This is a genomic window from Agromyces sp. NPDC056965 (assembly GCF_042673425.1).
Lineage (GTDB): Bacteria > Actinomycetota > Actinomycetes > Actinomycetales > Microbacteriaceae > Agromyces.
Genome location: NZ_JBHURI010000001.1, coordinates 112562 through 155157, shown reverse-complemented (window position 1 = coordinate 155157; position 42596 = coordinate 112562). Strand labels below are relative to the sequence as shown.

Sequence of the window (42596 nt, the reverse complement as noted above, 5' to 3'; positions counted from 1 at the left end):
GGCCCGCCTCCCTCGGAGGCGGGCCCGTTCATCGGTGCAGCGAGGGCTACGCGCCGAGCAGCGTCAACGAGTCGATGACGCGGTTCGAGAAGCCCCACTCGTTGTCGTACCAGGCGACGACCTTCACGTGGCGGCCGTCGACGCGGGTGAGCTCGGCGTCGAAGATCGACGAGTGCGGGTTGCCGACGATGTCGCTCGAGACGAGCGCCTCGTCGGAGTACTCGAGCACGCCCTTGAGCGGGCCCTCTGCAGCGGCCTTGTACGCGGCGAGCACCTCGTCGACGGTGACGTCCTTCGAGACGGTCGTGTTGAGCTCGACGATCGAGCCGACCGGCACGGGCACGCGCATCGAGTCGCCGTTGAGCTTGCCGTCGAGCTTCGGCAGCACGAGGCCGATGGCCTTCGCGGCACCGGTCGACGACGGCACGATGTTGACGGCCGCTGCGCGGGCGCGACGCGGGTCGGAGTGCGGGGCGTCCTGCAGGTTCTGGTCCTGCGTGTAGGCGTGGATCGTCGTCATGAAGCCGTGCTCGATGCCGGCGAGGTCGTCGAGCACCTTCGCGAGCGGGGCGAGCGCGTTCGTGGTGCACGACGCGTTCGAGACGATGACGTGCGAGGCGGCGTCGTAGGCCTCGGTGTTCACGCCGTAGGCGAGGGTGACGTCGGCGCCCTTCGAGGGAGCCGAGACGAGCACCTTCCTGGCACCGGCGGCGAGGTGCGCCTTGGCGGCCTCGGCGTCGGTGAAGCGACCGGTCGACTCGAGCACGACGTCGACGCCGAGCTCGCCCCAGGGCAGCTGTGCGGGGTCGCGCTCGGCGAGCACCTTGACGCGGCGGCCGTCGATGACGAGCACATCGCCGTCGACCTCGACGGAGTATCCGAAGCGGCCGGCGGTGCTGTCGTACTTCAGCAGGCGGGCGAGGCCGGCGGGGTCGGTGAGGTCGTTGACGGCGACGAGCTCGAGGTCGGCGCCGCGCTCGACGAGTGCGCGCACGACGTTGCGGCCGATGCGTCCGAAGCCGTTGATGGCGATGCGGGTGGTCATGGCGGGGTGGTTCCTTTCGATGCGGACGCCTCCTACTCTCGTCCGTTCGACCGCTCTGCGGCAGTGGCGTGCAGGTCAGCATCCGCAAGGATCCCGCCAGATCCGCTACTCCCCCGCGGCGAAGGTGTGCCGGTAGTCGCTCGGCGAGACCCCGAGGATGCGCTGGAAGTGCATCCGCAGGTTCGCCCCGGTGCCGAGGCCGGCGCGCGCGGCGATCTGCTCGACCCCGAGGTCGCTGCGCTCGAGCAGTTCGCGCGCCATGTCGACCCGCGCCCGCAGCACCCACTGCATCGGCGTGTACCCGGTGTCCTCCACGAAGCGGCGCGAGAAGGTGCGCGGCGAGACGTTGGCGTTGCGCGCGAGCGCCTCGAGCGTGAGGGGGTCGTCGAGCCGGCGCAGCGCCCACTCCCGCGTCGCCGCGAACACGGGCCCGAGCTCGGGCGGCAGGCTCCGCGGAATGTACTGCGCCTGCCCGCCGCTGCGGTACGGGGCGGCCACGAGGCGCCGTGCGGCGTGGTTCGCGACGGCCACGCCGTGATCCCGGCGCACGAGGTGCAGGCAGAGGTCGATGCCCGACGCCGCACCCGCCGAGGTCAGCACCGCGCCCTCGTCGACGAACAGCACGTTGGTGTCGACCCTGATGAGCGGATGCCTCGTGGCGAGCGCGCGCGTGTAGTGCCAGTGCGTCGTGGCACGGCGACCGTCGAGCAGGCCCGTCGCCGCGAGCGCGAACGCCCCGGTCGAGATCGCGGCGAGCCTCGCCCCACGCGCGTGCGCGGCCAGGAGCGCATCGACGACCGCCGCGGGCGGCTCGTCCCGATCGGGGTGCCGGTAACCCGGGATGAACACGGTCTCGGCCCACTCGAGCGCGTCGAGCCCGTCGGCCACGTGGTACGAGAGCCCGTCGCCGCCCGTCACGAGCCCGGGTGCCGCGCCGCACACCCGAACCTCGTAGGGCATGCTCGCGCGGGTCGAGAACACCTGGGCGGGGATGCCGACGTCGAGCGGCTTCGCGCCCGGCAGCACGAGCACGGCGACGCGATGGTTGCGACGGGTCATCCGGCCAGAATGCCACGTGCCGAAAGAATTCGGCCACCAGGGCTGCCACAACTCACGTGCCGAAAGAATTCGGCCACCAGGGCTGCCACAACTCACGTGCCGAAAGGAATCGGCCAGTCGCGGCTCAGGCGCGTCGCGGCTCAGGCGCGTCGTTGCTCGGCGGCCGCCTCCTCCGGCCCCTCGGCCGGGAGCAGCTCCTGCCGCCGCCGCGTCACGAGGTACGAGCCGGCGAGCACGAGCGCGAACCCGACGACGGTCCACACCGTCACCCGCTCGCCGAGCACGACCGCACCGGCGATGATCGCCACGGCGGGGTTGACGTACGTGATCGCGGTGGCCTTGACCGGGCCGATCTCGGCGACCAGGCCCACCATCAACAGGAACGCGAGCGCGCTGCAGACGACGGCGAGCACGACGATCGACACGATGACCGCCTGCGACGGCCACGCCGTCGGCCAACCGCCCGTGACGAGCACGAACGGCACGTAGACGACGGCGGTCGCCGCGAGCGACACGGCGACGACGCCGACACCGGGCAGGTCCGACATCCACCGGGCGAGGATGGCCGGGCCGAGCGCATAACCCACCACCACGACGATCATCTGCGCGACCGCGATCAGGTCGGAGCCCGCGATATCGAGGCCGACGAGCGCCGCGACGCCGAGCATGCCGAGCGCGAGGCCGAGCCAGTTCAGGCCCGAGAGCCGCTCGGGGCGACCCATCACGAACGCGATCGCCACACCGGCGAGGGGAACGGTGGCGAGCAGGAGGCCCGCGGTCGAGCTGGGCAGCCGCTGCTCCGCCGAACTCAGGAAGTACCACGGGAGGATGATCTCGACGACCGTGTAGGCGAGCATCGGCTTCCATCGACGCACCACCGGCGCCACCTCGCGCCGGAAGAACGCGAGCGGCAGCAGCAGGATCGCCGCGAGCCCTGCGCGCCCCAACACCACCATCGCGGGGTCGAGTTCGCTCACCGCCACCTTGATGAACAGGTACGGGATGCCCCAGGCGATGCCGAGTGCGGCGAACAGGATCAGCCCACGACGAGTCACCGGCTCATTCTGATCGTCGAGCCCGAGGCCCGCGACGCATCCGCTGCCGAATCACCGCGACATCCCGCCACCGACGGCGCCCGGCGCGGCCACGGCGACGGACATCGACGCGACGGCCGAGGTCACTCGACCGGCGGCAGCGCGTCGAGCGCTGCGAGCACCCGCCCCACGGCGCCGCCGAGGTTCCACTCCGTCGCGAGCGCCTCGAACGCCTCGCGGCGAGCACCGGTGACGGGCCGCAGTCGCGAGTCGAACTCGCCGAGGTCGAGGTCGCGCACCACCGAGACGACGGTCGGGGCGACGTCGAGGTAGTCGGCCGCGGCCGCGAACTTCGCACGCACGCTCGCCGACATCGGCACCGAGGCATCCGCTGCCGCTGCCCTGATGCCGTCGAGGTCGACGAACTGCTGCAGCAGCGACGCCGCGGTCTTCTCGCCGACGCCCGCGACGCCGGGCAGTCCGTCGGACGTGTCGCCGCGCATGACCGAGAAGTCCACGTACTGCTGCGGCAGCACCCCGTACTTGCCGACGACCGACGCGTCGGTCAGCACCTCGAGCCTGCTCATGCCGCGCGCCGTGTAGATCACGCGAACGGATGCCTCGTCGTCGACGAGCTGGAAGAGGTCGCGGTCGCCCGTGACGACGTCGACCGGCAGGTCGGCACCGGTCGCGAGCGTGCCGATGACGTCGTCGGCCTCGTGCTCGGGCGCGCCCACGACGGCGATGCCGAGAAGGCCGAGCACCTCGCGGATGCGCGGGATCTGCACGATGAGCCCCGGCGGGGTCTCCTCGACGTCGACGCCATCGGGCACGGCCCGCTCGACGCGGTGCGCCTTGTAGCTCGGGATGAGTTCGACCCGCCACGCCGGGCGCCAGTCGTCGTCCCAGCAGGCCACGAGGTGCGTCGCCTCGAAGTCGGTGACGAGGCGCGCGATCATGTCGAGCAGCCCGCGCACGGCGTTCACGGGGGTGCCGTCGGGCGCCGTGATCGAGTCGGGCACGCCGTAGAACGCGCGGAAGTAGAGCGAAGCGGTGTCGAGGAGCATCAGTCGGTCGGCCACAGGCCGATCATGGCACGGCCTCGCCCGCGCTCCTACCCCGGGAACGTCTCGGCCCAGTCGCCTGCCGCATCGAGCACGTCGACGTCGCCGCGGTCGCCGAGCAGCTCCCACCGCTGCAGCGACACCGGCACGTTGCCGTTCAGCCACAACGTGTCGTGGAACTCGCGGAGCGAGAACCCGTCGCCGAGCGCGACGACGGCGTCGGCGAGCAGCCGCTTCACCTCGAGCTTCCCGACGAGGTACGACATCGCGAGCCCCGGCGTCGCCACGTAGTAGGAGGTCTCTTCAGTGGCCGTCGGGACATCCATCGGCACGAGCCGGACGAACTGGCCGATCGCCTCGTCGAGGCTGAAGGCGCCCGTCGCGAGATTCACGTCGACGACCACCCGGAGCGCCCGCAGCCGCATGAAGTTGTGCACGGTCGTCTGCGAGTGCGGCGCATCGTCGAAGAGCCCGGCGTCGAGCATGAGCTCTTCGTTGTAATGGGCGATGCCCTCGTTGGCGACCGAGTCGACGTAGTGCCGCCGCATGGCTCGCGGGTGCCCCCACGAGAGCGCGAGCTGTTGGCTGTGGGCGCCCTCGTGGATGATGCCGAGTCTCGGGTCGCGCGCGTTCGCGGCATCGAAGTACGGGAGTTCGGCCGCCGGCGCCGGCACGTAGGAGACCGCGCCGCGCTCGCGCGACCGCTCGTTCGCGAGGTCGTCGGTCACGCCGAGGAAGGCGACGGGTTCGAGGTAGTCGGGGTACTCCGAGAAGCGGTAGCCGCGCAGCGACTCGGGCTGGCTCAGCAGGCCCTCGCGCTCGTACAGGCTCCGGACCTCGACCTCCGCCTCGGCCTGGGCGGCGACTTCGGCTGCCACGTCGACCGCGAGCGGCGCCTCGGCCACGTCGCGGTGCCGGTTGCGCGAGATCGTCTCGGCCGCGACCGCGCGCCGGTACTCCTGCAGGGCACCGCGCACGAGCTCCTCGGGCTCCGCCGCGACGAGCGCGACGTGCCGCAGGTACCAGACGAAGGCGTCGCGGCCCACGACGACCTCGGCTCCCAGGCGGTCGGCGGATGCCTCGAGCCACTGCGCGTAGCGGGTGAGCGCCGTGCTCGCCGCGGGCTGCGCCCCGGCGAGCGCGGCGGCCGTCGCGGCATCGACGTGCGCGGCGAGCGCCGCCACCGAGGCGGCGAGGCGCGGGCCGATCTCGGCGAGCTCGGCCGCCGCCACCCGTGCGAGCGCGGCGACCCCGGCTCGCTCGAGGTTCGCGATCGCCTGCTCGACGGCCTGCGGAACGGCCTCGAGCACGCTCACGAGATCGGCCTGCCGTGCCGCGCCGAAGGGCGGCGGCGCGAGCAGCAGGTCGAACCACGGGCCGATGACCTGGCTCGTGAGGAAGACGGCGTCGCGCTCCCAGTTGCGCAGCACGTCGAGCTCCCAGCGCACACGCGCGAGCGCCGACCCCAGCAGGCGGTGATCGACCTGGTCGGGCACCGGCAGCGTCGCGTCACGCGTCGCCCGCCATCGCTCGACGAACGCGGCGAGCTCGGCTCGCTGCCGTTCGATCGCCGCGGGATCGAACCGCGGCACCCAGCCGGCCGGGCGCTCGATGCGCGGGATGTCGTCGGAGGTGCGGAACGAGTTCGCGGCGCGCCACTGCCAGAACTCGGTGCCGAGGCGTGCGAGGTCTGCATCGATCTGGGCCATGCCCGCCACGTTAGTCCCGAGCGCCGACACCGCGATCGCGTGCGCGGCACCGGCGGCCCCGGCGCGGGGCGGTGCGGCCGAGCGCGGGCCTCGCTAGCGTGGGGCGCATGAGCGGTACGACGAACGAGCCGACCGAGCACTCCGATCCGGGCGGCGGTCGCCCGGCACCGGCAGCGGATGCCGCGGGCACGACCCCGCACCGGTCGCTTCCGCCCGTGCAGCGCTGGGTGTTCTGGCCGGCAGCCGGCGTCGTGGCCCTCTTCGTGGCGTTCGCGCTCATCGCCCCGAAGGCGGCCGAGTCGATGTTCGGCGCGATCCAGGCGGGCATCGTCAACACCTTCAACTGGTACTACGTGCTCATCGCCGCGTTCTTCGTGGCGTTCTGCCTGTTCGTGGGGTTCAGCCGGTTCGGCGACATCAAGCTCGGGCGCGACGACGACGAGCCCGAGTTCTCGCTGCTCTCGTGGTTCTCGCTGCTCTTCGCGGCGGGCATGGGCATCGGCCTCGTCTTCTACGGGGTGAGCGAGCCGCTCAGCCACTTCGTTTCGCCGCGACCGGGCGTCACCGGCACGCCCGAGGCGCTCGCGCAGCAGGCCCTCAGCCAGACGTACCTGCACTGGGGCGTGCAGGCGTGGTCGATCTACGTCGTCGTCGGCCTCGGGCTCGCCTACGCGATCCACCGTCGTCGCCGCCCGATCTCGATCCGCTGGACCCTCGAGCCGTTGCTCGGCAAGCGCGTCGAGGGCGGCTGGGGACACACGATCGACGTCATCGCCCTCGTCGGCACGCTCTTCGGCGTCGCGACGTCGCTCGGCCTCGGCGTGCTGCAGATCAGCGCGGGCCTCGACTACGCCGGCATCCTCGAGCCGAGCGCGATCAGCGAGGTGATCATCATCCTCGTGATCTCGGTCTTCGTGCTGTGGTCGGTGCTCTCGGGGGTCACGAAGGGCATGAAGTGGCTCTCGACCGCGAACCTCGTGTTCGCCGGCGTCCTCGTGCTCTACGTGCTCGCGATGGGGCCGACCGAGTTCCTGCTGCGCGAGTTCGTGCAGTCGATCGGCAACTACATCCAGAACTTCGTCGGACTCTCCTTCAACGTCAGCGCCTTCCAGGGCACCGAGGGCGAGGAGTGGCAGGCCTCGTGGACCTCGTTCTACTGGGGCTGGTGGATCTCGTGGGCGCCGTTCGTCGGCATCTTCATCGCACGCGTGTCGAAGGGGCGCACCGTGCGCCAGTTCGTCACCGGCGTCATCCTCGTGCCCACCCTCATCGGCATCCTCTGGTTCGCCGTGCTCGGCGGGTCGGCGCTCGCGATCGAACTCGCCGATCCCGGCGCGCTCACCCAGCCCGACGGCAGCGTCAACGTCGAGGCCGCGCTCTTCGAGCTACTCACCTACATCCCCGGCACGCCGGTGCTGACGATCGGCGTGATCCTGCTCATCACGATCTTCTTCGTCACGTCGGCCGACTCGGGCGCGCTCGTGATGGGCATGATCGCCACCGGCGGGCAGCTGAACCCGAAGCGCTGGATCCGCACCTTCTTCACCGCGATCACGGCGCTGCTCGCGATCGCGCTCCTGCTCAGCGGCGGCCTCAAGGCGCTGCAGACCGCCGCGATCATCATCGCGCTGCCGTTCAGCATCGTGATGCTCATGATCTGCTGGTCGACGATCATCGCGTTCACGCGTGAGCGACGCGCCTATGCGAAGGCCGAGCGCGCCCAGTTCATCGATCACATCGGCGAGCACTACGGACTCGAGGTCGAGGAGCCGCTCGAGCGCGGCCTCGTCGCCGGGCAGCCGAACTGGGTGCGCGGACTGCGCAGGCGGCTGCGCCTGGGCACGGATGCCGCGCCGCCGCGCCGCGCCTCCCCCGCGACGCTCGCCGAGGAGAACGCCCTGCCCGACTCGGTGCCGACCGCCGACGTCGACGCGATCGTCGACCACGACCCGCTGGCCGACACCGATGACCCCGATATCCCCGAGCACGGCGAGGACGAGCCCCGCGGCATCCCGCAATAGCGCCGCCCGGGGCGGGTCCGCCGGCAGTACCGTTGGACCCATGGGCATGACCGACACGTTGCGCGCCTCGAGGCGCGTGCCCATCCTGCAGATCGCGAAGGCGTCAGCCGCGACGATCGCCGCGTGGCTCGTCGCGGGCTGGTTGATCCCGGGGCCGCTCCCCGTGTTCGCCGCGATCGCGGCGCTGCTCGTGGTGCAGCCGAGCGTGAACCAGTCGTTCGGCAAGGCCATCGAGCGATCGATCGGCGTGATCCTCGGCGTGATCGTCGCCACCGCCGCGTCGCTCGTCTTCGGAACCGACAGCTGGATCATCCTCGTCACGATCGTGATCGCCATGCTCGTCGCGTGGGCGCTGAAGATGACGCCCGGCACCTCGAACCAGGTCGCGATCAGCGCGATGCTCGTGCTCGCACTGGGCTCGTCGTCACCCGCGTACGCCGTCGACCGCATCCTCGAGACCCTCATCGGCGCGGCGATCGGCATCATCGTCAACGCGCTCATCGTGCCGCCGGTGGCCGTCTCCCCCGCGCGCCGCGACCTGTCATTGCTCGGCGGCGAGCTCGCGGCATCCCTCGACCGTCTCGCGAGCGCGCTCGAGAGCACGCAGACGCCGGCCGACCTGCAGCGACTCATGGTCGAGGCCCGCCTCATGCGCCCGATGCGAGACGCAGCGGACGCCTCGATCGCCACGGGCGAGGAATCGCTGACGCTGAACCCGCGTCGCTCGGCGCACCGCACCGAGCTCGTCGAGATGCGCACGCTGCTCGAGCGGCTGAGCCCGATCGTCACGCAGGTGATCGGCATGACCCGCGCCTTCTTCGACCACTACGACGCGGCGCTCGCCGATGAGCCCACCGTGCAGGCGATCGCCGAACAGCTGCGGCGAGCCGCCCACGATGTGCGGCTCGCCGTGCACCTGGCCGACGTCGACCCCGAGCCGCTCACCTCGGCGATCCCGGCCCTGACGTCGCCGCTCGTGATCACCCCGCCGAAGTCCGGTCACTGGATCCTCATCGGCTCGCTCATGGAAGACCTCCGGCGCATCCGCGCCGAACTCGTCGAGGACGAGTAGACGCTACAGGTCGTCGTCGTCGTCGAGCAGGCGAACGGCCAGCACCCCGGGCACGTCCGCGATCCCGGCGACGAGTCGCCCGCTGTCGGCGCGGCCCTCGAGCGCCAGCACGAGCAGCACCCCCGTGTCCTGCGCCGGCACGGTCGCGTCGGAGGCGATGACGGATGCCGAGAATCCGTGCATCGCCGCCACCCCGAAGATGTCGCCGAGCACCCCGCTGCCCGGCTCGTAGCGCAGCTCGGCGATGCGTCGCGAGTCGCCGGGCGTGAACAGCCGCCCGAACCTGGTCAGCACGAACTGCGCCGTCATGTTCAGCACGGTCGCCGTGATGGCGAGGATCGGCATGCCCGCCCCGCACGCCATGCCCACCGCGGCGGAGACCCAGATCGTGGCCGCCGTGGTGAGGCCGCGGACGGCGTCCTTGCGGACGAAGATCACCCCCGCGCCGAGGAATCCGATGCCCGACACGACCTGCGCCGCGATCCGCGACGGGTCGACGACGACATCGACGTCGACGACCGAGGCGAAGCCGTAGGCGGAGATCAGCGTGAAGACCGCCGACCCGAGGCCGACGAGCGTGTGGGTGCGGAGGCCGGCGCTCTTCTGCCTGAACTGCCGCTCGAGTCCGATGAGGGCGCAGAGCACGAAGGCCAGCCCCAGCATCTCGAACGTGGCCAGGGCGGCTTCGCTCGTCAGATCCCACATGGCACGAGCCTCCCTGCACCGTTCACGGGCACCGATGCGACGACGCCCGCCGGATCGACCGACCCGGCGGGCCGTCGATCAGGCAGCGAGTTCCTGCGTCGCCTGGCGGTGCCAGGACCACGCGAGCTCGGGGTCGTCGCTCGTGATGCCGTCGACGCCGACCGCCACGGCACGCCGCATGTCGTCGAGCGACTTCACGGGCCAGCCGCGCACGCCGAGACCTGCGTCGTGCATGGCGTCGGCGACCTCTCGAGTCAATCCGCTCCATCCGCAGTGGAAGATGTCGGACCCGGTGCGTTCGAGCAACGCCTCGATGCCCTCCGGGTACTTCTCCTCGCTCGGATAGTCGTGGACGATGATGCCCCTCGGCACGAACGGCGTGCTGATGAAGAGGTCGGCCAGGGCATCGGCGTCGAAGCTCGTGAAGAGGGTGCGTGCGGCGTCGTCGGAGTTGCTCCGCATGTACTCGGCGACCTGTTCGACGCAGCGACGCTCCTTGATCTCCACCTGCAGCGGCACCGTGGTCGCCGCATACGCTTCGCCGAGCGTCAGCACCGGGCGACCCGAGTCGAGCAGCACCTGTCGAACCTCGTCGAACCTCAGCTCGGCCACCGGCCCCAGCCCGGTTCCGCGTTCGTTCGCGGCGACCCGGTCGAGCGTGGCGTCGTGCAGCACGATGAGCACGTCGTCGAGCGTCGAGCGCACGTCCAGTTCGATCTCGTTCGCACCGACGCGCTCGGCCAGCGCATACGACTGCACGCTGTTCTCCGGGGCATGCGCCATGGCGCCTCGATGTCCTACGAGGGAGAAGGGGGGATACTGCATCAGTTCTGCACACGCCTTTCGTACTTGGATCGGATCTTGTCGGTCGCCGTCTCGACGAGCTTCGTCGTCTGGGCGATCACCTGCTCGGGGTCCTCTCCCCCGGCGTACACCTTCTGGATCGCGGTGCGCATGTCGGGCACCACGGATGGCACGTACCGGCGCACCACGTCGGGTTGACGTGCGATCGCCAACTGCTCGAGGGCGACCTTGAAGTTCGGGTTCTCCTTCGTCTTCTGCTTCATCTCGTCGGACTCGGCGGCCGCCGTCGTCGGCGGGAGGTACCCGGTCTGCATGGCCCAGCTCACCGCCGCCTCACCGGTCGACAGGTACTTGATGAGCTCGAAGCCCGCCTTCTTCCCCTCGGGAGACGCGTTCTTCGGGATGGAGATGCCGCCGCCGCCCGTCGGAACGCCCTCGTCCTCCTGCTCGGGGAGGAACCCGGTGCCGAAGTCGAAGTCGGCCGTGTTCGCGAGGGCGCCGAGCAGTCCCGTCGATTGCGTGACGGTCGCCGCCAGACCCGAGATGAAGTCGTTGGACGGGTCGGTGGCGAGGTAGCCCGACTTGTCGTCGAAGATGATCGCCTGGTCGAACGCGAGGGCGTCGACCGCCGGCCCGTCGCCGAGGGTGACGTCCAGCCCGTCGGAGATGGCACCGCCCATGTTCCAGATCAGGCCCTGGATGTACCAGTCGTCGCCCCCCGCGTAGGCGCGCATCGAGACCGGCGCACCCCGGTACTGGAAGCCGTTGACCTCCTTGCCCCACTCCCGGAACTCGGTCCACGTCTTCGGCGCCCGGTCGGGCAGCCCGACCTGCGAGAAGATCTCGCGGTTGTAGTAGAAGAGCGGCGTGGACCTGCCGAGGGGCAGCCACCACGTCTCGCCGTTCACGGTGCCCTCGGCGAGCAGCCGATCGTTGAAGGCGTCCGCGCCGAAGCTCGAGTCGAAGTAGCCGCCGAGGGGCTCGAGCACGTCGCTGAGGAAGAAGCGGTTCCACGAGACGTCGCCGAGGATGATGACGTCGGGCACCTGCTTCGCCTGGAGCCCGGCAGCCAGCTTGGCCTCGGTGCCGTCGTAGCCGTCGAACTGCTGGACCTCGGCGTAGATCTCCTGTTGCGAGGTGTTGAAGCCCTCGATGAGTCCGGCGAGGATCTCGCCGTTCGCTCCGCCGAACGGGCTCCACAGGACGACGCGTTGACGCTTGGCGTACTCGTCGGGGACCTTTCCCTTCGGCTGGGAGTAGACGGCCGCCGGCGATGAGCAGCCGGCGAGCAGCGGAATGGTCATCGCCACGGCACCGGCGGCGAGGATCTGTCGCCGCGACGGCGTCCACGATCGGAACGCATCGCCGGGGCGTGGGGTGCTGAGTGGGGTCATTGCGTGGCTCCTTCGTCGGGAATCGGATGAGGTGGTGCGGTATCGGGCGTCACTTGCGGATCGCGGCCCCCGCCAGCCCGGTGATGATGTACTTCTGCGCGAAGAGGAAGACGAGCAGCATCGGCAGCACCACGAACACGGTGCCGGCCATGATCACGCCCCAGTCGTTGATGCCCTCGGCGTCCTTCAGGAACATCAGTCCGATCGGCAGGGTGCGCATGTCGAGCGAGTTCGTCGCGATGAGAGGCCAGACGAACGAGTTCCACTCGTCGATCACCGCGATGAGGGCGACCGTGACGACGGCGGGCCGTGACATGGGCACCACGAAGCTGATGAGCCGCCGCACGTGTCCGGCGCCGTCGATCGACGCCGCCTCCATCACCTCCGCCGGAAGCGAGAGGAAGTGCTGCCGCAGCAGGAAGGTGCCGAACGCCGAGGCGAGGCCCGGCAGGATGATGCCCGCGTAGGTGTTGATCAGGCCGAGGTTGCTGATCGTGATGTAGTTCACGAGCAGGGTCACGTGTCCGGGCACCATGAGCGCGCCGATCATGAACAGGAACAGGATGTTCTTGCCGGGAAACCGGAGGAACGCGAACGCGTACGCGGTGGACACCGCGAGCACGACCTTGCCGAGCGTGCCGGCGACGGTCACCACGATCGAGTTGACGAAGAAGCTGTCGAACGGGGCCGACTCCCACGCCCTCGTGAAGTTCGCGAGGTTCGGCGCGCTCGGAAGCCATTGCAGGGGCCAGCTGTAGATCTCGGCGTTCGTCTTCAGCGACGAGCTGAGCAGCCAGAACAAGGGGATCGCGAACAGGAGGCCGGCGAGCACCAGCAGCGCGTACGCCCACAGGGGTCGTCGCGGTCTCGTGCGACGGCGACGGACCGGGGTGACGGCCGCGGTCGGAACGGCGGCCATCAGTAGTGGACCTTTCGCTCGATGAATCGGAATTGGACGGCGGTGACGGCCATCAGGATGACGAACATGATCACGGATGCCGCGGCCGAGAACCCGACATCGAACCGTTCGAAGCCCTGCTCGTAGATGAACCAGCTCAGGGTCGTGGTCGAGTTCGCCGGGCCGCCGCCGGTCATCATGGCGATCACGTCGAACGACTGGAACGCCGAGATGATCGTCGTCACGGTGAGGAAGAACGTCGTGGGCGAGAGCAGGGGCAGCACGATGCGGCGGAAGCTCTGCCAGCGGTTCGCGCCGTCGAGTCGAGCCGCCTCGAGCACCTCCTCCGGCAGCCCCTGCATCGCCGCGAGGTACACGATCGCGACGAAGCCGACGCCCTTCCAGATCGAGACGATCAGGAGGGCGGGCAGCGCCCAGGTCGTCGAGGTGATCCAGTCCGGCGAGTCGAGCCCGAACGCCGAGAACACCACCCGCATCAGTCCGTAGTTGGGGTCGAAGATGAAGAGCCAGATCGCGGCGACGGCGGCGCCCGAGAGCACGTACGGCGAGAATGCGAGCGCCGAGACCGCCGTGCCGCCCCGGAGCTTGAGGTTGAAGAGACTGGCAAGGGCGACACCCACCACGAGGCTGACCGTGACGACCACGACGACCCAGACCAGCGTGATCCACAGCACGTTCAGGAAGTCGGGGCTCGTGAACAGCGCGCTGTAGTTCTCGAGGCCGACGAAGAACGGCTGCGGCTCGATCATGTCCCACTCGGTCATGCTCAGGTAGAGGTTCGCGAGCGCCGGCCAGTAGGCGAAGACGGCGATCAGCGCCAGGTTCGGAAACGCGAGCGCGGCGAACAGCCAGTACTCGCGCCGAAGCGATCGCCGCTTTCGCGACCCGCTCCGCGCGCCTGGCTGATCCTGCGTGCTGCGAGGGGGTGGCACGGACGGTGGCGGCGAGGTGGTCGCCTGCCGGCGTGAGATGAGTTCCTGCACCATTGGAGAACTTCTTTCTTCGCTCGAGACGCTCGACCGCACTTGCCGCTGGTCGGCGTCCTGGGCCACTCTAAGAGCGAATCGATGACCGGTCGGGGGCCCGCGGGGCGAGGTTCATGACCGGTTCATGACCGCTTCGCGCCTGGTGTTCGCGCGGACACGAGAGAATGGCCCGATGAGTCCTTCGGCGACGTCATCGAGCCAGAATCGGCAGCAGCGCATCGTCGCGCTCGCGCGTTCCTCGGGCCGACTCGATGTGCTCGCGACCGCCCAGCTCCTCCAGGTCTCGCCCGAGACGTTGCGGCGCGATCTGCGGTTGCTCGAGAACCGGGGCCTGATCAGGCGAACGTACGGCGCCATCCTGCCGACCGAGGTCGGTCGGTACGAAACCGACATGTCGACGCGCGAGACGAACGACGCAGACGAGAAGATCGCGATCGCCTCGGGCGCCGTCGAGCTCATCGAGGGAGCCAGCACGATCTTCCTCGACGAGGGGGTGCTGCCGCGTTTGATCTCCGTTCAGCTGCCGGCTGACCGGAGTCTTACTGTTGTCACTCCTTCGTTGCCGATCGCGTCGGAGCTCGCCGCCGCCGCGATCCACGAAGTCATCATCCTGGGCGGACGGGTCCGCCCGAAAACCCTCGGCACCGTCGACCAGTGGGGCATCGACATGCTCAACCGGCTGATGGTCGATCTGGCCTTCGTCGGCACCAACGGCGTCTCGATCGAACGGGGTCTGACCACGCCCGACCCGGCCGTCGCCGCGGCGAAGCATGCCGCACTGAACGCCTCGCGCCAGACGGCACTGGTCTCCGAGCACACCAAGTTCGGCGTCACGAGCTTCGTGAAGTTCGCGGATGTCTCGGACTTCGACTACATCGTCACCGGGACGCAGCTCCCGTTGTCGACCGCATCGCGCCTCAGCCGGCTCGGCCCGCGGGTGTTGCGCTACTGAGCTCGCACCGTGATGCGATCGGGAGCACGCGCGGGTCTTCACGTCTCCGCGAGAGCACGCAGCCGGGACTCCATGGAAGGATGCATCAATGTCCGACACTGACGACGAGCAGTCGATGTCCCCCCGTGCGCACGAGCTCCGCGAACTGTACGAGGCGTTCAACGCCCGCGACATCGACCGGGTCCTCGCGGCCATGACCGCCGATGTCGAGTGGCCGAACGGCTGGGAGGGCGGGAGACTCGAAGGGCGGGAGGCGGTCCGGGGCTACTGGGTCCGCCAATGGGCCGAAGTCCGTCTGTTCCTGACGCCGGTGGAGTACCGGGAGCTGGGCGACGGCCGGATGGAGGTGGCGGTCAGGCAAGTGGCCCGCGACCCCGGCGGCTCCGTCCTGGCTCGAGAAGCGGTCCGCCACGTGTACGAGTTCGACCATGGCCTCGTCCGCCGGATGCACGTCGAGCGATAGCCCGGAAGCACGACTCCAGCGGCGCCGTGCGTCGAGTACGTGCGCTCAGCCCACCCAGTCTCGACGCAGCAGGCCGTACACCCATGAGTCGGACACGTCGCCGTTGACGATGCAGTCCTCGCGGAGCGTCCCCTCGCGCTGGAACCCGAGCTTCTCGAGCACACGGGCCGATGCCGCGTTGCGGGTATCGGTCTCGGCCTGGACCCGATTGAGGTCGAGCGTGTCGAAGCCCCACCGGAGCAGAACGCGTGCCGCTTCCGTCGCATAGCCATGGCCCCACGCAGCCTGGTCGAGGCAGTAGCCGAGCGAGGCGCTCCGGAAGTCGGGATTCCAGCTGTTGAAGGTGCACCAGCCGACGAAGGCCCGGTCGGACGTGCGCTCGATCGCCACGCGCGCACCGCTGCCCTCGTCCGCCATCCGCCGGCATCCGGCCATGAACCGCGCGACCGAATCCCGGTCGGTCCACGGCGGCGAGTCCCAGTAACGCAACACGTGGGCGTCGCTCTGCAATGCGTAGAGGTCGTCGGCGTCGGCATCGTCGAACGGGCGCAACCGGAGTCGCTCGGCTTCGAGGGTCGGGGTCGGGAGACTCACGACAGCATCATCGCACGCGGGTCGCGGTCGAACCGTCGCACCATCGCCGAGGCATGAAGTCCGGAGTTCGCATCAACCGATCAGTGGATTCGGGGATCATCCCGCGTCCACCGGTTCCCGACCGCCCGGTCGATGGGCGTCGAGCGCGTCCTCGGGATGCTTGATCCATGCCAGTCATCGACGTCACCGAACTCACCAAGCACTACGACGGCCGCACCGTTCTCGACGGGATCACGTTCTCGGTCGATGAAGGGGAGATCTTCGGCATCCTCGGGCCGAACGGCACGGGCAAGACCACCACGGTCGAGATCATCGAAGGGCTTCGCACCGCCGATTCCGGCTCGGTGCGGGTCCTCGGACTCGACCCGATCGCCGATGGCACGCGGCTGAAGGAATTCATCGGCGTGCAGCTGCAGCACACCGACCTGCCCGACAACCTGAAGGTCTGGGAGGCGCTCGACCTGTACGCCTCGTTCTACGAGGATCCACGCGACTGGCGCGAGCTGCTCGTGGAGTGGGGGCTCTCCGAGCTGCGCAACGTGCGGTTCGCGAAGCTCTCCGGCGGCCAGAAGCAGCGTCTCATCATCGCGCTCGCGCTCGTCGGCAACCCTCGGGTCGCGTTCCTCGACGAGTTGACGACCGGGCTCGACCCCCAGGCGCGTCGGGCGACGTGGGAGCTCATCAAGCAGATCCGGGCGACCGGCGTGACGGTCGTGCTCGTCAGTCATTTCATGGACGAGGTCGAGGAGTTGTGCGACCGGGTCGCGGTCTTCAACCAGGGTCGCATCGTGGCGATCGACACGCCTGCCGAGCTCATCAACGGAGTCGACGCCGAACACGCGATGCGGTTCAGCCTGGCGGCGGGTGCAGCCGACGAGATCCTCGAGGCCATCCGCGACGTACCCGGAGTCGCGTCCGTGGACCGCACTGGCGCAGTGGTCACGGTGTCGGGCCGGAGCGACTTCGCCACGGCCGTGACCTCGGTGCTCGCCCGCGAGCACGTGCTCGTCACCGACCTGCGCATCGACAAGCGAACCCTCGACGACGCCTTCGTCGCCCTCACCGGGCGCTCGTTCGACGTCTGACCACGAAGCATCCGAACCCCACGTCTCTGGAGACCCTCATGTCCGCAACCGCACAGCTCACGGTCGTCGAGTCCAAGCTGCTCGTTCGCGAGCCCGGCTCGCTGTTCACCGTCGTGATCCCCCTGTTCATCCTCATCGTCTTCGGCAGCTCGATCGGGCCGGACGACACGACACTCCTCCCGATGGCCATCGCGATCTCGATCGGCCTCGTCGGCCTCTACCTGATGCCCACCGCGCTCGCGACGTACCGCGAGAAGGGGATCCTGCGCAGGCTCTCCACGACCCCGGTGCGGCCGGCGAGCCTGCTGGTGGTGCAGCTGATCCTGCAATTCGTCCTGGCGCTCGTGAGCTGCGGGGCGCTGCTGACCGTCGCCGGTGCGGTGCTCGGGGCGCGGCTTCCGGCGAACGCGTTGAGCTTCATCGCGGTGTTCCTGCTCGGCACGGCGTCGATGTTCGCGATCGGCCTCCTGATCGCCGCCCTCGCACCGAGCGGCCGGGCTGCGAACGGCATCGGCGTGCTCCTCTACTTTCCGATGGCCTACCTCGCGGGGCTCATGCAGCCCGTGTCGCAGATGCCCGCTATCTTTGTGAGAATCGGGGAATTCACCCCGCTCGGCGCGTTCCGTCAGAGCCTGCAGGATGTCTGGACCGGCGCAGCGCCCGACCCCCTGCTGCTGGGAGTCATGGCCGCCTACGCGGTGGTCGTCAGCCTCGCGGCAGCCAGGTTCTTCCGCTGGGAGTGAGCACGATGGCGACGATGACGGCGAAGCAACTCGAGCTGCGCGAACAGCGGCTGCTCCGAGTGACGGCGGTCGCACCGTACCTGCTCCTCGCCACTGCGGCGGCCCTGTCGATGCTCACCGGGACGCACACCTGGAACGACCAGCTCATCACCCTCTGGCTGGTGTTGCTGGCGGCGGCCTGGATGTGGTTCATGAGCCGTCGCCGCACACCGGGCGCCGTGTACGTCACCGGGCTCATCGTGCTCATCGCCGCCCTCTGCACCTGCGATGTGTGGTTCGCAGGATTCTTCGGCTTCGCGGGGTACCTGCATTCATGGCAGTACCTCCGCAGCGGATGGCGCTTCGTCGGGCTGACCGCCACCGCGGCGATCAGCATCACGACGTTCATGGGCGGACTTCCCACCCCCACACCCGAGGCCGTGCTCACCTACCTCTTCTTCATCGGCGCCATCGTGGCGGTCGTGGGCCTGTTCAGCAGCATCGGCGACACCACGAGTGCGAACAGCGCCGAGCGCCAGCGCATGGTGGCGCAGCTCGAGGAGACGATTCGCGAGAACGAGGGCCTGCACACGCAGTTGCTCGTGCAGGCACGTGAGGCAGGAGTGCTCGACGAGCGCCAGCGCATCGCCCGCGAGATCCACGACACCATCGCACAGGGGCTCGCCGGCATCGTCACGCAGTTGCAGGCGGCCGAACGCGCCGGCGACATCGGCAGCGACGATGTCTGGCGCCGCCACGTCGGCAACGCCACGACCCTCGCCCGGGACAGCCTCGCCGAGGCCCGGCGCTCCGTGCATGCCATCGGGCCGGCCGAGCTCGAGTCCGCTCGCCTGCCCGACGCGATCGCCGGCGTCGCGAGCGATTGGGGCCGACTGCACGAGGTCGCCGTCGAGTTCTCCACGACGGGCGACGTCCGGCCGCTGCATCCGGAGGTCGAGGTGACCTTGCTCCGCGTCGCACAGGAGGCACTCGCGAACGCCGGCAAGCATGCGGCCGCGAGCAGGGTCGGTCTCACCCTCTCGTACATGGACGACCTCGTCACGCTCGACGTCCGTGACGACGGCTCGGGATTCGACGAGGCGCGGGCGGGCGGCGGCGGTGACGATGGAGGATTCGGACTGACATCGATGCGCCAGCGGATGGCCCGCGTCGCGGGCCTGCTCGAGATCGAATCCGAGCCGGGCACGGGCACCGCGATCTCCGCGAGCGTGCCGATCGTGCCGGGTGCAGCCGACGGCACGACGAGGAGCACGAATGACTGAAACCGCCATCCGCGTGCTCATCGCCGACGACCACCCCATCGTCAGGGACGGGCTCCGGGGCATGTTCACGGGCGATGCCCGCTTCGAAGTGGTGGGTGAGGCCGCCGACGGGGCGGAGGCGGTCGCCCTCGCCCGCGCACTCGAACCCGCCGTGGTGCTCATGGACCTGCGGATGCCGGGCATGGACGGGGTGGCCGCCATCAAGCGGCTCGGCGAACTCGGGCTCACGACGCGCGTCCTCGTGCTGACCACCTACGACACCGAGAGCGAGGTGCTCCCGGCCATCGAGGCCGGTGCCACCGGCTACCTGTTGAAAGACGCGCCGAGCGCGGATCTCATGCGGGCCGTCGAAGCGGCGGCCCGCGGCGAGGCGGTGCTCTCGCCCACCGTCGCGATGCGTCTGATGGGTCGGTTGCGCGCGCCCGAGTCACCGCTCAGCGCACGCGAGCTCGAAGTCCTCCGCCTCATCGCGTCGGGCACGACGAATCGAGAAGCCGCCGTGCGCCTGTTCATCAGCGAAGCGACGGTCAAGACCCACATCCTGCACATCTACGCCAAACTCGACGTCAACGACCGGGCAGCCGCCGTCGCCGTCGGCTTCCAGCGCGGCCTGCTCGACTGACACCGCCGGGCGCCGGGCGCCCGATCGCTACCGGCCGGCTCGCGACTCGCGCCACGCCGGGCTGTCGACGTAGTGGTTGTCGAAGCGATCCGACGTGGCCTGCAGCTCGGCGAGGGTGATCTCGCCGTGGTGCAACTGCTCGAGCATCCGGTAGTACGCGAATCGCTCCTGGCCCGGTGTGTAGATCGCGAGCATGTCGGCGTCGTGACCCGGGGTGGGGGCGAACGCGTGAGCGGTCCCGGCCGCGATGAAGACCACGTCCCCCGCCGCGAGCGTGTGCACCGTGTCGTCGATCAAGACGTCGAGCGAACCGGCGATCACGAGGATCGTCTCGGTCGCGTGCTCATGCCGATGCGCCGGAGCGCCGGGCGAACCGACGGCCAGCGCGGCGCGGTTGATCGTCGTGGCACCCGTCGTGTGCTCGCCGTCGACCAGCAGGGTGATCGTGCTCGTGGGGCCGTCGGCGAGCTGTTCCGCCGTGCTGCCCCGAACGATGGTGTGCGTGGTGGTCATGATCTCTCTTCTCCGTTTGGTTGGTGCTATTTCTGGATATTCGATGTCTAGAATTGCTCGACGGCTCATCGGCGGACGCCGCCCCGCCGACCTCAGACCCTCTGGGCGCGGCGACCATCCTGGCGGGCATTCACGAACCAGTCGCGCGCCGCCTCAGGGGTTCCGGGGTACTTCGCCTCGACCTCTCGGCGGACGTCGGCGAGGGTCCTGCCCGCGAGCTCGCGCCGCCATGCCAGGTCGGCCTTGGACATGGCCTGCGAGAGGACGCAGGTCACCGCATAGTCGACCGAGGCATCCCCGCCCGGACCGTCCGCCAGCAGGTGTTCGCAGGCGAAGGCCTCGGTGCGACCCTCGATGGCCACGACGATGTCGAGCAGGCTCAGCTCCTCCGGCTCCACCGCCAGCCGGAAGCCGCCCCGTGGACCCGAGGTCGAACTGAGGATCCCGGCGCGGACCAGCGCCTGCAGCTGCTTGTTGAGATACGCGGCGGGAAGGTCGTAGTACGCGGCGAGTTGCGCGGTCGTCTTCGCCTCGCGACCGTCCACCCAGCTCAGGTTCAAGCAGGTGTGGAGCGCCCACTCGACCCCTTGGTTCAGTTCCATATTCTGGATACTACACATCCAGAATAGAGTGGGCAACTCCTCGACTCGAATGTGCATCTTAACTATTCCTTGACACGAATATTCGTTTGGGTGAATACTCAGCCGCATGGATGAAATCCTGATCGCCCTCGCCGACCCGGCTCGTTGGAGACTCGTGAACCTGCTGGCCGAGCGCCCGCGATCCGTCGGCGTCCTCGCCCAGCTGGCGGGAGCCCGTCAACCGCAGACGAGCAAGCATCTGCAGACCCTCGAACAGGCCGGGGTCCTCACCTCCCAGCGCAACGGCCAGCGCCGCATCTACGCACTCCGGTCCGAACCGCTCCGTGAGCTCTCGACCGTCCTCGCCGAGCTCGCGAACGTCGCAGACCGGGTCGACGGTCCGCGCGAGACCTTCGACCGGTACGGGCGGAGCCTCGAAGCGGAACGCCGCTCCGCCCACGACGCCGGGTGGGCCGACGGTCGCACCTTCACCTTCGCCCGGTCGCTGGGGGCGGCACCGGGGCGAGTCTGGCACCACCTGACCGATGAGGCCGCTCTCGCCGGTTGGTGGACGCCGGAAGGCCTCCGCACGTCCCGTCTCGTCTTCCCCGCACGAACCGGGGCGCAGATCCTCCAGGAGTACCGCGATGTCGACGATGTCGACGACTCCGACGTCGTCGTCGGACGAGCGGAGGGCCTGATCGGGCTGGTCGTCCCCGACGAACGGCTGACCTATCAGTTGTCCCCGTTGCTGCCCGACGGCGGCATCGCCTTCACCGCGCACGTCGACCTCCGATTGACGCCCACCACTCTCGGCACGGATCTCGACGTCGAGTACCGGATCTCCGACAGCTCGGTCGAGTCCGCAGACTTCATCGCCGGCATCGAGATCGGCTTCGGCCAGAGTCTCGACCGGCTCGTCGCGACCGTCGCCGCAGATTCAGATACTCCCCGCTCGATCAACAGCCACGACGAAAGAGAGAAGAACAACTCATGGGACGACTGATCATCAACGTCGGCGTGACCGTCAACGGAGCCTTCGAGGCACCGGCACCCGAACCCCTCGGCGGCTGGCTCGTGACCGACCCCGACAGCATGCAGGCCGGGCGTGAGATGTGGCAGGCAGCCGACGCCATGCTCCTCGGACGCAAGACCTACGAAGGGCTCTCCGCAGCCTGGCCAGGTCTCGCCGACGTCCCCGGATTCGAGGCGTACGCGGCCCGGATGAACGGCATGCCCAAGTACGTCGCATCCCGGACGCTGGCCGCGCCGCTCGAATGGAACGCCACCCTCCTCGAAGGAGACCTCATCGACGCCGTCCGCCGGCTCAAGTCCGAACACGACGGGAACCTGATCGTCCCCGGCGCCGGCGAACTGGCGAACGACCTCATCAACGCTGGACTGGTCGACGAGTTCTGGATGAACGTCAGCCCCTACCTGTGGGCGAACGGACCCCGGATCTTCGACGGCATCGGACCCATCCGACTGGAGCCCACCGGCACCACGGTCTTCCCGTCGGGCATGGTGCGCCTCTGCTACCGGCCCGCGGCAGTGGCCACAGCCGCTGCTCAGTAGTCCGGAAGCCGGGCAGGGGCTCAGACGGCGAGTGCCATCGACGCGATCTGGACCAGGCGATGGTCGCGAGTCTCCTCGTGCGCGGTGATCGTGATGACCGCATCGCGTTCTCGGTCGACGTAGACGTACTGACCGTAGCGTCCATCCAGTCGCCACCCGTCGCCCGGCCCCGACCAGGCGGCGATGCCGTAGAGCGATGAGTCTCCGTCCCACCCGGTGGACACCCATTCGGTGTGCATCGCATCGATCCACTCGGCACCGACGATCCGACGTCCGTGCCACACTCCCCGGTCGCGCAGGACGCGGCCGATGCGAGCCAGTTCCTCGGTGCGCAGCTCGAGACCCGCGCCGCCGACGATCCAGCCCAGCGGGCACCGATGCCACTGCGGATTGTGGATGCCGAGCGGCTCGAACAGCCGCGGCAGGAGCCAATCGCGAACGTCGCCGACGATCGCGCCGAGCATGCGCATCGCGACGTAGGTGCTCGCGTCCGAGTACTGGTAGACCTCGCCGGGCCCACGTGTGGGGCGGCGCAGCATCTCTTGAGCGAGATCGGGCCCGGGCACCTCCTGGTCGCCGAACCACTCGAAGTCGATGCCGCTGGTCATCGTGAGCAGGTGGCGGAGCGTCACTGCATCGACGCCATCCCCGAGCCGCAGGTCGGGCAGCAACTCCCCTGCTCGGGAGTCGGCCGAGAGCAGCCCGGCATCGATCGCGATGCCTGCCGCCAGGGCGCTCACTCCCTTCGAGACGGAGTAGAGGTTCACCCGATCGTCGCTCCGCCAGCGGTGCTGTGCCGCATCGTCGCCGACGAGCACGTGCACGCCGTAGGCGCACAGCCCTTCGTCGTCGACCGCGGTCACGAATCGGTCGAGGACGGATGCCGCTGAGGTCATCCGTCGAGGCTATCCCCCGCGGGGCACGTCCGAAGAGGGCGGCGCAAGGGGTGGCCGCACGTCACTCGTCGGGCTAAGGTGGCGGCCATTGACCATCGAGAAGCTGGGGGGCTTCCATGTGCACAGGACTGAGCTACGCCACGAGGGATCACTACTTCGGTCGCAATCTCGACCTCGAGTTCTCCTACAACGAGACCGTCACCGTCACACCCCGGAACTTCGTGTTCGAGTTCCGCAAGGCGCCGACGCTCGCGACGCATCACGCGATCATCGGCATGGCGACCATCGAAGACGGCTATCCGCTCTACTACGACGCGACGAACGAGAAGGGCCTCAGCATGGCTGGGCTCAACTTCCCGGAGAACGCCGACTACAAGCCCGAAGCGGATGGCCTGACGAACATCACCCCGTTCGAATTCATCCCGTGGATCCTCGGGCAGTTCGGGACCGTGGACGAGGTGAAGACGGCCCTCGAGACACTGAACCTCGTGAAGATCGATTTCAGCGAGGCATTCCCGCTCTCTCCGCTGCACTGGATCATCTCCGACCGGACGACCTCGATCACGGTGGAGTGCGTGAAGGACGGGTTGAAGGTCTACGACAACCAGGTCGGGGTGCTCACCAACAACCCGACCTTCGACATCCAGTCCTTCAACCTGAACAACTTCATGCACCTGTCGAAGCACCCGCCGGAGAAGAACTTCTCCGACGAGCTGCAGTTCGACGTCTACAGCCGGGGAATGGGCGCGATCGGACTTCCCGGAGACCTGTCCTCGGCATCACGCTTCGTCAAGGTCGCGTTCACCAAGATGAACTCGGTCGCCGGTGACTCCGAATCGGAGTCGATCAGCCAGTTCCTCCAGATCCTGGGGTCGGTTGCGCAGCAGAGGGGATGCGTCGAGGTCTCCCCGGGAAAGTTCGAGATCACGATCTACTCGTCGTGCTGCAACACCGACACGGGCGTCTACTACTACACGACCTACGAGAACAGCCAGGTGACCGGGGTCGACATGCACAAGGAAGACCTCGACGGGAACACGCTTGCCGCATACCCGCTGGTCAAGGGCCAGCAGGTGCACATGCAGAACTGAATTCCGTAGGGCGAGGGGTCAGCTCAGCAGGTCGCGCACCGCCGCACCCCACTGGAACCCGCACTCGCGGCAGTCGAAGATCGGCGCATCGTCGAGGGCGAGCGCGCCGGACGCGTCACCGGCCTCGACCTCGAAGTCGAGGGGACCATAGACGATCGCGCGCACCGCGAGGGAATCGCAGCGGGGACACGGCTCATCGATCACCAGGTGGGGTGCTGAGTGCTGCATCTGCTTCGTCATGGCTGTCACGGTACGCCGGGCCACCGACATCCGCGGCACCGCGCACGCGCGTCGCGCGACCCCCGCGTGCGCGTCGTCGGGCGGCCACGCGTTCCGCACTTCCCGCTTCCCGCCTCCCCGAATCCCTAGACTGAGCGCGTGCTGACCGCCGTTCTCGTCTTCGCGATCCTGCCCGCGTTCCTCCTCCTGGGGCTCGGCCTGGTCGCGCGCGCGGTGGCCGCCCAGCGCCTGAAGCCGCGAGTGGTGCAGTACGCCCCCGAACGCGATTCGACGGTGCTGCGCGACGCACTGCTCGTCGATGCCGATCGGCGCGCGGCATCCGCTGCCCTCGTCGACCTCGCGGTGAAGCGCAAGGTCCGCCTGATCGCCGGCACGGGCAAGCGCGAGCCCATCGGCGTCGAGCTCGTCTCGGGCGCCGTGCTCACCGCAGAGGAGACGGCCCTGCTCGAGGCGCTCTTCGGCCCCGAGCACACGAGCACGCGCGTGCGCCGCTTCTCGGCCGATCGCCGGGCACTCGCCGGGCGGTTGAAGAGCCTGCTGCTGAACACCGAGCACGCACTCGCACGCGACGGCCTGGTGGCCGAACGCCGCGTGACGTGGCCCGGCGTCACCCTGACCGTCTTCGCGTACCTCGGCATGCTCGTCGAGGCGCTGTTCCTCGTCTTCACGATCGTGAGCGGCGAGTGGGGCGCCCTCATCGCGACGCTCGTCGCGATCGCCGCGACGATCGCGACGATCTTCGTGACGCCGTCGTCGTGGCGCAAGTTCCTGCCCGCCGCCGACGCCCGCCGCGAGCACCTCGCAGGGCTCGAGCAGTACATCGAGCTCGCCGAGGCCGACCGCCTGCGGGTGCTGCAGTCGCCGAGCGGCGCGGAGCTGCGGACGACGGATGCCGCGGCCCCCGGCCACCCCGTATCGCCGGAGCAGTCCGACCCGCTCACCCGCTTCCACCTGCACGAGCGGCTGCTGCCCTATGCCGTGATCTTCGGACTCGAACGCGAGTGGATCGCGAAGCTGAAGCTCGAGCACACCGAGCTAGCCACGACGAACCTCGACACCCTCGGCGACCTCGTCGACGTCACCGCCGACATCGCCCTGGCGATCGACGCGGCCGGCAGCGTCGTCGAGCTCACCTCGGCCGTCGGCGATCTCGCCGACGGCGCGGGCAACGCCATCGGCGGCGTCTTCGAACTGTTCAACCTGTAGTCGTCCATGACCGCCGAAGAGCAGCTCATCACCATCGATGTCGACGGCGTGCCCGTCTCCGCCGTGTACGCCCGCCCGCCGGCCGCGACGACCACGATCGTCGTCGCCCATGGCGCGGGCGCCGGCATGGAGCATCCGTTCATGACGGGCTTCACGCGCGCGCTGGACGACGACGGCATCGCGACCCTGCGCTTCAACTTCCCGTACCGCGAGGCCGGGCGGAAGTTCCCCGATCGGCCGCCGGTCGCGATCACGACCTGGCGAGCGGTCATGGATGCCGCGGCAGCACGAGCCGCCGACGCGGGTCGGCCCGACGAGCCGATCTGGGCCTCCGGCAAGTCGTTCGGCGGTCGCATGGCGTCGATGGCCGTCGCCGAGGGCATGCCGGCGGCCGGCCTCGTCTTCCTCGGCTACCCGCTGCACGCGCCGGGCAAGCCCGAGAAGCCGCGCGACGAGCACCTGCCCGGCATCACCGTGCCCATGCTCTTCCTGCAGGGGCGCAACGATCCGTTCGCGACGCCGAACGGGCAACTCGACGACGTCGTCAGCCGGGTCGGGCCGAACGCGGTGCTCGAGTGGCTCGACGGCGCCAACCACTCGTTCGAGGTGAAGGGCGCCAAGCGGCCTGCAGCCGAGATCGGGGCGGGGCTCGCCGCACCGGTCGCCGCGTTCGTGCGCGCTCACGCGCCGGCGGCCCCGTAGCGAGGTCGCGGTCGGCGCGGATCAGAGGGCGGCCGAGGCCCACCAGACGATGATGAACAGGCCCATCGCGAGGAAGGCCAGGCCCACGATCAGGAAGACGTTGGAGCTCGGGCCACGGGCTCCCGCGCGCGCCACGGTCGACTGACGCTCCGCCGTGATCGTCTCGGAGAGCCAGCGTCGCTTGACGATGAGCACGGCGCCCGCGACGAGCGCGAGCACGGCCCATGCGAGGGCGAAGGTCAGACCGAGATCCACCCCGCCAGCCTATCCGCGGTGACCAGGAACCGCGGAACGGAGGGTGCCAGACGGAGCTGAACGCCCACTCCGAACCGACGCGACATGCAACAAACCTTTGATCTGAGGGTGTGCGTTCTGCTAGGAAAGGGAGGTCCTCACACCCCCCTAACGAACGGACACCCGAATGAACTCCCTCGATCTGCAGACCCAGCCCGAAGCCCAGAGCGACTACGCAGCCGTCGGAGGTGCACCCGCCGTCACCGCCGTCGTCAACCGGTTCTACGAGCTGGTGCTCGGCGACGACCGACTGCTGAAGCACTTCGAGGGCATCGAGATGGTCCGACTCAAGCGACACCAGGTCGCGCTCGTCTCCCAGGTCATGGGCGGGCCGGTCGCCTACGAAGGACGCGACCTGCGTGCGGCCCACGCGAACATGGGCATCACGGCGGAGGAGTTCGGCGCCGTCGCCGAGCACCTGATCGCCGCGCTGACCGAGGCCGGCGTTCCTGCCGAGATCGTCGACCGCACCGTGACCGCCGTCGCCGCGACCCAACCCGACATCGTCGAGGTCAGCGCGACGCAAGACTGACGGCGTGGACACCGCTGCGCTGAAGCACACCTGGTCGCTGGCCGAGACGCTCGGCGACGAGGTGCCGCTCTTCTTCTACTCGCACCTCTTCTACACGCACCCCGAGGTCCGGGCGATGTTCCCGGTCGCGATGGCCACCCAGCGCGACCGGCTCGTCGGCGCGCTCGGGCGCATCGTCTCCAACGTCGACCAGCTCGACGAGGTGACCGCGTTCATCCAGCAGCTCGGCCGCGATCACCGGCGGTTCGAGGTCATCGCCGAGCACTACGACGCGGTCGGGCTCTCACTCCTCACCACGTTGAAGCACTTCCTCGGCGAGCTCTGGACCCCTGAGCTCGCCGCGGACTGGGCGGCCGCGTACGGCGTCATCGCGACCGCGATGGTCCAGGCCGCCGAGGAGTCGGAGCTGAGCAGTCCGGCGTCGTGGGCCGGACACGTCATCGGCGTCGAGCGCCGCAGCATGGACGTCGCGATCGTGCACGTGCGCCCCGAACCCGACCTCGCGTTCGAGCCGGGGCAGTCGTTCGCGGTCGAGACGCCCTACGCGCCGCGGCTGTGGCGGTACTACAGCCCGGCCAACGCGCCACGGCAGGACGGCACGATCGAGTTCCACGTGCAGCTGGTGCCGGGCGGGCCGGTCTCGGGCGCCGTGGTGCGGCGGCTGAAGGCGGGTGACGTACTGCGGCTGGGCTCAGCGGTCGGGCAGGAGCTGACACTCGACGACGCCGACCGCGCTCGCGACCTCGTCATGATCGCCGGCGGAACCGGCCTGGCCCCGCTCCGTGCGCATCTGGAACGCATCGACCTGCAGTGGCAGGCGACCGGAGACGCTCCGCGCGTGCACCTGTTCCACGGCGCTCGAGTTCCGTGGAACCTGTACGAGAACCGCCTGATGCAGAGCCTGACCGGTCGGCCGTGGTTCAGCTATACGCCCGTCGTGTCCGACGACCCGAGCTACCCCGGTCGCACGGGCCTCGTGAGCGACGCGGTCGTCGAGGCCGGCGTCATCCCCGGCGCCCTCGCGATGATCTGCGGGTCGCCGTCCATGGTGCGCCACACCGCCTCCCGGCTGCGGGAGCTCGGTGTGCCGTCGCCCGACATCCGTTTCGAACTGTTCGCCACGCTCGATGAGGACGGACTGCGTGATCCGCAGCCGTCGCCGCTCGTGGAAGAACCGATGGGAAGTGCCCGATGACAACTAGGGACGAGGAAGACGAACTCCGGATCCCGGAACCGCCGGCACCCGAAGGCGGCCTCGTCGCCGCCGTCTCGCGCCTGCCCGAGTCGACCGCAGTGAAGTTCGCCTCACGCCCGATCGGCGGATACGACCGCTCCGAAGTGGACGCGTACCTGGCGGATCTCGCACGTACGATCGGCGAGGTCCGGGCGGCACTCGCAGAGGACCGCCGCGAACTCGCCGAACTCCGGGCCGAGAACACGAGGCTCAACACCTCCGACTCCGCCGAACTCGAGCGCGAGGTCACGCTGGGTGCCGTCGGTCTGCTCTCGCAGGCCCAGGTGATCGCCGACAAGGCGGTCGCCGACGCCGAGGAGTACGCCCGGGATCTCGTGCTCACCGCACGCACGCAGTATCGCGAGACGCAGGAGCGCACCGCAGCAGCAGCAGCCGCCGCGCCGTCCGAGCCGGCGACGACGACGGCGAGCATCCCGCTCCCGTCGATGCCCGAGATCGAGTACGTGCGCACCTACGCGCAGGTCGCGCAGATCCAGTTGCGCTCGGTGCTGGACGCGCTCACCGAGCAGGTCGATCGCCTGGGCTCGCTTCCGCTGCCCGATACGGCCGAGGTGGCCGATTCAGCGGTGCATGCGGCGTCCGACGACGAGTTCCCCGACGAGGAACCGGATTGGATTCCTGCGGTGCCGCCGCAGCCGACGATCCAGCGGCAGACGTACGTCAGTCCGTGATCCCGGCCGACGGCCCGACGACCCCGGTCTTCGCTCGCTCGCTGCACGAGTGACGCGAAGCTCGGGGTCGTCGGGCCCAGGCGGGTCACCCCGTGCGGTGCCGAAGACCCGCTCAGCTCGGGTCGGCCCAGCTCCAGATGTCGTCGCCGCGGAGCGTCGCGTCGGCGCCGCCGTCGATGTAGATCGTCTGGCCGGTCACGTGCGTGTTCTCCTCGCTCGTGAGCCAGGCCAGCAGCTTGGCGATCACGACCGCGTCGGAGTGGCCGTTCAGCGGCATCGGCACGGCCGCGTCGACCATCGCACGCCCCTGCTCGGTCGCGAGGAGCGGCGCGGTCATCGGCGTGACGACGGTTCCGGGCGCGACGGCGTTCACCGGGATGCCGGCCCCGGCGTAGCGGGGTGCGATCGACTCGCGGCGCACCCAGCGGCTGAGCGCGCGCTTCGACGACGGGTAGTTGAGGTAGCCGGCCTCGGGCCCCTGATCGGCGAGCGCCCCGCCGACCTCGAGCGCCTTCGCCTCGTCGCCCGCGAGGAGCGCCTCGACGAGTTCGGGTGAGTTCGGCTGCAGGCTCGCCATCGAGCTGACGACGGCGATGCGCGGGGCATCGGCCTTCGCGAGCGTCGGTGCGAGGGCGTCGAGGAACTCGGTCACGCCGAAGTAGTTGACGGCCACGGTGAGCGGGATCGGCGCCGAGATGCCGGCCGCCGCGATGACGGCGTCGACGCGACCGCCGGATGCCTCGATCACGGCCGCCGCGGCATCCGCTCGCCCCTCGGGCTTCGAGAGGTCGGCCGTGATGTCGGCGCCCTTCAGGTCGACGCCGATGACGCGGTCGCCGCGCTCCGCGAGGAGCGCCGCGGCGGCCGATCCGATGCCTGATCCTGCTCCGGTGATGACATAGGTTCTGCTCATGCCATCGACGCTACGCCTGTCGGCGGCAGGCCCGCTCGAAGAGCAGATCGACCTGATTCTGCGCTGTGAATCCGCGAGCGGACGCCCGCGCTCAGGCGCCGACGTACTCGCGGAGGTGCGTGCCCGTGAGCGTCGCCTCGCCGGTGGCCGCGGCGTCGACGAGGGCGCGGGGCGTGCCCTCGAACACGATGCGACCGCCGTCGCGCCCGGCGCCGGGGCCGAGGTCGATGATCCAGTCGGCGTGCGCCATGACGGCCTGGTGGTGCTCGATCACGATGACCGAGTTGCCGTCGTCGACGAGCCGGTCGAGGAGCGCCAGCAGCCGGTCGACGTCGGCGAGGTGCAGGCCGGTGGTCGGCTCGTCGAGCACGTAGACCGAACCCGTCTTCGCCATGCTGATCGCGAGCTTCAGGCGCTGGCGCTCGCCGCCCGAGAGCGTGTTGAGCGCCTGGCCGAGGCCGAGGTAGCCGAGTCCCACGTCGGAGAGGCGCTGCAGGATCGCCCTGGCCGGCTTCTCGGTGAGGTACTCGAGCGCCGCGTCGACCGAGAGGGCGAGCACCTCGGCAATGTTCAGCCCGTTGAGGCGGTACTCGAGCACCTCTGCCGTGAACCGCTTGCCGCCGCACTCCTCGCACACGCTCGAGACCGTCGACATCGGCCCGAGCTCGACGAAGACGAGGCCGATGCCCTTGCAGTTGGGGCAGGCACCCGCGGAGTTCGCGCTGAACAGCGCCGGCTTCACGCCGTTCTCCTTCGCGAACGCCTTGCGGATCGTGTCGAGGAGCCCCGTGTACGTGGCCGGGTTCGAACGGATCGAGCCGCGGATCGGCGACTGGTCGACGACGACGACCTGGTCGTGCTTCGGCACGTTGCCGTGGATGAGCGAGGACTTGCCCGAGCCCGCGACGCCCGTGACGACGGTGAGCACCCCGAGCGGGATGTCGACGTCGACCCCGGTGAGGTTGTGCTGCGTGGCGCCCCTGATCTCGAGGGCGCTCGAAGCCGTGCGCACCTCGCCCCGGAGCTTCGCCCGGTGGTCGAGGTGGCGGCCCGTGAGCGTGTCGGAGGCGCGCAGCCCCGGCAGGTCGCCTTCGAAGCAGATCTGCCCGCCGCGCGAGCCCGCACCGGGGCCGAGGTCGACGATGTGGTCGGCGATCTCGATGACCTCGGGCTTGTGCTCGACGACGAGCACGGTGTTGCCCTTGTCGCGCAGCTGCAGCAGCAACCGGTTCATGCGCTGGATGTCGTGCGGGTGGAGGCCGACCGTCGGCTCGTCGAACACGTAGGTGACGTCGGTGAGCGCCGACCCGATGTGGCGGATCATCTTGACGCGCTGGGCCTCTCCGCCCGAGAGGGTGCCAGACGGGCGGTCGAGACTGAGGTAGCCGAGGCCGATCTCGACGAAGGAGTCGACGTTCTGCCGCAGGTTCGCGATGAGCGGGCCGACGCTCGGGTCGTCGATGTCGGCGATCCAGCTCGCGAGGTCGGAGATCTGCATCGACGAGGCATCCGCGATGTTGATGCCCTTGATCTTCGACGAGAGGGCCTCTCGGTTGAGGCGCGCTCCGCCGCACTCGGGGCAGGCCGTGAAGGTCACCGCGCGATCGACGAAGGCGCGGATGTGCGGCTGCATGGCGTCGCGGTCTTTGGAGAGGAGGCTCTTCTGGAGCTTCGGCACGAGGCCCTCGTAGGTCATGTTGATGCCCTGCACCTTGACCTTGGTCGACTCCTTGTGGAGGAAGTCGTGCAGCTCGGCCTCGGTGTAGTCGCGGATCTTCTTGTCGGGGTCGAGGAATCCGGACTCGGTGAAGATGCGCACCATCCAGCCGTCGGCCGTGTAGCCGGGGATCGTGAGGGCGCCCTCGGCGAGCGACTTGTCGCGATCGAAGAGCTCGTCGAGGTCGAGGTCGTTGACCTCTCCCGTGCCCTCGCATCGCGGGCACATGCCCGCCGGAACGTTGAAGCTGAAGTGGAAGCTCGGGCCGACGTAGGGCTGGCCGAGCCGGGAGAAGAGGATGCGGAGCAGCGCATACGCGTCGGTCGCGGTGCCCACGGTCGATCGGGAGTTCGCGCCCATGCGCTCCTGGTCGACGATGATCGCGGCGGAGACGTTGCGCAGGCTGTCGACCTCGGGCCGGGGCTGCGTCGTCATGAACGACTGGATGAACGTGGAGTACGTCTCGTTGATGAGCCGCTGCGACTCCGCGGCGATCGTGCCGAACACGAGGCTCGACTTGCCGGAGCCCGAGACCCCGGTGAAGACGCTGAGCCGTCGCTTCGGGATGTCGAGCGAGATGCCCTGCAGGTTGTTCTCGTGCGCCCCACGCACCTCGATGACGTCGTGCGCGTCGGCGATGTGACGCTCGGTGCCGCGCTCGTCGGTGCTGCGCTCGCTGATGGTCTGGTCGGTCGCGGTCATTCGGCTGCTCCCCTCGGTGCGGGCGCCCGCCCGCGACTCACGATTCTGACACGAGGCGGCGACATCCGGCAGGGCGGATGATCACATGCAGAGCGGATGCCGCTCAGCTCGCCGGAGCCCGCCGGGCGTACGCTGTGCCCATGCCCGAGACGCGCGGCCCCGCCCGGGGATGGGTGCTGCCCGCCGCGGCGGGCGTGGCATCCGTCGCCCTCGGACTCGGCGTCGGCCAATTGGTCGCTGCCGTCGTGGCGCCCGCGTCGAGTCCCGTCGTGGTGGTCGGCTCCCTGCTCATCGATCTCGCGCCGCCCTGGGCGAAGGACACCGCGATCGCCCTCTTCGGCACGGGTGACAAGGCGGCGCTCCTCGTGGGCATCGGCCTCGTGCTGCTCACCGTGGCCGGCGCGGCGGGAGTGCTCGAAGCACGGCGCCCGCCGTGGGGCATGGTCGTGGTCGGGGCCGTCGGCGTCGTCGGCGCGGTCGCCGCGGCGAGCCGGGCCAACGCCTCCATGCTCGCGATCGTGCCCTCGGCCGTGGCCGCCGTCGCGGCGATGATCACGCTGACCTTCCTGCTGAAGAAGCTCGCCCCGGCGACGGCCGCGGACCCGGCCCCGACCCCGGCCCCGGCCCCGGCTGCGGCGACTCCGGCGGCCCCGGTGGCCCCGGCGACGCCCGCGGCCGCTGCCTCCGTCGACCGGCGCCGCTTCCTCGGCTGGGCGGGCGGCGCCGTCGCGCTCGGTGCGCTCGCCGCACTCGGCGGCTACGCCCTGCAGGCGGGCGCCCGCGCGGTGACCGCAGTGCGCGATGCCATCCGCCTGCCGACCGCTGCGACGACGGCGACGGTGCCGGCGGGGGCCGAGCTCGGCATCGACGGCCTCGCCCCGATCGTCACGCCGAACGCCGAGTTCTACCGCATCGACACCGCCCTGGCCGTGCCGGCGGTCGACCCCGCCGACTGGAGCCTGCGCATCCACGGACTCGTCGATCGCGAGGTCACGCTCACCTGGGACGAACTGCTCGCACTCCCCCTCGAGGAGAGCATCACGACCCTCGCGTGCGTGTCGAACGAGGTCGGCGGCGGTCTCATCGGCAACGCCGTCTGGCTCGGCTACCCGATCCGCGAGCTGCTCGAGCGGGCGGGCCCGTCGGCCGATGCCGACATGGTGCTCTCGCGCAGCATCGACGGATTCACGGCATCGACCCCGCTCGAGGTGCTGCAGGACGACCGCAACGCGATCCTCGCCGTCGGCATGAACGGCGAGCCGTTGCCCACCGAACACGGCTTCCCGGTGCGGATGGTCGTGCCCGGGCTCTACGGCTACGTCTCGGCGACGAAGTGGGTCGTCGACCTCGAGGTGACCCGGTTCGACGCGGCATCCGCGTACTGGACCGATCGCGGCTGGGGCGAACGGGGTCCGATCAAGATCTCCTCGCGCATCGACGTGCCGCGCCAGGGCCAGTCGGTCTCCCCCGACTCGGCCGTGCTCGCGGGCGTCGCCTGGCACCAGCACGTCGGCATCGCGGGCGTCGAGGTGCAGATCGACGACGGCGAGTGGCGCACCGCAGAGCTTGCGACGGCGATCAGCGATGACACGTGGGTGCAGTGGAAGTACGAGTGGCCGGATGCCTCGACCGGTTCGCACACCGTTCGGGTGCGCGCCCTCGGCGCCGACGGCGAGGTGCAGACGGCGAAGCGACAGGGCGTCGTGCCCGACGGTGCGACCGGCCTCGACGAGGTCACGGTCGAGGTGCGCTGACCCGCTCGCGCCCCTCCGACCGGGCGACGTTCGCCGGCCGCGCTCCGCGGCGAACCAGCGCGAGTTCATCGAAACGTCGCAGATGGTGACCGCACGGGCGTGCAAGCCGCCATTTGCGACGTTTCGGTGCCCGAGAACTGCGAGACACGCCTCTTGACATACTGTGCGGCTCTATGTAGTGTGGCGCGCATGGTAGAGGGTCGCCCCGAACAGTCGGGCAAGCTCGAGCAGGATCTGCGCAAGGGCGTGCTCGTGCTGGCGGTGCTCTCGCAGTTGCGCACCGCGCAGTACGGCTACTCGCTGCGCCAGGCACTCGCCGAGCGCGGCATGCCGATCGAGGAGGGCACGCTGTATCCGCTGCTGCGCCGACTCGAGGGGCAGGGGCTGCTCGCCTCCGAGTGGCGCATCGACGACGGACCGCCCCGCCGCTACTACACGCTGAGCCCCGAAGGTGCCGCGAGCTACCGGGATCTGACCACGGCATGGGGTTCGCTGACCTCGGTCGTCGGTCGCCTGCTGAACGAGGAGAGCTGAGATGGACCCGAACGTCATCATCGAGAGCTACGTGAGCGACGTCGTCGGTCGACTCCCCCGACGTCAGCGAGCGGATGTCGGCTTCGAACTGCGCTCACTGCTCCGCGAGGAGCTCGCGGGCCGCACCGAAGACGCCGGCCGCCCGGCCGACGAGGCGATGGCACTGGCACTGCTCGGCGCCTTCGGCCGCCCGCAGGACGTGGCCGACCGCTACCGCCCGGCGGGCTTCACGATCATCCGCCCGGCGGATGCGCCGCGGTTCGCCTGGATCGCGCTCGGCGGTGTCGCCCTGCAGTGGGCGATCACGCTGCCGGCGGCCTACCTCGACCCGACCATCGCCGCCTGGGCGGCGTCGGCCGGCGTCGCCGGCGCATGGTGGGCGCCGCTGCCCGCCTGGTGGCTCACCTGGGGCCTCGGCGCGTTCTGGTGGCCCGGGTTCCTGATCACGTTCACGATCATCGCGGCCGCGATCCGCCACAAGCGGGGTGAGGCCGACTCCCCGGCGGGGCCTTCCGCACCCATGGAGTGGGCGGCCGAGTCGGCACCGGCCGGGGCATCCGCCGCGCGACGGATCCGCCCGCAGGTGCTCGACCGCGACCGCGTCAACCGACCGGGGCTCGTGCTCGCCCTCGCCTTCTGGATGCTCGGCGCCACCGTGCTGATCGCACTGCCATGGCTCCCCCAGCTCGCACCGGGCCTGCCGCAGCCGCTGCTCGACGCCTTCGCGTTCGACCCCGAGTTCCTGCAGTGGCGGGCGCCGTGGGTGCTCGTGCTCTGGGCCGTGGGCTTCGGCGTCGTCTTCGCGGAGCTCGTGGCCGGTCGGTCGACCCGCACGACCCGGCTGATCTCCGTCGTGAGCGACGCCGCCTGGCTCGTGCTGCTGACCTGGTGCCTCGCGGCAGGTCCCATCTTCACGGCGCCCGCCACCGACGGCGTGGTGCGCCTCTGCCTCGTGGGCATCATGGTGATCGTCGCGATCGACCTCGTGGTCACCCTGCGGCGCGGTGTCACGCCGATGCGCGAGCCCGTCGTGGAGCACTGAGCACGGCGACCTTCACGAGGGTCGGTCCGCCGCGGCATCCCCTGCCGGGAACCGCAGCGCCAGCGCTGCGCCGACCTCGTGGTGCCGCAGCAGGAAGGCGCGCTCGTCGAGCTTCTTCCGCCGGAGCCACGAGGTCACCTCGTCATTGGACTTGCTCGCGTTGCACGAGCCGCACGCCGGCACGACGTTGCCGAGCGTGTACCGGCCGCCGCGGGAGATGGGCTGCACGCAGTCGCGCTGCAGCGGGCGGTCGCTCGCGCCGCAGTACGCGCAGCCCTGCCACTCCGCTGTGAGCGCGGCCCACTGCTCGTCACTGAGGTCGTGCGTGTGCTGCGCCATGCGACGCTTGCGCCGACGCGCGTAGACCGCCGTACGGCTCCGACTGACCGCCATGGCGTCAGACTAACCCGGGCGGCGCCGGGCGACCGGGCGCCGCGCCCCGCTCAGAGCGACGGGGTGCGCGGCGGCGCCACGCGGCGCGCGGTCGGGGTCGGCAGCGCCTCGAACGCCGCGGCGAGCGCGAGCAGCGCCGAGTCGTCGTAGGCGCGTCCGGCGAAGGTGAGGCCCACCGGCATCCGGATGTCGCGCATGACGCCCATCGGCACCGTGACGGTCGGGATGCCGAGGTGGCGCGGCACCATGTTGCCGTTCGCGACCCAGACGCCGTTGCGCCAGCCGAGATCGGCGGATGCCTCGTTCACGTCCATGTCGGCGGGTCCGACGTCGGCGACCGCCGGGAAGGCGACGGCGTCGAGGCCGACCCCGTCCATCCACTGCTCGAGGTCGACGCGCCGCGTCTCCTCGAGTCCGCGGAGCCCGGCCTCGAGCTCGGGCATGTCGGCGAACGTCGCGCCGGGGTGCGCACGCACCCACCCGGGGTACCCGACGATGTCGTCGTCGAACCCGTCGTACCGGTCGGGCAGGGCGCCATCGGGCTGCGGGAAGATGCGCTCGCCGTCGACCTGCGCGAGCGAGTTCAGCGCGGGGTCGCCGTTGGCGTCGAGGAAGTCGTTCCACGACCAGGCCGAGAGATCGACGATCTCGCGGTGCAGGTAGGCGGGGCTCACGAGCCCGCGGGTCTCGATCGTGGGTGCGCCAGGGCGGTCGCCCTCGTAGTTCGACACCACCGGGAAGTCGACGAGCACGATCTCCGCTCCTGCTGCCTCGAGATCGCGGCGGGCCGCCTCCCAGAGCTCGATCACCGAGGCGCGGGTCTCGATGCGCTGCCCGGTCGCCCCGCCGATGCCGGGCGTTCGGCCGGGCTCGGCGGTGCCGGCCTCGGGGTCGGCGTTCACGTACATGCGCGGCACGCCGATGCGGGCGCCCGCGAGGGGGCGCGCGGCCGCGCCATCCGGTGCAGGGGCCGTCGCCAGCTCGGGATACGAGACGGGCCGAACCGCGGATGCCGCGGGGATCTCGATCCACGGCTGCACCCGCCAGAAGTCGCCGTGCGTCTCTGCGTCGTCGGCGACGATCACGTCGAGCACCTCGAAGAGGTCGGCCATCGTGCGCGTGTGCGGCACGACGACGTCCATCGTGGGCACGAGCGGCCAGTTGCCGCGCACCGAGATGACGCCGCGCGAGGGCGTGTACGCGCAGAGGCCGTTGTTCGAGGCGGGAGCGCGGCCCGACGACCACGTCTCCTCACCCAGGCCGAACGCCGCGAAGGACGCCGCGGTCGCCGTGCCCGAGCCGTTCGACGACCCCGAGCCGAAGGCGGCGGTGAGGTACTCGGCGTTGTACGGGCTCTCGGCGCGGCCGTACACGCCGCGCTGCATGCCGCCGTTCGCCATCGGCGGCATGTTCGTGAGGCCGATGAGCACGGCGCCGGCGCCGCGCAGGCGCTCGATCGTGAAGGCGTCGCGCTGGGCGACGAGGTGCTCGAACGCGGGCGAGCCGGCCGCCGCGGTCAGGCCCGCGGCGAGGTAGCTGTCCTTCGCCGTGTACGGGATGCCGTCGAGCGGGCCGAGGGTCTCGCCGCGAGCCCGGCGGGCATCGGATGCCTCGGCGTCGGCGCGGGCGCCGGGGTTCATCACGACGAGCGCGTTCAGCGCGGTCGGCGTCTCGGGCCCGTCGAAGGCCGCGATGCGCGCGAGGTAGGCGTCGAGCAGTTCGACGGCCGTGACGCGACCCGACTCGAGCGCGGCGCGGAGCCCTGCGATCGAGGCCTCGACGACGTCGAAGCCGCTCATCGGGCGACCGCCGGCTGCTGCTGGGTGATGCAGTGGATGCCGCCGCCGCCGGCGAAGATCTCGCGTGCGTCGACCGTCACCGCGCGCCGGCCGGGGTAGGCGGCCTCGAGGATCTCGCGCGCCGCGGCATCCGCCTCGTCGTCGCCGAAGCCGCAGGCGATGATGCCGCCGTTCACGACCAGGTGGTTGACGTAGCTGTAGTCGACGAAGCCCTCGTCGTCGCGGATCGTCGACGGCGCGGGGATCTCGGTGACCTCGAGGGTGCGCCCCGCGGCATCCGTCGCCTCGGCGAGCAGCGCGACGATCTCGCGGCTGACCTCGAAGTCGGGGTGCTCGGGGTTGCGCTGCGAGTGCACGAGCACCTGGCCGGGCGAGGTGAGGGTCGCGACGATGTCGACGTGTCCGTTGGTGCCGAACTCGTCGTAGTCGCGGGTGAGGCCGCGCGGCAGCCAGATCGCCTTCGAGGCACCGATCGTGCGGGCCATCTCGGCCTCGACGCGGCGCTGGTCGGCATAGGGGTTCCGGCGCGGGTCGAGCTGCACGGTCTCGGTGAGCAGCACCGTGCCCTCGCCGTCGACGTGGATGCCGCCGCCCTCGTTCACGAGTGCGCTCGAGACGAGCTCGGCGCCCACGCGCTCGGCGACGAAGCGGGCGTGCTCGGCCGACTTCTCCCAGTGCGCCCATGCCGGGGCGCCCCAGCCGTTGAAGGTCCAGTCGACGGCGCCGAGCACGCCGGGGCGCTCGTCGTCGACGACGAAGGTGGGGCCGTGGTCGCGCATCCAGGACTCGTCGACCGGGCATTCGACGATCTCGACGGCCGGGTCGAGCAGGGCTCGGGCACGATCGAGCTCGCTCGGGTCGACGAGGATCGAGACGGGCTCGAACTCGGTGATCGCGTTCGCGACCGCCGCCCAGGCGGCGAAGGTGCGCTCGACGCCCTCCGGCGTCACGTCGGCGAGGTTGACCTCGACCGGGAACGCCATCCAGGTGCGCTCGTGGGGTGCGGTCTCGGACGGCATGCGCCAGCTCATCGGTTCCTCCGTGCGTCGCGTCGGTGCGTCGGCCGTGCCGAGCGGCATCCGTCGATAGTTATTGATCAAATGATCAATAACTGACCTGAAGGTACATAGACTGAGCGCACCATGTCAAGCACGCCCCGCGCGCGAGCCGCGCGCAAGCCCCCCGCCGAGCGGCGCACCGAGATCGCGGTCGCAGCCAGGGCGCTGGCGCTCGAAGAGGGACTCGCCGCCGTGACGCTGCGCGCCGTCGCCGCCCGCGCCGGCGTGACGCCCGCCCTCGTGGCGCACTACCAGCCGAGCATGGACGCCCTCATCGCCGAGACGTTCGACGCGATCGTCGCCGTCGAGATCGAGGAGGTCGGCGCGCTCGTCGCCGAGCGGCGGACTCCGCCGGAACGCCTGTCAGCCCTCATCGGCACCCTGCTCGACGGATCGCGCGAAGACGTGACCGTCGTCTGGGTCGAGGCCTGGGCGCTCGGCCGGCGCAACGAGTCGCTCGCCGCGAGCGTGCGGCACCGCATGGACGCGTGGCAGTCGGTCATCGTGGGCGTCATCGACGACGGCGTCGCGTCCGGCGACTTCGGCCCCGTCGACGCGGCGGCCGCCGCATGGCAGCTGCTCGGCATGATCGACGGCCTCAATGCGCAGGCGCTCGTGCGGTGGGACGGCGCCGGCGAACGCGACGCCCTGACGACCCGGAGCGTCGAGGGACTACTGGGGCTCCGACCCGGCGCGCTCGCACCCCGTTGATGTCGGCGGGCCCGGATAGCGTGGGATCACGACGACCCGAAGGAGCCCGATGTACCTGGTTGACGGTTCGGTCGTCACGAGTGCGAGCGACCTGAAGAAGGCCTCCGAGTGCGAGTTCGCCTTCCTCCGGGCGCTCGACGCGAAGCTCGGCCGCATCGAGAAGGTGCCCGACCCCGAAGACGCGATGCTCGAGCGCTCGGGCCGCCTCGGCGACCAGCACGAGCTGCGGGTGCTCGACGACTACCGCGCCGCCCTCGGCGACGGCGTCGTCGAGATCGAGCGCCCCGATGTGCGCGACCCGGCGGCGGTCGCCGCGGCCGTCGAGGCCACGCAGGCGGCGTTCGCGGCGGGAGCCCCGGTCGTCTTCCAGGCGACGTTCGCCGACGAGGGCTTCATCGGCTTCGCCGACTTCATCGTGCGCCAGCCCGACGGCCGGTACCTCGTCCAAGACTCCAAGCTCGCCCGCCGGGCCAGGGTGACCGCTCTGCTCCAGCTCGCCGCCTACGCCGAACAGCTCGAGCGCACCGGCGTGCCCTGCGCCGACACCGTCGAACTGCTGCTCGGCGACGGCACCACGAGCGTGCACCGCCTCGACGACATCGCCCCCGTCTACCGGCTGCGCCGGGAGCGGCTCGAGCAGATCGTCGCCGACCGCCTCCTCGAAGACGGGCCGGTCGAGTGGAGTGACCCGCGCTACGCCCTCGACGGGCGCTGCCCGACGTGCGATCTCGAGGTGCAGGCGCACCGCGACGTGCTGCTCGTCGCCGGCCTCCGGGTCACGCAGCGGGCCGCCCTGCACGACGCGGGCATCACGACGATCGACGAGCTCGCGGCATCGTTCGGGCCCGTGCCCGGGGTGCTCGACGCGACGATCGAGAACCTGCGGGTGCAGGCGCGCCTGCAGCTCGAGGCTGAGAGTGCCGAGCTCGCGGCGGATGCTTCGGGCCTCCGCTCCCCCGACGACCCGCCGCTGCCGCCGCCCGTCGTCGTGCGGGACGCCGCGTCGCTCGCCGCGATCCCCGAGCCCGACGCGGGCGACCTGTTCTTCGACTTCGAGGGCGACCCGCTCTACACCGAGGGCGCGGCCGACGACTGGGGCCTCGACTACCTCTTCGGCATGGTCGACAACGCCGAGCAGTTCACGCCGCTCTGGGCGCACTCCTTCGCCGAGGAGCGGGTCGCGCTCGTGCAGTTCCTCGAACTCGTGGCGCTGCGCCGGGCCGCCCACCCGCACATGCACATCTACCACTACGCGAGCTACGAACGCACGCACCTGCTCTCGATGGCCGCTCGTCACGGCGTCGGCGAGGCAGCCGTCGACCAGCTGCTCGCCGACGGCGTCTTCGTCGACCTCTACCCGATCGTCAAGCGCGCGGTGCGCGTCGGCAGTCGCTCGTACTCGATCAAGAAGCTCGAGCCGCTCTACATGGGCACCGAGTTGCGCGAGGCCGACGTGAAGTCGGGCGGCGACTCGATCCTCGAGTACGTGCGGGCGCGCGAGCTCGCGGCGACGGGCGAGACCGACCCGGTCACCGGCCTCTCCGGAGCCGCGGCCGCCCAGTACGTGCTCGACGACCTCGCCGACTACAACCGCTACGACTGCGTCTCGACGCTGCGCCTGCGCGACTGGCTGCTCGGGCTCGCGCGCGACGCCGGCGTCGACCCCGTGCCCGAATCGCTCATCGTCGAGGCGGCCAAGGCCGCGGGCAAGGTCTACGAACCCACGCCCCTCGCCGTGCACCTGCAGTCCGTCGCCGGGCCGCCCGACGACCCCGATCGCGACGCCGACCACACCGCACTCGCCCTGGCGGCGGCCGCGATCGACTACCACGACCGCGAGGCGAAGAGCTTCTGGTGGTCGCACTACTTCCGCGTCGAGCAGCCGCTCGAGGCCTGGGAGGACCACCGCGACGTGCTCGTCGTCGACCCGGCGACCTCCGGCGTGGTGCAGCGCTGGTACCGCGAAGACCACCACCGCGTCGACCGGCGGCACGTTCGCCTGCGCGGCCGCATCGCACCGGGGTCGAAGTTCAGCGTCGGCGGTGAACCGATCGCGCTCTACGAACCGCCGGCGCCGTTCCCGAGCCACTCGCTGCGGCCCGGGTCGCGGGCGTGGCACTCGGTGCGGGTGCTCGAGGTGTTCGACGACGGCGTGCTCATCGAGGAGACCGCGGTGGCCGGAGTCCTCTGGCACGAACTGCCGTTCGCCCTCGCGCCCGGAACGCCCCCGCAGGCCGGTCGCCAGCAGGGCGCGATCCTCGAGTGGGCGCAGCAGCTCGACCGCGCCTTCCCGCGCTGGCCCGAGAACCCCTCGGTCGACGTGCTGCGACGCATCCCGCCGCGCACGCGCAGCGGTTCCGGCCTCGTGCCCCTCGGCGCCGATCACGACTACGTCGCGGCCGTCACGGCCTCCCTCCGCGACCTCGACGACTCGTACCTCGCGGTGCAGGGCCCGCCCGGCACGGGCAAGACCTACCTCGCCTCCCATGTGATCACCGAGCTCGTCGGGCGCCACGCGTGGAAGATCGGCGTCGTCGCCCAGTCGCACGCCGTGGTCGAGAACGTGCTCGACGCCGTCGTGCGCGCGGGCCTCGATCCCGAGCTCGTCGCGAAGGCCCCGAAAGACCAGAAGGAGCCCGGCGACCACGGGTACACCTTCATCCCGAAGAACGGCGTCGCCGAGTACACGGCCGCGCACGAGACCTCGGGATACGTCATCGGCGGCACCGCGTGGGACTTCTCGAACGACAACCGCGTGCCGCGCCGCTCGCTCGACCTGCTCGTCATCGACGAGGCGGGCCAGTTCTCGCTCGCCTCGACCATCGCCTCAGCGGTCGGCGCGCGCAACCTGCTGCTGCTCGGCGACCCGCAGCAGCTGCCGCAG

Annotated in this window: 42 protein-coding genes (1 of these 42 cut by a window edge); 21 read left to right on the top strand and 21 right to left on the bottom strand. The window is 70.1% G+C overall.

Annotation, left to right across the window (positions count from 1 at the left end):
- Nucleotides 1-46 precede the first annotated feature (46 nt).
- The 5 genes from gap to ACFTQE_RS00705 all read right to left on the bottom strand — a co-directional run bounded on the left by gap (nt 47) and on the right by ACFTQE_RS00705 (nt 5911).
- Nucleotides 47-1045, bottom strand: a complete 999-nt coding sequence (gap, locus tag ACFTQE_RS00725; RefSeq protein WP_376923266.1) for a type I glyceraldehyde-3-phosphate dehydrogenase — start codon at nt 1043-1045, stop codon at nt 47-49.
- 105 nt (nt 1046-1150) lie between these two features.
- Nucleotides 1151-2104, bottom strand: coding sequence for a GlxA family transcriptional regulator (locus ACFTQE_RS00720; RefSeq protein WP_376923265.1), 954 nt, complete (start codon nt 2102-2104; stop codon nt 1151-1153).
- A 140-nt stretch (nt 2105-2244) separates the two neighbouring features.
- Nucleotides 2245-3159: a DMT family transporter gene (locus tag ACFTQE_RS00715; protein WP_376923264.1), complete on the bottom strand. Its 915-nt coding sequence runs from the start codon at nt 3157-3159 to the stop codon at nt 2245-2247.
- 122 nt (nt 3160-3281) lie between these two features.
- Complete coding sequence (locus ACFTQE_RS00710; RefSeq protein ID WP_376923263.1) at nt 3282-4220, bottom strand: 5'-3' exonuclease H3TH domain-containing protein; 939 nt, start codon at nt 4218-4220, stop codon at nt 3282-3284.
- A gap of 32 nt (nt 4221-4252) precedes the next feature.
- A complete protein-coding gene (locus ACFTQE_RS00705; protein WP_376923262.1) occupies nt 4253-5911 on the bottom strand; it encodes a DUF885 family protein in 1659 nt (552 codons plus the stop codon).
- Between the two features lie 107 nt (nt 5912-6018).
- Here ACFTQE_RS00705 and ACFTQE_RS00700 point away from each other — a divergent pair, with 107 nt between their 5' ends.
- Nucleotides 6019-7932: a BCCT family transporter gene (locus ACFTQE_RS00700; RefSeq protein WP_376923261.1), complete on the top strand. Its 1914-nt coding sequence runs from the start codon at nt 6019-6021 to the stop codon at nt 7930-7932.
- A gap of 40 nt (nt 7933-7972) precedes the next feature.
- Nucleotides 7973-9004: an aromatic acid exporter family protein gene (locus ACFTQE_RS00695; RefSeq protein ID WP_376923260.1), complete on the top strand. Its 1032-nt coding sequence runs from the start codon at nt 7973-7975 to the stop codon at nt 9002-9004.
- A 3-nt stretch (nt 9005-9007) separates the two neighbouring features.
- Here the strand turns inward: ACFTQE_RS00695 and ACFTQE_RS00690 are convergent, their stop codons facing one another.
- The 5 genes from ACFTQE_RS00690 to ACFTQE_RS00670 form a co-directional block, all read right to left on the bottom strand.
- Nucleotides 9008-9709, bottom strand: a complete 702-nt coding sequence (locus ACFTQE_RS00690) for an MgtC/SapB family protein (protein WP_376923259.1) — start codon at nt 9707-9709, stop codon at nt 9008-9010.
- Between the two features lie 78 nt (nt 9710-9787).
- Nucleotides 9788-10492 (bottom strand): glycerophosphodiester phosphodiesterase, encoded by a 705-nt coding sequence (locus ACFTQE_RS00685; protein WP_376923258.1) that lies wholly within the window; start codon nt 10490-10492, stop codon nt 9788-9790.
- A 41-nt stretch (nt 10493-10533) separates the two neighbouring features.
- Nucleotides 10534-11907: an ABC transporter substrate-binding protein gene (locus ACFTQE_RS00680; protein WP_376923257.1), complete on the bottom strand. Its 1374-nt coding sequence runs from the start codon at nt 11905-11907 to the stop codon at nt 10534-10536.
- Between the two features lie 49 nt (nt 11908-11956).
- Nucleotides 11957-12826, bottom strand: a complete 870-nt coding sequence (locus ACFTQE_RS00675; RefSeq protein ID WP_376923256.1) for a carbohydrate ABC transporter permease — start codon at nt 12824-12826, stop codon at nt 11957-11959.
- The gene (locus ACFTQE_RS00670; RefSeq protein ID WP_376923255.1) at nt 12826-13812 is read right to left on the bottom strand and encodes a carbohydrate ABC transporter permease; all 987 of its coding nucleotides are present in this window, start codon (nt 13810-13812) and stop codon (nt 12826-12828) included. The genes ACFTQE_RS00675 and ACFTQE_RS00670 overlap by 1 nt, the downstream gene beginning before the upstream one ends.
- Before the next feature lie 172 nt (nt 13813-13984).
- On the opposite strand from ACFTQE_RS00670, the gene ACFTQE_RS00665 reads away from it, so the two are divergent.
- Both ACFTQE_RS00665 and ACFTQE_RS00660 read left to right on the top strand, forming a co-directional pair.
- On the top strand, nt 13985-14764 hold the full coding sequence (locus tag ACFTQE_RS00665) for a DeoR/GlpR family DNA-binding transcription regulator (protein WP_376923254.1): 780 nt from the start codon (nt 13985-13987) through the stop codon (nt 14762-14764).
- A gap of 88 nt (nt 14765-14852) precedes the next feature.
- A complete protein-coding gene (locus ACFTQE_RS00660) occupies nt 14853-15227 on the top strand; it encodes a nuclear transport factor 2 family protein (protein WP_376923253.1) in 375 nt (124 codons plus the stop codon).
- Nucleotides 15228-15272: 45 nt separating this feature from the next.
- Here the strand turns inward: ACFTQE_RS00660 and ACFTQE_RS00655 are convergent, their stop codons facing one another.
- Entirely contained in the window at nt 15273-15821 is a 549-nt protein-coding gene (locus ACFTQE_RS00655; protein ID WP_376923252.1) for a GNAT family N-acetyltransferase, read from the bottom strand.
- A 167-nt stretch (nt 15822-15988) separates the two neighbouring features.
- Here ACFTQE_RS00655 and ACFTQE_RS00650 point away from each other — a divergent pair, with 167 nt between their 5' ends.
- Genes ACFTQE_RS00650 through ACFTQE_RS00635 form a run of 4 tightly spaced genes read left to right on the top strand, consistent with a single transcriptional unit; the run spans nt 15989 to nt 19533 of the window.
- Nucleotides 15989-16906 carry an ABC transporter ATP-binding protein gene (locus ACFTQE_RS00650; protein WP_376923251.1) on the top strand — a complete coding sequence of 306 codons (918 nt, stop codon included), beginning with the start codon at nt 15989-15991 and terminating at the stop codon, nt 16904-16906.
- Nucleotides 16907-16944: 38 nt separating this feature from the next.
- A complete protein-coding gene (locus ACFTQE_RS00645; RefSeq protein ID WP_376923250.1) occupies nt 16945-17649 on the top strand; it encodes an ABC transporter permease in 705 nt (234 codons plus the stop codon).
- 14 nt (nt 17650-17663) lie between these two features.
- Nucleotides 17664-18911, top strand: coding sequence for a sensor histidine kinase (locus tag ACFTQE_RS00640; protein ID WP_376923249.1), 1248 nt, complete (start codon nt 17664-17666; stop codon nt 18909-18911).
- Nucleotides 18904-19533 carry a response regulator gene (locus ACFTQE_RS00635; protein ID WP_376923248.1) on the top strand — a complete coding sequence of 210 codons (630 nt, stop codon included), beginning with the start codon at nt 18904-18906 and terminating at the stop codon, nt 19531-19533. The genes ACFTQE_RS00640 and ACFTQE_RS00635 overlap by 8 nt, the downstream gene beginning before the upstream one ends.
- Before the next feature lie 27 nt (nt 19534-19560).
- Here the strand turns inward: ACFTQE_RS00635 and ACFTQE_RS00630 are convergent, their stop codons facing one another.
- Together ACFTQE_RS00630 and ACFTQE_RS00625 are read right to left on the bottom strand one after the other, a co-directional pair.
- A complete protein-coding gene (locus tag ACFTQE_RS00630) occupies nt 19561-20046 on the bottom strand; it encodes a cupin domain-containing protein (RefSeq protein WP_376923247.1) in 486 nt (161 codons plus the stop codon).
- A 92-nt stretch (nt 20047-20138) separates the two neighbouring features.
- Nucleotides 20139-20648 carry an RrF2 family transcriptional regulator gene (locus tag ACFTQE_RS00625; RefSeq protein WP_376923246.1) on the bottom strand — a complete coding sequence of 170 codons (510 nt, stop codon included), beginning with the start codon at nt 20646-20648 and terminating at the stop codon, nt 20139-20141.
- A gap of 106 nt (nt 20649-20754) precedes the next feature.
- Here ACFTQE_RS00625 and ACFTQE_RS00620 point away from each other — a divergent pair, with 106 nt between their 5' ends.
- Both ACFTQE_RS00620 and ACFTQE_RS00615 read left to right on the top strand, forming a co-directional pair.
- Nucleotides 20755-21633 (top strand): metalloregulator ArsR/SmtB family transcription factor, encoded by an 879-nt coding sequence (locus tag ACFTQE_RS00620; protein WP_376923245.1) that lies wholly within the window; start codon nt 20755-20757, stop codon nt 21631-21633.
- Nucleotides 21621-22202 carry a dihydrofolate reductase family protein gene (locus ACFTQE_RS00615; RefSeq protein ID WP_376923244.1) on the top strand — a complete coding sequence of 194 codons (582 nt, stop codon included), beginning with the start codon at nt 21621-21623 and terminating at the stop codon, nt 22200-22202. The genes ACFTQE_RS00620 and ACFTQE_RS00615 overlap by 13 nt, the downstream gene beginning before the upstream one ends.
- A 20-nt stretch (nt 22203-22222) precedes the next feature.
- Here the strand turns inward: ACFTQE_RS00615 and ACFTQE_RS00610 are convergent, their stop codons facing one another.
- Nucleotides 22223-23098 carry a serine hydrolase domain-containing protein gene (locus ACFTQE_RS00610; RefSeq protein WP_376923243.1) on the bottom strand — a complete coding sequence of 292 codons (876 nt, stop codon included), beginning with the start codon at nt 23096-23098 and terminating at the stop codon, nt 22223-22225.
- Nucleotides 23099-23214: 116 nt separating this feature from the next.
- Here ACFTQE_RS00610 and bsh point away from each other — a divergent pair, with 116 nt between their 5' ends.
- On the top strand, nt 23215-24189 hold the full coding sequence (gene bsh, locus ACFTQE_RS00605) for a choloylglycine hydrolase (protein WP_376923242.1): 975 nt from the start codon (nt 23215-23217) through the stop codon (nt 24187-24189).
- Nucleotides 24190-24207: 18 nt separating this feature from the next.
- Here bsh and ACFTQE_RS00600 read toward each other — a convergent pair whose 3' ends face one another.
- Entirely contained in the window at nt 24208-24429 is a 222-nt protein-coding gene (locus ACFTQE_RS00600; protein ID WP_376923241.1) for a hypothetical protein, read from the bottom strand.
- Nucleotides 24430-24567: 138 nt separating this feature from the next.
- On the opposite strand from ACFTQE_RS00600, the gene ACFTQE_RS00595 reads away from it, so the two are divergent.
- Nucleotides 24568-25635 (top strand): DUF2207 family protein, encoded by a 1068-nt coding sequence (locus ACFTQE_RS00595; RefSeq protein ID WP_376923240.1) that lies wholly within the window; start codon nt 24568-24570, stop codon nt 25633-25635.
- 6 nt (nt 25636-25641) lie between these two features.
- Nucleotides 25642-26337 (top strand): alpha/beta family hydrolase, encoded by a 696-nt coding sequence (locus tag ACFTQE_RS00590; RefSeq protein ID WP_376923239.1) that lies wholly within the window; start codon nt 25642-25644, stop codon nt 26335-26337.
- Nucleotides 26338-26358: 21 nt separating this feature from the next.
- Here ACFTQE_RS00590 and ACFTQE_RS00585 read toward each other — a convergent pair whose 3' ends face one another.
- Nucleotides 26359-26592: a hypothetical protein gene (locus ACFTQE_RS00585; RefSeq protein ID WP_376923238.1), complete on the bottom strand. Its 234-nt coding sequence runs from the start codon at nt 26590-26592 to the stop codon at nt 26359-26361.
- Nucleotides 26593-26758: 166 nt separating this feature from the next.
- Between ACFTQE_RS00585 and ACFTQE_RS00580 the strand changes: the two genes are divergently transcribed.
- From ACFTQE_RS00580 to ACFTQE_RS00570, 3 genes are read left to right on the top strand one after another with little or no spacing between them, the layout of a single operon-like run.
- Nucleotides 26759-27163, top strand: coding sequence for a group 1 truncated hemoglobin (locus tag ACFTQE_RS00580; RefSeq protein ID WP_376923237.1), 405 nt, complete (start codon nt 26759-26761; stop codon nt 27161-27163).
- 4 nt (nt 27164-27167) lie between these two features.
- Nucleotides 27168-28358, top strand: a complete 1191-nt coding sequence (locus ACFTQE_RS00575; RefSeq protein WP_376923236.1) for a globin domain-containing protein — start codon at nt 27168-27170, stop codon at nt 28356-28358.
- Nucleotides 28355-29089 carry a DivIVA domain-containing protein gene (locus tag ACFTQE_RS00570; protein ID WP_376923235.1) on the top strand — a complete coding sequence of 245 codons (735 nt, stop codon included), beginning with the start codon at nt 28355-28357 and terminating at the stop codon, nt 29087-29089. Before ACFTQE_RS00575 ends, ACFTQE_RS00570 begins: the two co-directional genes overlap by 4 nt.
- Before the next feature lie 112 nt (nt 29090-29201).
- Here the strand turns inward: ACFTQE_RS00570 and ACFTQE_RS00565 are convergent, their stop codons facing one another.
- Together ACFTQE_RS00565 and ACFTQE_RS00560 are read right to left on the bottom strand one after the other, a co-directional pair.
- Nucleotides 29202-30002, bottom strand: coding sequence for an SDR family oxidoreductase (locus ACFTQE_RS00565; RefSeq protein WP_376923234.1), 801 nt, complete (start codon nt 30000-30002; stop codon nt 29202-29204).
- 91 nt (nt 30003-30093) lie between these two features.
- Entirely contained in the window at nt 30094-32421 is a 2328-nt protein-coding gene (locus ACFTQE_RS00560; RefSeq protein ID WP_376923233.1) for an ATP-binding cassette domain-containing protein, read from the bottom strand.
- Between the two features lie 140 nt (nt 32422-32561).
- On the opposite strand from ACFTQE_RS00560, the gene ACFTQE_RS00555 reads away from it, so the two are divergent.
- The 3 genes from ACFTQE_RS00555 to ACFTQE_RS00545 all read left to right on the top strand — a co-directional run bounded on the left by ACFTQE_RS00555 (nt 32562) and on the right by ACFTQE_RS00545 (nt 35751).
- Nucleotides 32562-34175, top strand: coding sequence for a molybdopterin-dependent oxidoreductase (locus ACFTQE_RS00555; protein ID WP_376923232.1), 1614 nt, complete (start codon nt 32562-32564; stop codon nt 34173-34175).
- A gap of 189 nt (nt 34176-34364) precedes the next feature.
- Nucleotides 34365-34709, top strand: a complete 345-nt coding sequence (locus tag ACFTQE_RS00550; RefSeq protein WP_376923231.1) for a PadR family transcriptional regulator — start codon at nt 34365-34367, stop codon at nt 34707-34709.
- Nucleotide 34710: 1 nt separating this feature from the next.
- Nucleotides 34711-35751, top strand: a complete 1041-nt coding sequence (locus ACFTQE_RS00545; protein ID WP_376923230.1) for a hypothetical protein — start codon at nt 34711-34713, stop codon at nt 35749-35751.
- 12 nt (nt 35752-35763) lie between these two features.
- Here the strand turns inward: ACFTQE_RS00545 and ACFTQE_RS00540 are convergent, their stop codons facing one another.
- From ACFTQE_RS00540 to ACFTQE_RS00530, 3 genes are read right to left on the bottom strand one after another with little or no spacing between them, the layout of a single operon-like run.
- Nucleotides 35764-36144: an HNH endonuclease gene (locus tag ACFTQE_RS00540; RefSeq protein ID WP_376923229.1), complete on the bottom strand. Its 381-nt coding sequence runs from the start codon at nt 36142-36144 to the stop codon at nt 35764-35766.
- A 50-nt stretch (nt 36145-36194) separates the two neighbouring features.
- Nucleotides 36195-37943: an amidase gene (locus ACFTQE_RS00535; protein ID WP_376923228.1), complete on the bottom strand. Its 1749-nt coding sequence runs from the start codon at nt 37941-37943 to the stop codon at nt 36195-36197.
- Nucleotides 37940-38974, bottom strand: a complete 1035-nt coding sequence (locus ACFTQE_RS00530; protein ID WP_376923227.1) for an agmatine/peptidylarginine deiminase — start codon at nt 38972-38974, stop codon at nt 37940-37942. The genes ACFTQE_RS00535 and ACFTQE_RS00530 overlap by 4 nt, the downstream gene beginning before the upstream one ends.
- 111 nt (nt 38975-39085) lie before the next feature.
- Between ACFTQE_RS00530 and ACFTQE_RS00525 the strand changes: the two genes are divergently transcribed.
- Both ACFTQE_RS00525 and ACFTQE_RS00520 read left to right on the top strand, forming a co-directional pair.
- Complete coding sequence (locus ACFTQE_RS00525) at nt 39086-39712, top strand: TetR/AcrR family transcriptional regulator (protein ID WP_376923226.1); 627 nt, start codon at nt 39086-39088, stop codon at nt 39710-39712.
- A 49-nt stretch (nt 39713-39761) separates the two neighbouring features.
- Nucleotides 39762-42596, top strand: partial view of a TM0106 family RecB-like putative nuclease gene (locus ACFTQE_RS00520; protein WP_376923225.1) — the 5' portion only. Its footprint extends 744 nt past the window's final position; 2835 of the gene's 3579 nt are visible here — the first part of the coding sequence; its start codon is at nt 39762-39764; its stop codon lies off the right edge, out of view.

Coding starts and splice junctions, on each gene's coding strand:
- gap (WP_376923266.1), bottom strand. CDS start 1,045: ATGACCACCCGCATCGCCATCAACGGCTTCGGACGCATCGGCCGCAAC.
- ACFTQE_RS00720 (WP_376923265.1), bottom strand. CDS start 2,104: ATGACCCGTCGCAACCATCGCGTCGCCGTGCTCGTGCTGCCGGGCGCG.
- ACFTQE_RS00705 (WP_376923262.1), bottom strand. CDS start 5,911: ATGGCCCAGATCGATGCAGACCTCGCACGCCTCGGCACCGAGTTCTGG.
- ACFTQE_RS00700 (WP_376923261.1), top strand. CDS start 6,019: ATGAGCGGTACGACGAACGAGCCGACCGAGCACTCCGATCCGGGCGGC.
- ACFTQE_RS00695 (WP_376923260.1), top strand. CDS start 7,973: ATGGGCATGACCGACACGTTGCGCGCCTCGAGGCGCGTGCCCATCCTG.
- ACFTQE_RS00690 (WP_376923259.1), bottom strand. CDS start 9,709: ATGTGGGATCTGACGAGCGAAGCCGCCCTGGCCACGTTCGAGATGCTG.
- ACFTQE_RS00685 (WP_376923258.1), bottom strand. CDS start 10,492: ATGGCGCATGCCCCGGAGAACAGCGTGCAGTCGTATGCGCTGGCCGAG.
- ACFTQE_RS00680 (WP_376923257.1), bottom strand. CDS start 11,907: ATGACCCCACTCAGCACCCCACGCCCCGGCGATGCGTTCCGATCGTGG.
- ACFTQE_RS00675 (WP_376923256.1), bottom strand. CDS start 12,826: ATGGCCGCCGTTCCGACCGCGGCCGTCACCCCGGTCCGTCGCCGTCGC.
- ACFTQE_RS00670 (WP_376923255.1), bottom strand. CDS start 13,812: ATGGTGCAGGAACTCATCTCACGCCGGCAGGCGACCACCTCGCCGCCA.
- ACFTQE_RS00665 (WP_376923254.1), top strand. CDS start 13,985: ATGAGTCCTTCGGCGACGTCATCGAGCCAGAATCGGCAGCAGCGCATC.
- ACFTQE_RS00660 (WP_376923253.1), top strand. CDS start 14,853: ATGTCCGACACTGACGACGAGCAGTCGATGTCCCCCCGTGCGCACGAG.
- ACFTQE_RS00650 (WP_376923251.1), top strand. CDS start 15,989: ATGCCAGTCATCGACGTCACCGAACTCACCAAGCACTACGACGGCCGC.
- ACFTQE_RS00645 (WP_376923250.1), top strand. CDS start 16,945: ATGTCCGCAACCGCACAGCTCACGGTCGTCGAGTCCAAGCTGCTCGTT.
- ACFTQE_RS00640 (WP_376923249.1), top strand. CDS start 17,664: ATGACGGCGAAGCAACTCGAGCTGCGCGAACAGCGGCTGCTCCGAGTG.
- ACFTQE_RS00635 (WP_376923248.1), top strand. CDS start 18,904: ATGACTGAAACCGCCATCCGCGTGCTCATCGCCGACGACCACCCCATC.
- ACFTQE_RS00630 (WP_376923247.1), bottom strand. CDS start 20,046: ATGACCACCACGCACACCATCGTTCGGGGCAGCACGGCGGAACAGCTC.
- ACFTQE_RS00625 (WP_376923246.1), bottom strand. CDS start 20,648: ATGGAACTGAACCAAGGGGTCGAGTGGGCGCTCCACACCTGCTTGAAC.
- ACFTQE_RS00620 (WP_376923245.1), top strand. CDS start 20,755: ATGGATGAAATCCTGATCGCCCTCGCCGACCCGGCTCGTTGGAGACTC.
- ACFTQE_RS00615 (WP_376923244.1), top strand. CDS start 21,621: ATGGGACGACTGATCATCAACGTCGGCGTGACCGTCAACGGAGCCTTC.
- ACFTQE_RS00610 (WP_376923243.1), bottom strand. CDS start 23,098: ATGACCTCAGCGGCATCCGTCCTCGACCGATTCGTGACCGCGGTCGAC.
- bsh (WP_376923242.1), top strand. CDS start 23,215: ATGTGCACAGGACTGAGCTACGCCACGAGGGATCACTACTTCGGTCGC.
- ACFTQE_RS00600 (WP_376923241.1), bottom strand. CDS start 24,429: ATGACGAAGCAGATGCAGCACTCAGCACCCCACCTGGTGATCGATGAG.
- ACFTQE_RS00590 (WP_376923239.1), top strand. CDS start 25,642: ATGACCGCCGAAGAGCAGCTCATCACCATCGATGTCGACGGCGTGCCC.
- ACFTQE_RS00580 (WP_376923237.1), top strand. CDS start 26,759: ATGAACTCCCTCGATCTGCAGACCCAGCCCGAAGCCCAGAGCGACTAC.
- ACFTQE_RS00570 (WP_376923235.1), top strand. CDS start 28,355: ATGACAACTAGGGACGAGGAAGACGAACTCCGGATCCCGGAACCGCCG.
- ACFTQE_RS00565 (WP_376923234.1), bottom strand. CDS start 30,002: ATGAGCAGAACCTATGTCATCACCGGAGCAGGATCAGGCATCGGATCG.
- ACFTQE_RS00560 (WP_376923233.1), bottom strand. CDS start 32,421: ATGACCGCGACCGACCAGACCATCAGCGAGCGCAGCACCGACGAGCGC.
- ACFTQE_RS00555 (WP_376923232.1), top strand. CDS start 32,562: ATGCCCGAGACGCGCGGCCCCGCCCGGGGATGGGTGCTGCCCGCCGCG.
- ACFTQE_RS00550 (WP_376923231.1), top strand. CDS start 34,365: ATGGTAGAGGGTCGCCCCGAACAGTCGGGCAAGCTCGAGCAGGATCTG.
- ACFTQE_RS00545 (WP_376923230.1), top strand. CDS start 34,711: ATGGACCCGAACGTCATCATCGAGAGCTACGTGAGCGACGTCGTCGGT.
- ACFTQE_RS00540 (WP_376923229.1), bottom strand. CDS start 36,144: ATGGCGGTCAGTCGGAGCCGTACGGCGGTCTACGCGCGTCGGCGCAAG.
- ACFTQE_RS00535 (WP_376923228.1), bottom strand. CDS start 37,943: ATGAGCGGCTTCGACGTCGTCGAGGCCTCGATCGCAGGGCTCCGCGCC.
- ACFTQE_RS00530 (WP_376923227.1), bottom strand. CDS start 38,974: ATGAGCTGGCGCATGCCGTCCGAGACCGCACCCCACGAGCGCACCTGG.
- ACFTQE_RS00525 (WP_376923226.1), top strand. CDS start 39,086: ATGTCAAGCACGCCCCGCGCGCGAGCCGCGCGCAAGCCCCCCGCCGAG.